The following is a 57,671-nucleotide window of genomic DNA, read 5'->3' on the forward strand; positions in this document are numbered from 1 at the left end:
AAAATTATGAAAACAGCATATATAGTAAAAGCATATAGAACAGCCGTTGGGAAAGCTCCCAAAGGTGTCTTCAGATTCAAGCGAGCAGATGAGCTTGCTGCAGAAACCATCCAGTATATGATGAAGGAGCTGCCAGAATTTGATAAAAAACGCATAGATGACGTAATCGTAGGAAATGCAATGCCAGAAGGATCACAAGGTCTTAACATGGCACGTCTTATCTCATTAATGGGACTTGACGTAATTGATGTACCTGGTGTAACCGTAAACCGTTTTTGTTCTTCTGGAATAGAAACTATCGGGATGGCAGTAGCAAAGATTCAAGCAGGAATGGGCGATTGTATTATCGCTGGTGGTGCAGAGTCTATGTCTTCTGTACCTATGACAGGATTTAAACCAGAATTAAACTACGATGCCATTGTAAAAACTGGGCACGAAGATTACTACTGGGGAATGGGTAACACGGCAGAGGCTGTTGCAAATGAATTCAAGGTATCTCGTGAAGATCAAGATGAGTTTGCATACAACTCTCACGTGAAAGCACTCCGTGCACTTGCTGAAGATCGTTTCCAAGATCAGATTGTTCCTATTGATGTGGAGCAAACATATATTGATGCAAATGGTAAGAGAGCAACTAAATCTTACACAGTAAATAAAGACGAAGGACCACGTGCTGGAACTAGTAAAGAGGCGCTTGCAAAGCTTAGAGCAGTATTTGCTGCTGGCGGAAGCGTTACTGCAGGTAACTCTTCACAAATGAGTGATGGTGCTGCCTTTGTAATGGTGATGAGTGAGGAAATGGTTAAGGAATTAAACATCGAGCCTATCGCACGTATGGTAAACTATGCTGCAGCTGGTGTACCACCACGTATTATGGGAATAGGTCCTGTAGCTGCGATTCCTAAGGCATTGAAGCAAGCAGGTCTTAAGCAAAATGATATTGAACTTATCGAGCTTAACGAGGCATTTGCATCACAATCTCTTGCGGTAATTCGCGAGCTAGGTCTTGATCCAAATATCATAAACGTAAACGGTGGAGCTATTGCTTTAGGTCACCCACTAGGATGTACAGGTGGTAAACTTTCGGTACAGTTATTTGACGAGATGCGTAAGCGTGATATGTCAGGTAAATACGGGATGGTAACTATGTGTGTAGGTACTGGACAAGGAGCAGCAGGAATTTACGAATTCCTTAAATAATATGATGGATGAGATCTTCTGTTAAAAGGAGTATCTCATCTATGTAAAGTTCGCTTTCGCGAAAGCGGGAAAAGAAAAATTAAAAAAAGAATAACACAATTTAAACATAGAGATCAGATTTTAGAAGGATGATTACCCCCTATCTAACGTCTAAAATCTCGAATCTAATATCAAATTATGGCAACAGAAGAAACAAAAAAAGATATCCTACGCGGTGGACAATTTATCGTAAAAGAAACAGCTTGTGAAGATGTATTCACAATGGAAGATCTTGACGAAGAGCAAAGAATGATGCGCGATAGTACTAAGGAGTTTGTAGATCGTGATCTATGGGCACACTGGGAGCGCTTTGAAAAGAAAGATTATGCATACACAGAGGAAACAATGCGTACGGCTGGTGAACTTGGTTTACTAGGTGTTGCAGTACCAGAAGAGTATGGAGGATTAGGAATGGGCTTTGTATCTACAATGCTTGTTTGTGATTACATCTCTGGTGCAACTGGATCTTTTAGTACAGCCTTTGGAGCACATACAGGAATTGGTACCATGCCAATTACTTTATACGGTAACGAAGCGCAAAAACAAAAATATGTACCTAAACTTGCTACTGGTGAGTGGTTTGGTGCTTACTGTCTTACAGAGCCAGGTGCTGGATCTGATGCAAACTCAGGAAAAACAAAAGCAGTACTTTCTGAAGATGGAAAATCTTACAAGATTTCTGGACAGAAAATGTGGATTTCAAACGCAGGATTCTGTAACCTTTTTATCGTATTCGCAAGAATAGAAGACGATAAGAACATCACAGGATTTATCGTAGAAAATGATCCTTCTAACGGAATCACACTAGGTGACGAAGAGAAGAAATTAGGTATCCACTCTTCTTCTACACGTCAGGTATTCTTTAACGATACTGTAGTATCTGCAGAGAATATGCTTTCTGAGCGTGGTAACGGATTTAAAATTGCAATGAATGCACTAAACGTAGGTCGTATTAAACTTGCTGCTGCTTGTCTTGATGCACAACGTCGTGTAGTAAACGAAGCAGTAACGTATGCTAAGGAGCGTGTACAGTTTAAAACTCCTATCATAAACTTTGGAGCTATCAAGCAAAAGATTGCTACTATGGCTACAAATGTATATGTAGATGAGTCTGCATCATACAGAGCCGCAAAAAACATAGAGGATCGTATCGCTATGCGTCATGCAGAAGGAAACACACACCAAGAAGCAGAGCTTAAAGGTGTTGAGGAATATGCTATTGAGTGTTCTATTCTTAAAGTTGCCGTGTCTGAAGATGTACAGAATACAACAGATGAAGGTATCCAAGTTTTTGGAGGAATGGGCTTTAGTGCAGATGCTCCTATGGAATCTGCTTGGAGAGATGCTCGTATCGCTCGTATTTATGAAGGTACAAACGAGATTAACCGCATGCTAGCGGTAGGAATGATGGTGAAGAAGGCTATGAAAGGTCATGTAGACTTTATGGGACCTGCTACTGCTGTAGGTGAAGAGCTTATGGGAATTCCTTCTTTTGATACACCAGACTTTTCTGAAACATTATCTGAAGAGAAAGATCTTCTTAAGCGTCTTAAGAAAGTATTCTTAATGGTAGCAGGATCTGCTGCAAAGAAATATGGAACAGAGTTAGAGCAACACCAGCAATTACTAATGGCTGCTGCAGATATCTTGATTGAAATCTATATGTCTGAGAGTGCAATCTTACGTACAGAGAAGAATATCAAGCGTTCTGGTCTTGAGAGCCAGACTACGCAACTTGCAATGACGCAATTATACTTATTTAACGCAGTAGATATTATCCAGACTAAGGCTAAAGAAGCTATCATCTCTTTTGCCGAAGGTGATGAGCAGCGCATGATGCTTATGGGTCTTAAGCGTTTTACAAAGTACACAAACCAGCCTAATGTAATAGGCTTACGTAACCAGATTGCTGCAGATGTTGAGCAACATGGAAAATATCGCTTTGACGCATAATATATCTTAATAAGTCACTAAAAATATGTGTAATAGATTACGTATTGAAAATGACCTAAAAGTGTTTATGTTCGCTTGCGCGAAAATTTAATTTTATCAAAGCCACTTCTCCTATTGAAGTGGCTTTTTTTGTACCCTACTACTACAACGATTTCGTAACACAACAACCTATCTTATATAATGAAAATTAAAAAAGTCCTTGTCGCCAATCGCGGGGAAATTGCTATTAGAGTACTGCGTGCCTGTACCGAACTTAATATCGCTACAGTTGCGATTTATACCTACGAAGACAGATACTCACAACATCGCAATAAAGCAGATGAGTCTTACCAAATAGGCAAGAATAATGAGCCACTCAAGCCCTATCTTGATATGGATCAGATTATTGATCTAGCCAAATCTAAACATGTAGATGCCATTCACCCCGGATACGGTTTCTTGTCTGAAAACTCCACCTTTGCTAGAAAATGTGCCGAAAACGGTATCATTTTTATAGGCCCTAAACCTGAGGTAATGGATGCGCTAGGTGATAAAATCACTGCAAAAAAAGTAGCACAACAGTGTGGCGTTCCTATTATTGAAAGTAATAAAACTGCGCTAGACACCCTAGATATCGCTCTTAGCGAGGCTACAAAAATAGGCTACCCATTGATGCTTAAAGCTGCCTCTGGTGGTGGTGGTAGAGGGATGCGTATTATACGTAAGGTAGAAGATTTACAGCTTAGTTTTGACTCGGCTCGTAATGAGGCGCTCAACTCCTTTGGTGATGATACTATGTTTCTTGAGAAATATGTAGAAGATCCTAAGCATATAGAAGTACAGATTGTAGCAGATTCTCACGGTAACATTAGACACCTATATGAGCGTGATTGCTCTGTACAACGTAGACACCAGAAGGTGGTAGAGATGGCTCCTTCTTATGGACTATCACAAACACTACGCGATAATCTATACAAATATGCCGTTGCCATCGCTACTGAAGTAAACTACAACAATATTGGTACTGTTGAGTTTTTGGTAGATGCAGATGATAATATTTACTTCATTGAAGTAAATCCGCGTATTCAAGTGGAGCATACGGTTACTGAGATGGTGACAGGTATCGATCTTGTAAAAACGCAGATTTTTGTCGCAGGAGGTTATAACCTATCAGACAAGCAGATTAAGATTTACGGTCAAGAATCTATTGGTACTTATGGTTTTGCGATACAGTGCCGCCTTACTACCGAAGATCCTGTAAATAACTTTACGCCAGATTATGGGAAGATTACTACCTACCGTAGTGCTTCTGGTATGGGAATCCGTCTTGATGCGGGAAGTATTTACCAAGGGTATAAAGTAAGTCCGTTTTTTGACTCTATGCTAGTTAAAGTTTCTGCACATGGTAGAACGCTTGATGGCTCCATTCGTAAGATGGTAAGAGCATTAAAAGAATTTAGAATACGTGGTGTAGAAACTAACATTCATTTTCTGCAAAATGTCATCCAGACAGATACCTTTAAAAACGGAAAAACTACCGTAAACTTTATACAGAACACTCCTGCCCTATTTGACATCAAGCTATCACAAGACAGAACTTCAAAAGTGGTTCAGTTTCTTGCAGAGGTAAGTGTCAATGGAAATTCTGACGTAAAGAAAAAAGACGATTCTAAAATTTTTAGAACGCCAGAAACCCCATTATACAGCCTCTCAGACCCTTTCCCGAAAGGGACCAAAGACTTACTCACAGAGTTAGGTCCAGAGGAGTTTTGTAAATGGCTCATGGCAGAAAAAAAAATTCACTATACAGATACGACCCTGCGTGATGCGCACCAGTCCCTACTGGCTACACGCATGCGTTCGTATGACATGCTTAAGGTAGCATCAAGTTTTGCAAAGAATCACCCTAACACCTTTAGTATGGAAGTTTGGGGAGGTGCAACCTTTGATGTTTGTCTGCGTTTCTTGCACGAAAGCCCGTGGACACGCCTGCGCGAACTGCGTAAAGCGGTGCCTAATATCCTTTTCCAGATGCTCTTAAGAGGATCAAACGGTGTAGGATACAAGGCATATCCAGATAACTTGATAGAGAAATTTGTTGAAAAATCTTGGGAGAATGGTGTAGATATTTTTAGAATTTTCGATTCCCTTAACTGGGTAAAAGCTATGGAGCCTAGCATCCAGTACGTGCGTAACCTCACAGGAGGTATTGCCGAAGGTGCAATAAGCTACACCGGAGATATTCTTGATGTAAAGCAAACTAAGTATGATCTTAAGTATTATACCCAGCTAGCAAAAGATCTTGAAAACGCAGGAGCACATATGATTGCCATAAAAGACATGGCAGGACTCTTAAAACCGTATGCCGCAACAGAACTGGTAACAGCGCTTAAAGACACCGTAAACTTACCAATCCACTTACACACACATGATACGTCATCACTACAGACGGCTACTTATCTTAAAGCCATTGAAGCAAATGTAGATGTGGTAGATGTGGCCCTAGGCGGACTATCAGGACTTACCTCTCAACCTAACTTTAATGCGGTGGTGGAGATGATGAAATATCAAGAGCGTGAGCATCCTTTTGAGATGGACAAACTCAATCAGTTTTCAAATTTCTGGGAAGACACCCGCGAGATCTACTACCCTTTTGAGTCTGGACTCAAAGCAGGAACCGCAGAAGTTTTTGAACATGAGATTCCAGGAGGGCAATATTCTAACCTTAGACCACAAGCAATGGCGCTAGGTCTTGGTGATCGCTTTGCCGAAGTAAAAAAGATGTATGCTGCCGTAAATAGTATGTTTGGAAACCTAGTTAAAGTAACTCCTAGCTCAAAAGTAGTGGGTGATATGGCAATATTTATGGTAACTAATAACCTTACGCCAGAAGATGTGATGGAGCGTGGCGACACTATTTCCTTCCCAGAATCTGTGATTAATTTCTTTAAAGGTGATTTAGGGCAGCCCGTGGGCGGATTCCCTAAAAAATTACAGGCTATCATCTTAAAGAATAAAGACGCCTATACAGATCGCCCTAACGCGCATCTGGCTCCTGTAGATTTTGACAAGGAATATGAAACCTTTACGGCAAAATTCCAAAAAGGGTTTACACGCCCTCTAGAGATGGAAGACTTCTTATCATACATGCTCTACCCTAAGGTGTTTGAGCAAGCGCATGAAAATTACAAGAAGTACGGTAACCTAGCCCTCGTACCTACTAAGAATTTCTTTTACGGTATGGCATTAGGAGAAGAGATTCTCATTGAGCTAGAGCCTGGTAAAACGGTCATCATCAAGTTGCTTTCTATTGGGATACCTAGTGAGGAAGGAATGCGCACCGTGTTCTTTAAAGTAAATGGTGAAAACCGCTTTGTCGAAGTACACGACACCTCGCTCAACATTAAGAAAGTAGAAAATCTTAAAGTAGACCCAGAAGACAGCAACCAGATAGGCGCTCCCTTACAAGGATCGCTCTATAAAGTGCTTGTCAAAAAAGGGCAAGAGGTAAAGGAAAACGACCCACTCTTTATCATAGAAGCTATGAAAATGGAAACCACCGTAGTAGCCTCAAAAGACGGCCGCGTAGCATCCATTACCGTAAGCGACGGCAATATGGTCTCACAAAATGACCTTGTACTCACTATTGAGTAGTGCGCTGCGCTATTGATTTCTTATAAATACGCTTTCGCGAAAGTGTAACAAACTAAAAACCACCCAAGGAATTGGGTGGTTTTTTTGTGGGTTTAAACTAAACTGAAGTTATCTATTAGAAACATTAAATTAAGATTTTGAGCATTATAGCACCTTTATGAACTCTCCTATAATATTCATGTTTTCACCATTATCTTCATCGATAACAATATTAGAAAATCTGTCATCGTAAGAATTAGGACTTAAAATAATTGACTTATGAGCCCACCCCTCTTCGGTTACTGTTTTTTGACTATTGTATGTTTTTACTGTAAAAGCTGAATTTGTATCTGCGTCCTGTAAGTCAAAATTCTCAATTAATAAGATTTTACCATCCCTTGAGCCAGCCGAAGGTTTTTTAAATAAACAAATAGAACCATTTGGAATTCTTCTATTCATAGATTCTCCAATAACAGTACATGCAAAGTAATCATCACTATATTCCTCATTAGTTTCAAACATCGAGTATTCCTTTTCTGATTGCATTTCACTAAATGAACCAGCTGCAGCATAAAAATTGTACAATGGTATCTGATATATAGAACTTTTATTTTCTTCGTAGTTAGTTATTTGCTTCACATTGTCCGCTTCTGAGCTTGTTGAAGTATTGTTTGAAACATTGCTCTCAGTTATATATCGGTAGATGTTTTCAGGTACAGAGTCCTTTAATTCAAATCTAATTTTCACTACTGGTACATCCTTACCACTATCATTTTTCATTGTCGTTTGTTCAACCAAATCATGAATTGGCATGACATCACCCATAAAATAGAATTCGGTACTTTCATCATTGCTTTTTTTGATGAAAAGTGGTAATCTTATTTCCTTATTATCACGCTTACCTAATATTGACAAAACATCTTTACTTTCTAATTTTCTATTAGATTTAGACATCCAATTGAATTCTTTGTTATTTACGAATTCATCTTCATACTTAGTGGATTCAGAAATATTATCTTCCTTGTGATAATTTACAAAAATTGGACAATGTTCATCATTAGGGCTTACGAGATATCCTCCAACGTTTTGAGGTACCGGATTTTCATTTACATTGAGAATTCTAAAAACATCTTTTCGTGAATACTTTTTATACAGAATAAAGCCATTTCTCCAATCTTCAATTTTAAAGTTTCTATTAAATGTGTCAATAGAGTATTTAACCGAGTCGAGAAAATATTGTCTAAAGTCTTGTTGCTCCAGCATTTCACTAAATTCAGGAGCTATGCTTATTACTCCGCTTTTTATGTCAATGATATTTAAGTTATATATTTCTCTAACGGAAATTAATTTTTTGTCCTTCTTTTCACGGACAAATTCAAAATTCAAATTAGCTATAGTGGATATAATAGTTTCCTCATCAATTTCAAAGTCATAGCCAGTTTTAATAATTTTTTGAAATTCTTCAAATTGTAAGGAACCGAATTTTATAAGCTCATGTATAAGTATACTTTCAGTTATCCGCTTTCCATTATTTATTTCTTTAGAAAATAATTCTAGTAATTTCACTGCTTTACTCGAAATACTTCCTTTTAATTCCTTGTTCACTTTAATCGCGAAATTATAATAGGATTTGGCATAATCAACAAACCAGTAAGGGTCTCTAGAACTTTGTTCAACAAAGTCCATCATAAATGGTTCTCTACCTAGTCTAAACTTCAACAAATCATAATCATTTCGTAAATCAGTAAAGCGCTTTAATTTCGCATTATCAATTGATTTAAAAATTTTTTCTTTTGATATTCTATCAAAATTAATTGTTGATGTTCCAGGAATCATTCGACTTCCATCAGATAATAATTTTCTTATTGAATCTTTGTTATAAGAAGTATCACCATATAAAGCTATTGGTATTAAATAATTGTTAGTGTAATTACCAATAAAGTCAATTATTGTAACATAACTCTTACCTATTGTTTTTCTTAATCCCCTTCCTAATTGTTGAATAAAGATTATTGAAGAATTAGTTGGCCTCATCATAATTATCTGATTGACCCTTGGAATGTCTATACCTTCATTAAAGATATCTACAGTCAAAATGTATTCAATCTTATCATTTAAATCTTCGGATTCTAATTTTCTAATTGCTTCAGCCCTTTCTTCTTCTGAATTGTCACCAGTCAGTGCGATAGTCTTCAAACCTTTAAGATTAAGCTTTAATGATAAAGCTTGTGCTTCATCTTTTCTTGAGCAAAAGATTAATCCTCTTGTTACTCCATTATCAGTTCCGTATAAATTAGCATTAGTAACTATCTTATCAACGCGTTCATCCGCAGTTAATAAATTAAAATCGCTTTTATCATCAAGCGCATTTCCATTAATATTTATGTCAGTTACTCCATAGTAATGAAATGGACTTAACATCTCTTCCTCCATTGCTCTATTCAATCTTATTTCATAGGCAATATTATGATTAAAAAGACTAAAAATATCATTCCCATCGGTGCGTTCGGGAGTAGCTGTCATACCCAGTAAAAACTTAGGATTAAAATATTCGATAAGTCTCAAATAAGAATTTGCTCCGGAACGATGACTTTCATCAATTACTATGTAATCAAAATAATTCTTATCAAACTGTTCAAGATTTGATTGTTTAGAAATTGTTTGTACTGTTGAAAAAAGGAAGTCTTTATCGAGTTCTTTAATATTTCCTGAATAAAGCCCCATGCTCTTAAAGTTTTTAAAGACAGATTTGAATGTCTTCATTGCCTTTTTAGCAATATTTTGTCTGTGGACGACAAACAAAAGTCTTTTAGGATTAAATTGCTTTGAGTCAAAAGCTGATAAGTAAGTTTTACCTGTGCCGGTTGCAGATATTAATAACGCTTTAGTTTCTTGTCGATTTCGAAGATTAGATAAGTTATATAAAGCTTCCATTTGCATGGAATTAGGTTTGATTTCTTCTAATGTTTGTACAGATGAAGTTTTAAAATTTAATAATTTCTGTGCGTTATATATTTCAGAATACTTTTCGATGAACTTTTCTGTAACTAATTCACCATTGTCGAAATCCGATTCAAATTCTCCAATAACTTTATCTACAATATCACTAGAATGTAATGCCGAGACCTTAAGATTCCATTCTTTATTTTTTGATAACGCGGTATCTGTTAAATTACTACTACCTATAATTAAGTTATAATAATCTATTGTTTTAAAAAGATACCCCTTAGAATGCGAATTACCATGAGTTGAAATTCTCAGCTCAATATTTTTAAATTTCAAAAGCTTTCTTAAAGCCTCGGGTTGAGTAAAATTTAAATATTGAGACACTATAACTTTCCCCTGTATCCCTTTTTCTTCAGCATAGATTAAACTATTCATTAAAGACGCGACACCACCAGTAGTTACAAAAGCTACTGAAATAAAAAAAGATTCACACCTCTCTAGTTCAGAGGTTATAGAAGTTAAAACCTTGGTTCTTGGATTCTTCCGATTAACTAATAATTCTGGTTGATAAAGTAATTCAGATTTTGATTTTTTATCAATAAAGCCAGTGTGAATACTGTTTTTAAAATCTTCTATTTTAAATTTAGTCATTCATTATAAGTTTTTGCACTATCGGGATATCTGCTGCTGCCCAATCCAATGAATTTAATTTATCAAGAATTAACCATTCAGCTGAAATGTGCTCTTTTAAACTAATTTCCTTGGTTTGGACTTTACAAATGTAACTGTGCATTTTTATTTCAAAATCTGGATATTGGTGATTGATAGTTAAAAATAAGTCTCCGATGGAAGGTTCAATTTCTAATTCTTCTATAAGCTCTCTTTTCAAAGCTTCAATATTCGTTTCTCCAAATTCTATTTTTCCTCCTGGAAATTCAAATTTTTCAGAAATATAAGTTAGTTTATTTTTAGGACGTTGTAAACAAAGAATTTCCTCGCCATACTTAATTATAGCAGCGACAACTTCTATTTTTTTCATTTATAATCTTGAATTTGTATTAATCAAAAGAATTGAAATAACCAAAATCTGAAATTTTCATTATTTTAATTCTCGAACAATTTACTAAAGACGAGGTTAATTATATAGAAATAATCAGGTATAATAAATTAATAATCCTACAACATATTTAGTTCCTAAAACCTTAACAAATATCAATTTCAAAAATTAAATTATCCAACTTATTTAATATTCCCCTGAATAAAAGACTTGTTTATTAATTGATATGTGAAATTCAATAAAAAATCTAATTTGCCAACCTCCCACCCCATCCCCACCAAAACCATATCTTTGAGTAAAACACCACCACCACTCAACCTATGGACGCCAAACCGCAAAAACATTCCATCACCTACATCCTATTGCTCATACTAGCGGGAGAGGCGGTTTTTATATTGCCGTTTGTACTGGCTAGGGTTTTTAGGGCGACGGTGCTTGATGTATTTGAAATAAACAACACAGAGCTTGGTTTTTGCTTTTCTATTTATGGTCTGGTGGCGCTGGTATCTTATCTTTTTGGTGGTCCGCTGGCAGATAAGTTTCCTCCTCGTAAGTTAATGGGGGTGGCGCTTGTACTCACCGCCCTGGGCGGACTGGTATATGCCAATAATCCCTCGCTAGTTACTTTGCAAGTGCTGTATGGCTTTTGGGGCTTTACGACTATTTTCTTGTTTTGGGCAGCGATGATTAAAGCTACGCGTGTTTGGGGTGGTGAGAAAAGCCAAGGGAAAGCCTTCGGCTTTCTAGATGGTGGTCGCGGCCTTGTAGGTGCGTTATTTGGAGCATTGGGTGTGCTTATTTTTTCGTTGTTTGCTCCGGAAAATGGAAGCGAGCTATCACCAGAACAGCAAGCGGAGGCATTTACTTCTGTCATCTATTATTCTTCTGCCATTGTAGCAATTATTGGAGTTCTTGTGTTTTTCTTTCTTAAAAGTGATGTAGCAGCTGAGGAAATAAACAAGGAAAAAATTACTTTGAACACCATAAAAACGGTACTCAAACTTCCCTCTGTTCCCTTATTAATGATTATTATTTTATGTGCCTATGTGGGCTACAAAATCACAGATATCTTCTCGCTATACGCAAATGTAGTCATGGGATACAATGAGGTGGACGCTGCCAAAACGGGTACTTTCTTACTCTTTATTCGTCCCGTAGTAGGCGTGGTAATTGGTTTTCTAGCAGATAGATCTAGAGCGTCTGTATACTTGATGATAGGTTTTGTGCTGTCTGTTCTTGGCGCCATATTATTTGCTTCGGGAGTGCTTCATGAAGGAACTACGCTACTATTCTTTCTCTCTATCATTATCACAGCCGTAGGTGTGTATGCTGCGCGGGTACTGTACTTTGCAGTGATGAAGGAAGGAAATATTCCGTTGTATCTAACGGGTACTGCTGTGGGCGTTATTTCATTTATAGGCTACACACCAGATATTTTTGCAGGACCTATGATTGGCTACTTTTTAGACGGGATGCCTGGTCGTGCGGGTCACGAGGCTGTTTTTTGGTTACTCGCTGCGTTTTCGGCAGTTGGGTTGGGTGCTTCTGTACTGTTTTATCGATTTTCGCTTCGTAATGATAAAGCCTAGTCTTTAAAAAAATAAGCTTTCGGTCAACTCGTCCCGATTTCATTTCGCGCAACTTGTCCCGAATTCATTTCGCGAAAGCGTAAAAACATAAGTTATACCATCCTTTTTAAATTTATCTTTGCAGCCAAATACAAACAATGCCCTATACCCTTCTTTCCTCTCCACTACAAGGCTTTACAGACTTTAGATTCCGTAATGCGCAACAGCAATTTTTTGGTGGTATAGATACCTACTATGCGCCTTACATACGTCTTAACGGGAAGATGGCGATAAAAGGTTCGTATCAACGCGACCTTGATCCTGCAGTAAATACGACGCTTGAGGTAATCCCACAAGTGATGACGGCAAGTGCAGATGAGTTTATGTTTGTAATTAAATATATTGAGTCACTGGGCTACACAGAGCTCAACTGGAACTTAGGTTGCCCCTACCCGATGGTTACAAAAAGCGGAATGGGTTCTGGGCTTATCTGTAACACAGAAAAAATTAATCACATTCTTGATCGTGCACATAGCGAGTCTAGTGTGACCATCTCTATGAAAATGCGTCTAGGTTATGAGAGCCCAAATGAAATTTTAGAATCTTTTAAGGTGCTAGATAAATATCCGCTCAAAAATGTGGCTATTCATGCTAGGCTTGGTAAACAGCTCTATAAAGGCGGTGTTGATCTAGAAGGGTTTCAGAAATGTATAGACGTGGCAAAACATACCTTGTACTACAACGGTGATATTACAAGTGTTGAGCAGTTTAGAAAAATGCGCGAGCGCTTCCCTTCTATCAAGCATTTTATGATAGGTAGAGGTCTCATTGCAGATCCGTTTTTGCCAAGCATGATTAAAGCAGATACGACGGAGTATCCTGCAAATAGATGGGAAACCTTTAGAGCTTTTCATGATACAATTTATGAGCAATACGATGCAGCATTGTCTGGCCCTACACCCATCAAAATGAAAATGCTAGGATTCTGGGAGTTTTTCTCTCAGTCTACTCACAATCCGCTAAAAGTGTATAAGGCTATCAAAAAAGCAGGAAATCCCGTAAAATATAAACAGGCTGTGGGCGAAATTATCGCTGCACAACGCAGAGCGCAGTAATTTTCATATAAGAAGTTCATAGCCGCGTTTTCTTCTAAGTATTTTGTTATTTTTAGATTTCATAATTAATTCGTGTTTATGAAGTCTAAGATTCCCAACGGAGTAATGTTTAATGCTTATCCAGATAGCATAGGTAAAAAGTTACGCGATACCGTTACCTTATTGCAGCGTCCAGAACTTAAGGATGTCTTCTCATTGTTTTATGTACTACCTACTTTTTTTAACAGTGATCTAGACCGCGGTTTTTCTATTGTTGATTATAACATCAATACGGAGCTTGTCTCGCAAGAGGATCTCGATGCGCTTAAAAAGCTAGATGTTATGCTTAAGTTTGACATTGTGCTTAATCACCTTTCTGTAGGCTCACCACAGTTTAAGGATATTTTAGAAAAGGGTGATGCATCACCATACAAAGACTTTTTTATTGACTGGAATGCCTTTTGGGAGGGCAATACAGCTTCTTACAACAACGGCGTAGCAGTTCCCAAAAAGGAATATCTCAACAAATTATTTATGCGCAAGCCAGGTCTACCTGTGCTTAAAGTATTATTTCCCGATGGCACAGAACGACCATACTGGAACACATTTTATCAGCAAATTACATATCATGAAATAACCATTGAGGATTTAGAAACTTTAAACGAACTAGCAACCGAGGATAAAAAGGATACCGTAGCACTTGTAAATAATGCGATTGCTAGTGGGTATGATATTTCTGAAGTACGCTTTCGCGAAAGCGTAACACCTCACATCTCAAAGCTTGTAAAGATTGTAGAGCAACAACGTTCTTATCTAGGGCAAATGGATGTGAATGGAAACTCGGAAATGGTGTGGGATTTTTATGATGAGACACTAAAAAAAGTAGCCGATTTTGGGTGTAAAATTTTGCGCCTTGATGCCTTTGCTTATTTGCATAAAGAAGTGGGCGAAACTAACTTTTTCAACAAACCAGGTACGTGGACATATCTAGAGCGTATCAACCAGATTGCTAAAAAATATGATCTTACCTTACTTCCTGAGATTCACTCAGAATATGGATTAGGCCTACACGACGAAGTTGCTTCTGAAGGATATCAAATCTATGATTTCTTTTTCCCTGGACTTGTTATTCACACCATTGAAACTGGAAGTGCTAGCGCTCTTTTGTCATGGGCAAAAGAAGTCATTGCCAAAGGTTACAAAACCGTAAATATGCTAGGCTGTCACGATGGGATTCCCGTGCTCGACCTTAAAGGAATTACAGATGCGCAAGGAAATAACCATCCAGGACTCCTCAAAGACACCGAAATTGAACATATCATTGAAACGATTTTGAGTCGTGGTGGGCGTGTCAAGAATATCTATGATCCCGAAGGAAACAAAATCTCATACTATCAAGTAAACGCTACGTTTTACAGCGCCTTAGGCGAAGATGACCGCAAGCTCTTGCTTGCTCGTGCACTACAAGTATTTATGCCTGGAATCCCGCAGGTTTGGTACTTAGACCTTTTTGCAGGAAAGAATGATTATGAGGCGGCAGACGCTGCTGGAACCGGAGGTCATAAAGAAATTAACCGCACTACCTTAACACAAGAAGATATTGAGCGCGGACTAGAAAAACCTGTGGTCTTAAAACAACTAGAATTACTACGTTTACGTAACACAGCTGCTGCTTTTTCTGGTACAATGACCATAGAAATTGAAGATGTTAGTCAGCTGGAAATTAGTTGGAAACAGGACGAGGATACAGCCACCTTAAAAGCAAATCTCACTGACTACTCATTTACGGTCACTCATGTTACAAATGGTGAAGAAACGGTCATTGCTAATAGCTAATTGATCATAAAACTCCGCATAATTTTAATTAACAAGCGTGTAATTACTTTATTGTGAATGATGTTGCTCATAATTTAAAATGCATTCGTAACTTTTACCATCTTAAAAACCAATCCAAATGAAATTAAAATACAGCACACTAGCGCTAGGTCTTGTACTAAGTACTTCGCTATTTGCCCAAAAGGACAACCCAACCGTTCAGGCGCTTATTAAAGAAGCCACCACCAACTCACAGCTAGAAACACTAGCTCATGAAATTACAGACGTACTAGGACCTAGACTTGTAGGAACTCCGCAAATGCAAGCTGCCAATGACTGGGCAGTAGCGCAATATAAATCTTGGGGAATTGAAGCAAGAAATGAACAATATGGAGAATGGCGTGGCTGGGAACGTGGTATCTCACACATAGACATGCTGGAACCACGTGTACAAAGTTTGCGCGGTACACAACTCGCATGGAATCCTAGTACCTCAAAAGAAGGAGTTACTGCAGAGGTAATCACTTTACCTACTGTAAAAGATGCTAAGGATTTTGAAAAATGGCTTAAAAATGTAAAAGGAAAAATTGTACTCCTTTCCATGCCACAAATCACGGGACGACCAGATTACAACTGGGAAGAGTTTGCAACCGAAAAGTCTTTTGCCAAAATGAAAAGACAACGCGACTCACTTTCTAACCTATGGAATGATAACATACAGCGCACAGGATTTACAAACAGAGGATTGCCAGAAGCATTAGAAAATGCTGGAGCTGTTGGGATTGTTACTTCAAACTGGTCAAGAGGTTTTGGTGTGAATAAAATCTTTAGCGCACGCACGAAGAAAATCCCAACAGTAGATTTAGAATTAGAAGATTATGGAATGCTATACCGACTTGCTGAGTCTGGACATACACCAAAAATCAACATCACAGCCATTTCAAAAGAACTTGGAGCGGTACCTACTTTTAACACTATAGCTGAAATTAAAGGGACCGAAAAGCCAGAGGAATATGTGATACTTTCGGCGCATTTTGATTCTTGGGATGGCGGTACAGGTGCAACAGACAACGGTACTGGGACGCTAGTTATGATGGAAGCTATGCGTATTTTAAAGAAAATTTATCCAAACCCAAAGCGCACTATTCTTGTAGGTCACTGGGGAAGTGAAGAGCAAGGTCTTAACGGCTCAAGAGCATTTGTAGAAGATCATCCAGAGATTGTAGCAAAGGTGCAGGCATCTTTTAACCAAGACAACGGTACTGGACGTGTAGTACGCCTTAATGGTGGCGGTTTTTTAAGAAGTTACGACTATTTAAACAGGTGGCTCAATGCGGTGCCAAACGAAATTACAGATGAGATTGAGACTACATTTCCAGGAGCTCCTGCACGTGGAGGATCTGATTATGCTTCCTTTCAAGCAGCTGGTGCACCAGGATTTAGCCTAAGCAGCCTTAACTGGTCTTACTGGAACTACACATGGCACACCAACCGTGACACCTATGATAAAATTGTTTTTGACGATATACGTAACAACGTAATTCTTACAGCAATATTAACGTATATGGCTAGTGAAGATCCAGAGTTTACATCTCGTGAGCGAGCAGTATTACCTATCGATCGTCGTTCTGGAGAGCCTAGAGAATGGCCTACTCCAAGATCTCCTACTCGTAAAGGTGGAATGGACTAATTAGAATAATGGGTACGCTTTCGCGAAAGTGTACCCATCTTTTTTTGAAATAAGCGTTTAATATTAAAAAGACAAAAGCCTATGAAACCATTAAGAAAAGAAGATATTGCTCAAGGAGTTTTTGATCTTTATGACGACTACGCTCATAATAAAATAGACCGAAGAATCTTTATCGAACGTTTATCTGTATTTGCTGTAGGCGCGATAACGCTACCAGCACTGCTTAGTTTTATGACACCAGATTATGAAACAACGCAAACCGTAGCGCAAGATGATCCTACTATAGATAGCGACTACATTCAGTACGATTCTCCCAAAGGTGGCGGTAGCATTAAAGGATTATACTCAAAACCTGCAAATGCAACAGGCAAATTGCCTGGAGTCATTGTGGTACATGAAAACAGAGGACTCAATCCGTACATAGAAGATGTAGGAAGACGTACTGCTAAAGCTGGGTTCTTATCCCTAGCACCAGATGCTTTAAGTCCGCTGGGTGGGTATCCTGGTAATGATGATGATGGTAGAGCGATGCAACGCAAGCGAGATCGTCTAGAAATGCTAGAAGATTTTATAGCTGCCTATCACTATCTTAAGAATCATGAAGACTGTAATGGCAAAGTTGCTGTTGTAGGTTTTTGTTTTGGAGGATGGGTTTCAAATATGATGGCAGTTTTATTACCTGATCTTGCAGGAGCTGTTCCGTTCTATGGAAGACAACCAGATGATGAGCAAGCCGCCGAAATCAAAGCTCCGCTCCTACTACAATACGGAGGACTCGACGAGCGCGTAAATGCCGGATGGCCCGCTTTTGAAAAAGTGCTTACTGCAAATAATATTCCGCATACGGCTCACTTTTATGAAGGTGTCAATCATGGATTTCATAATAACACGACTCCGCGATTTGACGAGAAAGCCGCTACGCTCGCTTGGGATAGAACGATAGCATTTTTTAATACATATCTCAAGGCCTAGTCTTTATGAACCACAATACTCTTATTGAAACATTTTACAAGGCGTTTACTAACGGAGATGCAGCAGGAATGACTGATTGCTATCATGATGACATTATTTTTTCTGATTCTGCGTTTGGAACCTTACATGGCAAAGAAGCAAAAGCCATGTGGCACATGCTTATCGAGCGTGGTAAAGGAGCCAATAAAGTGAGCTATAGTAACATTGAAACCACAGCCTCCACTGGAAGCGCGCAGTGGACGGCCCGCTATCCATACGGACCAAAAAAACGCCCCGTTGTAAATCATGTGACTGCAAATTTTACATTTAAGGATGGCAAAATCATAGAACATCACGACACTTTTGATATGTATAGCTGGACCAAACAAGCACTTGGGTTGCCAGGAGCTTTATTAGGATGGTCAGGATTTATGCGCAACTCAATTCAAAAAAAGACCAACGGGATGCTCAAAAACTACATGGAGAAAAATCCGCAATAAGTCGGCTTCCTTTTAAAGTGTCACGTTACCCATATCAATAGTGTGGACTAATTCAAGTATCTTTATGCCCTGTTAGAAAAAGCATTCTTTTTGAAAGATATTTTACTCATCACTCCGCCATTTACGCAACTCAATACCCCTTATCCAGCTACGGCATACATTAAAGGGTTTTTAAATACTAAGAATATCTCATCATTCCAGATGGATCTAGGTATAGAGGTAATTTTGCAACTATTTTCGGCAAAGAAGTTTACAAGGCTTTTTGAGATTGCTCACGAGCATGACACGATTGTTTCAGATAATTGCAGGCGAATCTATGCAATGCGAGATACCTATGTAAAGCTACTTGATGACGTGATTTCATTCTTACAAGGGAATAACCAAACCATCGCTAGGCAAGTATGCACGGGCAACTTCTTACCACGCGCTTCTCGTTTTGATCAGCTAGATGATATGGAGTGGGCTTTTGGTGAGATGGGAATGCAAGACAAAGCAAAACACCTTGCCACACTCTTTCTAGAAGATTTATCGGACTTTATTGTAGAATGCATTGATCCTAATTTTGGATTTAGTCGCTATGCTGAGCGTTTGGGTCAGAGTGCAAACTCTTTTGATGAGTTATATACCTCGCTACAAGATGACTTTACTATTGTAGATGAGATTACTATAGAGATTTTAGAAGCACGCTTTCGCGAAAGCGTACCAAAACTAGTATTACTGTCGGTTCCATTTCCGGGAAATCTATACAGCGCCTTTAGATGTGGGCAGTGGATTAAAGAACACTATCCAACAGTTAAAGTGGCTATGGGAGGTGGTTTCCCTAATACAGAGTTACGAGAATTAACAGACACAAGAGTCTTTGAATTTATAGATTATATCACGCTAGATGATGGCGAACTTCCAGTAGAACTTCTTGTAGAAGATGTTGTGCAAAACGTTGAAAACCCTACCTATAAGCGCACATTTATACTAGAAAATAGTGAAGTTGTTTACAAGAATAACACGCTCCGTCAAGATTATAAACAAGCATATCTCGGCACTCCCGACTATTCAGATTTATTGCTTGATCAGTATGTCTCTGTGATTGAGATTGCAAACCCTATGCACAGCTTGTGGAGTGATGGTCGCTGGAACAAACTAACCATGGCGCATGGTTGCTATTGGGGTAAATGTACCTTTTGTGATATTTCGTTAGATTATATAAAAATTTACGAACCCATCGCTGCTAGTATTCTTGTAGATCGTATGGAAGCGCTTGTAGCACAAACAGGAGAAACTGGTTTCCACTTTGTGGATGAAGCCGCACCACCAGCATTAATGAAAGCCCTTGCGCTAGAAATAATCAAACGTGAACTGGTGGTCACCTGGTGGACAAATATTAGGTTTGAAAAGAACTTCACTAAAGATTTATGTAGACTCCTTAAAGCATCTGGTTGTATCGCCGTTTCTGGCGGACTGGAAGTCGCTTCAGATAGACTATTGAACCTTATTGATAAAGGGGTAACCATTGCACAAGTTGCTCAAGTCACACTCAACTTCACGGAGGCAGATATTATGGTGCACTCCTACTTGATGTATGGATATCCTACTCAAACCGAGCAAGAAACAATAGATAGTCTTGAGATGGTACGCCAGCTTTTTGAACTTGGCATTATACAATCTGGCTTCTGGCATCAATTTGCGCTTACCACACACAGCCCTGTAGGTAAAGACCCTGAGAGCTACGGGGTAACTCCACATTACAATGAGATTACCTTTGCAAATAATGACGTAGACTTTAGTGATAAAACAGGTATAGACCATAGCAAATTCAGCTACGGACTTAAGAAGTCCCTATTCAACTACATGCACGGAATTGGGTTTGATGAAGGATTACAAGAGTGGTTTGACTTTGATGTTCCTCGCACAACAATTCATCCACATGTGATAGAAGATAGTCTTCAAGACGAATTACAGTTAAGCACAAAATCTACCTCTAGAATACTGTGGCTTGGTTTTGCTCCCACGCAGAGAACATTTAAAAAGAAAAAACGCGAACTCACAGAGCTTACGTTTCACGATCAAACAGGAACTACTCAAATTACGGTAGATACTCAGGATGCACTTTGGCTAATTGATATGTTAGAAATCGCGAGCCCACATCAAGATAAGTTACCGACTTACGCAACACTCAAGACTTCATATGAGGAAACGCAAGAAAATTTTGAGTTATTCTGGTATTCTAAAGCGATGCTAAGTCTGCGAGAAGCAGGACTGCTGGTTATATAAAATAATAGATTATTGAGGTACGCTTTCGCGAAAGCGTAATAAGAAAAATACTCCTAGTGATATTTCTGAAAGATTTTTAAAGCTTCGTTGTAGCTACTTTCAAAACTCATTGCATTCACATTATCATTTGCCTTTACCGAGGCAAAATAAGAAACGAGTTTCTCTGTGGGCATGTTACCCGTAAGATCATCTGCTGCCATAGGGCAACCTCCAAAACCTTGAATTGCACCATCAAATCTGCGACAACCAGCTTTGTAAGCGGCATCTACCTTCTCATGCCAGGTTGTTGGCGTTGTGTGTAAATGCGCGCCAAACTCCACTTCTGGGTAACGCTTAATAAGATTAGAAAAAAGATAATCAATCGTCTCTGCATCTGAGGTACCTACGGTATCTGATAAGGAAAGTATTTTTACTCCCATACTGCTGAGCTTTTCTGCCCACTCCCCTACGATATCCACATTCCATGGATCTCCATAAGGATTACCAAATCCCATAGAAATATAAACGACGAGCTCTTTATCCTTAGAAGAAGCGAGCTCTATAATATCTTTAAGTAAGTCTACAGATTGTGCGATTGTTTTATGCGTGTTACGCATCTGGAAGTTCTCTGAGATAGAAAATGGATAACCTAGATAATCTACCATTTCATGCTGTACCGCATCTTGCGCACCACGCAAGTTTGCTACAATAGAAAGTAATTTACTATCTGTCTTTGATAGATCAAGGCTATGTAAAACCTCTGCAGAGTCCTGCATTTGAGGTATCGCCTTTGGCGACACAAAACTACCTACGTCTATGGTGTCAAAACCACAGCGTAATAATGATTGTATATATTGAACCTTAGACTCTGTAGGAATCCAGTCTTTTATACCTTGCATCGCGTCACGAGGACACTCAATAATTTTTACATTCTCATTCACTACGTAAAAATAGCAGTTTCAATTGTTGTATCACAACTAGAACTGACAATTAAGTGATGATTTTATAATTTACTTGTCAACAAGATTTTGAATAGCTTACTGCTGAGCTTCTTGTTTTGCGACAATTTTATCTACACAGTTTATACCGTCTATCGCAGCAGATATAATCCCTCCAGCATATCCAGCACCTTCACCACAAGGATATAATCCTTTAATCTCTACGTGTTCAAGAGTATCCCAATCACGAGGAATAGAAACAGGAGATGATGTACGACTCTCAGGAGCGTGTATGACTGCATCATTAGTGAGGTAGCCTTTCATTTTTCTTCCAAAACCTAAGAACGCTTTCTTTAATCGTTTTGCAATTAAATCTGGAAGCACTTTATTCAGATCTACTGCTACAATTCCTGGTTGGTAGGAGGTTTTAGGAAAGTCTTTTGACACACGACCATCTATAAAATCACGCATACGTTGTGCAGGAGCAGCTTGTGTTTTTCCTGCCGCTTCCCAACATGCACGCTCTACCGACTTTTGAAAGTCTAAACACACAAAAGGATCTCCCTTTTTGTAATTAGGCAAATCTTCTGGGGTAACACTTACCACAATTCCCGAGTTTGCATAAGGGTTATCACGCTTAGATGGGCTCCATCCGTTGGTTACAATCTCTTCTTGATCTGTAGCACAAGGAGCTATAATCCCACCTGGACACATACAAAAAGAATACACTCCTAGTCCGTCCACCTGCTGTACCAGACTATAAGAAGCTGGTGGTAAATACGGATTATCACCATCTGAATGGTATTGTATGTCATCTATTAATTCTTGCTGATGCTCAATACGCACGCCTATCGCAAAAGGCTTTGCCTCTATCTTAATGTTACGTTTATGAAGTAAGTAAAATATATCTCGTGCAGAATGACCAGTCGCAAGTATCACGTTATCAAAATCAAGCCAATCGGTATCATTCACTTGTATGGCTGTAATGGCACTATCTTCTATTTTGAGATCTGTAAGTTTTGTATCAAATCTCACCTCTCCACCATACTGGATGATGGCTTCACGCATCGCAGTAATGATTTTAGGCAATTTATTAGTACCTATATGAGGATGCGCATCTACTAAGATGTCTTCTACAGCGCCAAAATGTACAAACCACTCTAGTGCTTTAAGTACATTACCACGTTTTTTTGAACGCGTGTATAACTTCCCGTCAGAATATGTTCCTGCTCCTCCTTCTCCAAAACAATAGTTGGAGTCTGGATTTACAATATGTTCCTTATTGATAGCTGCTAGATCGCGTCTTCGTGCACGTACATCTTTTCCTCGCTCAAATACGATAGGTTTTAATCCACCTTCTACGGCACGTAGCGCAGCATATAATCCTGCGGGACCAGCACCTATAATTGCAATTTCCTTTGCATTTGAAACATCTTGGGGTACAAAAGGAGGAATCTGGGGACGCTCTTCTCCATTTTTCCAAAATTCAATTTGTAGTGAGACTTTCACTGGTGATTTGCGAGCATCTATAGATCGCTTGCGTATATCCCATTCTCTTACATCATCTGCTCTTAGTCGGGCTTTTTTAAAGGCAACTTCTGCGATGTAATCATCATCTTCTGCTTGGTGTGGGAGTACGTTTATTTGAACAAGTGTAGACATAGCGCGAAGATAAGTCCTTACCATCTTGAAACCGAACTAGAATTTAAAAATTGGAATGTAATTTTCAGGAATCGTAAACAAAAAGAAGATTAGTCAATTTCCTCGTAGTCCACATATTCTCCCACCACTTTTGACGCTTTTTTAGGCACATCTTTAGTTTGAGCTGTAGGTCTTTGTGTTTGTTGTGCTTGCTGCTGGAAACCTTTAAAAGCGTTTTCCATTTTCTGTCCCGCTTTTTTAGTAATGTATTTTACGAAATAAGGCCAAAGTAATTTACCTAAGAATCGCAACCCAAAATAAACCATCAATATGATGGCTAATGTTTTTAGGAAACTAGGAATTTCTGCAACTAAGAGCATAAATATAGCTTTTAGACAAAATTAGTAATTATGAATCGCAACAATAGCCCGTATAAGCTTAAAAAAAAGATAAATTCTCCTATATTTGATATACTAACCTACAAACCTATGCATACGTTGCGTTTTTTAACCTCAGTCTTTATATACTTAGCACTCGTGGCTACAGCTACTGCTCAATATACTGAGACAATTAATTCAAACAGACCTGGAGAATCCCAAGGTGCTTTTAGTGTAGGCACTCGAGTTTTACAAGTAGAGACAGGTTTTGATATAGGTAACGACACCCACTCCTTATTACAAACAGATACAGATATAATAGGCTATAATCTTAATTTAAGATATGGTTTGTTTTTTGAAAATCTAGAACTAAATGGACTTATGCGTTATCAACGTAACGAGGTTTCCTTTACTTCTGGATCTGCTCCATTAGACCCTATATCTGGACTTGAAACGGTACAAATAGGAGCAAAATATTTAGTATATGATCCTAACAAATACGCTCAAGACGAGGTAAATCTATACAGCTATCATGCTAATAACCGCTTCAAGTGGAAAACATTAATTCCAGCAGTAAGTGTTTATGCCGCCGGTGTTTTTGACTTTACAAATAGCCAATTTAACACCGTACGCGAAGACGGGATTAGTCCTAATATTGCTTTACTATTACAGCACAACTGGGGTCGTTGGGTATGGGTAAATAATATCATTTTAGACAGAGTAGGGACAGAATTTCCTACTAACTCTTGGATTACTACGCTTACGCACTCCTTCAATGAGAAGTTTGCTGGGTTTGCTGAGTACCAACTTATAAGTGGCGATTTATATGCAGACTATATAGTAAGAGCTGGTGGTGCATATTTAATCACAAAGAATCTTCAGGTTGATTTAGGTGGTCTTGTAAACTTCAAGGATACACCGTCTAGGTGGAATGTTTCGGCAGGTGTTTCATACCGACTAGACCTACATGAGAAAGACGAAATTATAGAAGATAAAAATGCGGCAGATGACAAGAATAGTTCCTCTAAGAGACAAGCAAAACGCATAAATAAAAAGAAACGTAAAGATGCTGTAGATCCTGATGGTCAAAGCAACGATACAAACTAACTCCCCTAAATGCAATCGATGATTACCCTTAAGGAAATGATTACCCCTAGAGAACTTAAACAATTTGTTAAGTTCCCATTTTCCCTATATAAAAACGAACCTAAATGGGTACCTCCTATCGTGGCAGATGAGCTAGATAGTATGGATCCAGCAAAAAATCCTGTATTTAAAAATGCTACTGCTCGTTATTTTCTCGCTTTCGCGAAAGCGAAAAATGGAAAAGAAGAAATAGTAGGAAGAATCTGTGCCATTATAAATGATATAGAAATTAAAGAACAAGGAAAGCCAAAAATGCGTTTCGGTTGGTTTGACGCTATTGATGATATCGAAGTAACCAAGGCACTGCTTGCTAAGGTTACCGAAATAGGAAAAGAGAATAATCTGGAGTTTATAGAAGGTCCAGTAGGATTTTCTAATATGGAAAAAGCAGGATTACTTATAGAAGGTTATGAGTATATGAATACCATGATAACTTGGTATAATTTCCCATATTATAAAGACCATTTTGAGCAATTAGGATTTGAAAAAGCTGCCGAATGGGTAGAATTTAAAATACAAATTGATCCGCCAGAAGCACAGAATCCAAAGGTTAAGAAGTTTGCAGATATCATTGCAAAAAGATATGAGCTTAGTCCGCTAGAGTTTAAAACCTCTGCAGATGTAAAACCTTATGTAAATGAGATGTTTGGTTTGCTTAACAAAACTTATGACAAGCTAAGTACGTTTGTACCTATACAGCAGTACCAGATTGATCATTATAAGGAAAAGTACATCAAGTACATACATCCAGATTTTATTAAATGTGTCCAAGATAAAGATGGAAAACTAGTTGCATTTGCTATTACTATGCCTTCATTTAATGAAGCACTCAAAAAAGCGAATGGAAGTTTATTCCCTTTTGGTTTTTATCACTTGCTTAAAGCGAAAAAGCGAAATGACACTGCTGCGTTCTATCTCATAGGTATTGATCCAGAATATCAAAACAAAGGAGTTACTGCGGTAATCTTTCAAAAAATGCAAGAGCTTTTTAATAAGCGAGGGATTACTCAAGTTGAGACTAACCCTGAGCTAGAAGAAAACAAAGCCATACAGCAGCTGTGGAAAAACTATGAACATATTCTCCATAAACGTAGAAGAACCTATAGAAAGGACTTCTAGCAACTACGCTAAAAAATTTTAAAAGCAAAAACCAACTATCATGATAGATGCTTTAAGCCTTTTTCAACTTCTTATTGATTTTGGGCTCGTGGTGTTGATCCTTATGGTACAACTCACCATTTATCCTAGTTTTCTGTATTACAAGACTGAAGATTTACTAAGCTGGCATCAGAAGTATACAGGTGCCATAGCGGTTATTGTAGGTCCATTAATGCTTGCACAACTTGGAATGGCTATCTACGCATTAATAGCACATCAAGAATTTTTATTTGGGAGTATGTATTTGTTACTAGTCACTGCTACGTGGATATCTACGGCAGTCTTGTTCGTACCTATTCACAATCGGATTGGAAAAAGTAAACATACCAATAAGGACCTACAAAAGCTTGTACATCATAATTGGATACGAGTAATACTTTGGGTTTTGATCATGTTGCTAAGCCTATTTAAGTACTATCTAGCTTAATAATCTAAGACATTGCTACAAACGGTTAAGCTTCTAAAATGTGCTGCTTATGATGAGCAACTAAGCCATCAATAGGTCTTTTTAAAATTTTACCAGGTGTTAATCCAAAACCTTTAAGCACTTCTTTTAATTCTGCTTGTAAATAGAAACCTATAGAGCCTACAAAGTGAATTGGTATTTCCTTAGCATCTGGAAATTGAAGCACTACTTGATGCTCTATAAAGAGAGAAAGTCCTCTCATTATTACACCTTGGCAATAATCCTCGTCCTTATTTTCAATAAGAAAACGAGCAAAAGTTGCTAGATATGTATTAGGGTTAGGGTTTTTATATAAATGATTTTTAATATTTTCTGAGGTAAGGTCATATTCTGTCTCAAACTTCTCTGATAAATATTTAGGCATTTTTCCAAACTTATAGTCTCTTATAAGTTCTGCTCCATAGTAATTACCACTAGCGTCATCCATTAATACATAACCCAGTGACACTACTTTTTGAATGATATCATTACCATCAAAATAACTACAGTTGGAACCAGTACCTAGTATACAAACGACGCTCTTCTCACCTTCTGTAGCAGTTGCATATAGTGCAGCATATGTATCTTCCTTAATTACAATCTCATCTGCCTCCTTAAATATCTCATCAAATACCTCTCTTATAAGTTCGCGAGGTTTTGTAGTTCCACAACCTGCTCCATAAAAGTAAAGTCCTTTTACTTTTTTTCGATCCTTATATAGCTCAAAATTATTTACGATGCGTTCACGTAAAATTTCTTGTGATAATACCTGCGGATTTAAGCCCAATGTTTGAGTCTGGAAGAGGTGTTTACCATCATCAGAAAGTGCGATCCAATCTGTTTTTGTGGATCCGCTATCTACTACTAAGATCATATAGAAGTGTGTAAGATTGTGTATAAAGAGAAAATAATGCGCTACGAGAGCGCATATATAGTTGTATGATAAATAATTCTAATAGCTATTGAAGTATTGCACATCAATAGCTACTAGATTATAAATAACGGTATTATAGGCCGTTAATCTTTTCTGCTAGGTCTACTAGTTTGTTTGAGTAACCAAACTCGTTATCATACCATGATACTAGCTTAAAGAATTTTGAGTTAAGCTCAATAGAAGCGTCTGCATCAAAAATACTTGTGCGATCATCACTTACAAAATCTTGAGATACAACTCCTTCTTCTGTATATCCTAAGATTCCTTTCATTGAACCTTCAGATGCTTTTTTGAAAGCAGCTTTAATTTCTTCTAGACTAGTTTCCTTTTTAGTACGTACTGTAAGATCTACTACAGATACATCTACTGTAGGAACTCTAAACGCCATACCAGTAAGTTTACCATCTACCGCAGGAAATACTTTTCCTACTGCTTTTGCTGCTCCTGTAGAAGCTGGCACAATATTTACAAGTGCACTACGACCTCCACGGTAATCCTTTTTAGAAGGACCATCTACTGTAAGTTGTGTCGCTGTAGTTGCGTGGATTGTAGTCATAAGACCTTCTTCAAGACCCCAATTATCCTCTACTACTTTTGCAAGTGGTGCAAGACAGTTAGTTGTACAAGACGCGTTAGAAACAATCTTATGATCTGCTGTTAATTTCTCGTCGTTTACACCCATTACAAACATAGGTGCATCTTTAGAAGGTGCAGATATCACTACCTTTTTTGCTCCTGCTTGAATATGATAATCTGCAGTATCAAGTGTAGTAAAAATACCTGTACACTCTGCTACAACATCTGTATCCACTTCATCCCACTTAAGGTTTTTAGGATCACGCTCTGCAGTAATACGTATTGTTTTACCATTTACCACTAGGTTTCCATCTTTTACATCAATGGTTCCATCAAAACGACCGTGCACAGAATCATACTTTAAAAGATATGCAAGGTGCTCTACATCTAGAAGGTCATTTATTGCAACCACATCTACATTATCTCGCTTTACAGTTGCTCTGAAAACAATACGTCCTATTCGTCCAAAACCGTTTATTCCTAATTTCAAGTTTGCCATCTTATCTTATTTACAATTATGTGGTCATTATCTCTGACACACGGATTAATTCCTTATTAATTTTACTTTTACCTTTTATTGCTTCATCTAGTGGTGTAAGCTCCATCATATCATGAATAGTACCCACCATAAAATTACTTTTACCCTCTAGAAGTGACTCTACAGCCTTTACTCCCATTCTACTTGCAAGAACACGATCATAACACGTAGGAGAGCCTCCACGCTGCATATGACCTAGTACAGATACTCGTACATCATATCCCTCCATATTCTCGTCTACATAGTCTTTTAGTTCAAAAACAGACTTTCCTATTTTATCACCTTCGGCTACAACAACAATACTTGAGGATTTTCCTGATATTTTAGAACGTTGTAAAGACTCTACCAGCCTTTCTATCCCCATGTTTTCTTCTGGGATTAAAATTTCTTCTGCTCCTGCCCCTACTCCTGCGTTAAGAGCAATATGGCCTACATCACGACCCATTACCTCTACAAAGAAAAGTCTGTCGTGTGAGTGTGCAGTATCACGTATTTTGTCAATCGCCTCTACTGCTGTATTAAGTGCCGTATCATATCCAAGGGTACGATCTGTACCAGATATATCATTATCTATAGTACCTGGGATTCCTATTACGGGAAAATCAAACTCTTCGCTAAAGTGAAGTGCTCCAGTAAACGTTCCATCACCGCCTATAACAACAAGTGCATCTATACCGGCTTTTACCATCTCGTTGTGTGCAATCTGCCTTCCATCTTCTGTCCTGAAGCGTTGACATCTTGCAGACTTTAAAAAAGTTCCTCCTTTATTAATAATCCCCCGTACGCTTCTTGCATCGAGAGGAATAAAGTCACCTTCAATCATTCCATCATAACCTCTGTAGATACCAACACAATCTATATTATGGTAGGCACAAGTACGCACTACAGAACGCACAGCAGCATTCATCCCTGGAGCATCTCCTCCAGAGGTCATCACTGCGATTTTGTTTATTTTTTTTGTCATATAAAAGCCAATAAAAATTAAATTTAGGAAACTTACCCTAGAAATATCAAGGAATTAGAGGGTATTTTGCGGGATTGTCAATTTCAAACGTTTTCGTTTGAAAAGTTTTTTCAGATTCTAAGAATTTGGGAGAAAAAATGAAGAAAATAGAAGGGAAATATTAGAAATACGCTTTCGCGAAAGCGTAAAAAAAGTCTAATTAGCGATTAAACTGTACTCCATCTGGAGCTATTTTTTTAGGCACGTCCTTTTCACCTTTGGCTTGCTCAACAGCTTCTTTTATTTTGCCCTTAAAGATTTTACGAAGCAATTCTTTGAAGGTATTGAAATCTACCGCATACGATAATCCCACTCCTTGCGTATATCCTTCTGTCTCGCCTATAAATTGAATATCTGTCTGGCGGTTGAAAACTTTGGCGCGCAGTGTCCCATCTTCGTTCAAGAGAAAATCTATTTCTACATCCCCTACAATCACGCTCTCACTCACTCCACCCGTAGGCACTCCAACCTTACCATTAATAAGTACACGGTTTGTAATTTGTGTGGAGAGCGTCACTCCCACTCTACCGGCAGACTGTACATCGAGAGTAGGGTCACGATCTGCTTGTACAAGATCTATACCTACGTCAAAAATACTGTCGTCATCATTAAAGAGAATTCCAGATAGAATAGATGATGTAGTCTCAAGTAAGTTATTTACCGCAGCCGAAGCCGTATTAATATCTGCCGAACTTAAAAAGGCTCCTTGAGATACTAGGGATATCGCATTAAGCTCCTTAGCATTTCTATCTTGAAGTAAAAACTCTAATTCTGAAACCACCGTACTACCTGCTCCAGGAAATTCTATATCAAAAGTAATATCTGGCTTGAGTAGCTCACCATCTAAATTGATAACTACGTTTACAGGAATCTTTCTATTTACCGTAGAAGTTTGCAGTAACGTTCCTGGATTTGCTTGCGTTCTATAGATTGCGCTTACATCTAGAAGTGCTTTTGCAGGATCGCCATCCCAACGTATGTTTGCATCTTGTTGTAATATAAAATCCTTTGTAATAAAGCCACCATATCTAAAGTTAAAGACACCTTCGGTAGCAATAAAATCCCCGTTCATTATAAACTTGCCGTTAGTATCTAGCTGTATCAATAGTGTTCCCACTCCTCTACCTCTTAGCGTACTTCCGTTTGCTTTATCGACCACCACCTCCACTTCTGCATCTGGATCAATATCTAGATCAAAGTTTACAGAAAGTCCTTTTACAGCCTCTGTAATTACTTGTACGCCATTAATGCGCGCTTCTTTTTCTTCTGGACTTAAGAATTTAATATAAGAGTTGTCTCCTAGTGCCTCAGAGTCATCTATCGGAATCTTAAAAGTAGTTCCTCTCGCAGTTTCTCCAAAAACATCAATAACCAAGTTATCTGTAGGCCCTTTGATAAACGCTTCACCTTCTAAAAATGCTGTACCATAATAGAGAGATTCTAGATCTTCTTCGGTATCCAGCACTGCAATTCTTGTAGCCGAAATGCCAAGATCAAGTTTCCAATCACTAAAAGACTTATGACTTATAGAACCGTTAAGTGCACCTAGCGTTTTATACTTAACATCCTCCAACTGTATTGCATCAAAAATGAACTGTTGTTTATTTAATGTAACATTTGAAGTGCCTTTGAAGTCGTAGTTAACATTTAAATAAGGAATGGCAATTCCCGCATTCTCTAGCGTGAGATTCCCATTGATGTCAGGATTTCTGTAATCACCTACTACTTTTGCCTCTCCGCTTGCTAGTCCTCTTATTTGATCTATAACTCCTTTACCCATCGGGTTAAAGGGGCTTAAATCTAAATCACTGAGTCCTACATCCATATCAATATAAGGCACTTTTCCCGAAGCATCTATACTTCCATCTGCTGTTAAAGAACGGAGACCATCGCGCTCTAACTTAGATTTTATACTATATTTTGAAAGTGTAGCATTACCAGTAACATTTAAGTCCAGCTGACCAAGATTAGTCCCGTTTACCGAAAAGTCTTTAATGGCAAGAGACGTATTTGGCAAATAAGCACCGTTCTTTTGTAAGATATCGAGTTTACCATTGATACGTCCTCCTAAATCAAGACTGTCAAGATCTGGTGTTACCTTGGCAAGATCAACATTTTTAAAATTGGCTTTGACATCCTTATAAGTACTATCCCTAAGTTGCCCTTTAAGATCAATACGTTCATCATTGTGGCTCAGCACTAATGTATTAATGTCAATATCTTTAAAGTTATTATCAAAGACTACACTGTTCTTTCTATCATTCTCTTCATTAATAAACCAAGGATTCTCTTTAAAAATGATTTTTGATTTTTTAAACCCTAATACAGAGTTTCCTTCTGCGTTAATGGTGTGATATAAAGAGAGATCAAAGGAATCATCGTTGCGCTTACCACCTTTAAATTCTGACCTCATGAATAATGTATCCTTTAGAGTAACATTAATGAGATTAAAATCTGATACTGCATAGAAACCTGCATTTATACTATCTGCAGCTACGTAAGTATTAAATAAAGGGTTCTTATTATCTACACGGACCTCAATTGCTTCTGCCATGTAACCAAAGGCATCTATCTTTGGTGACTTGAAGGTGAGTTTGAATTCAGAATCATTTGCCACCACACTACCTCGTATGATTGTTTCTGGCTCAAAATCTAACTCGGGAACAAATATGGCTACTATCTTATTAAAGATGGTAAACTCAAAATCCATAAACTGATCTTGTGTAAGAATTTCTGGCTGATAGTTTGTGTATAAACTCCCAATAGCATTTTTAAATAATGGTACCACTTCATTAAACTTAAAAATACCTTGAACCTCACCACTTATAATCTCTGTGGAGTTAATATCAATGGTACGCACTTTTTTTGCGTCAAACTTTGCGGTGATTTCAAAATCTTTAAAGCTGTAGGTATTATTCTTATTTTGATAACTAGCATCTGCAAAAGAAATTCTACCATAGACGTCTTCTATGTTTGTACCCTTCATGTCTATAATAACATTACCCTTAAGGATGGAAATGCTATCATTGATAAAATTGAGCATTTTAAGATCTGCGTAGTCAATTTGAGCTTCTAGATCGTAGCTATTAAACTCTTTTGAGATATCTATTAATCCGTTAAGTTTTGCTTTTGCATTAGGATCATCAAGCAATAACTCTCCATCAAAAACTGGCGCTTTAAGATTTCCAAAGACCGTAATATTTTTATAGACATAGTTATTATACCCCATACTTTTTATACTTCCAGAGAGCTTTGTATTTATGGTTTCTTGTATAAATCCTTTTCCCTCAACATCCATATCAAAGGTGGTCTTCCCCAGTCGTTTATCATCTAGCAGTTTACCTAAGTTAAAGTTATCGAACTTTACATTACCCTCATAGCCTGCATTATCTGCATCTCTCAATCCCTTCAATAAAAGATTTAGTGAGATATCACCTAAGTTTGTGGCGATATCACCTTCAGCTACAACTGTAGAAAGCGTTACTGCGTTAGCACCTCGGAAAGATACTTGACCTAATTTTGACATTTCTGGTGGTAACGAAGAAAGTACGTCTGGCAACAATCTTTTTAGATCAAAATAATTGGTTTCAATCTTATTATAATTTCCAGATATTCTAAAATCATCACCGCTCACTACTCCGTCAAAATAAACATCACCTTCTATTACAGAATTCCCTAATCCTGTTACTCTAAGATTTGGCACTCTAAAGTCATTAAGGTACCCAGTTACATTCCCAGATATATGTAAATCAATGTCTGGCGCAATCTCTCTATAGAATGGACGTATATCGTTAGTAGATATTTTTGCTTTCGCGAAAGCGGCATCCAACTCCACTAGCGTATTAAAATCATCTAGCGCTCCATCTGAGGTATCTAACTTGATATCACCCTCAATAGCAGAAAAGTCTGTTGTAAGTGAAAAATCTTTGAGCGTTATTAAATCTGGATCATAGTGAAAAGTTCCATCTAGCGATTTTATCTGGTAGCCTCTTATAGCATCAAATGATAGTGACTCAATATGAGCATCTACAGAGCTGCTATTGAGATGAAAATCTTCCCAGTTAGTTGAAAGGTCTTGATAATCGAGTACTAACGAGTTTTCTAAATCTCCATTTACATACATAAATCGACCTTCAGAAATTGCCACATTATCTGAAGACATAATAAAAGCCTTTCCAGATTTAGGAGCATTTGTCGCAAACTGGCGTGAGAATAGCGTTAAGTTATCTGAGGCTTCACCTTTATACTTTGTGAGGTAAAAGTTTACACCTTCAAGTGTAATATCGCCTAGTTCCATATTATTGTCTAGCACCTTCTGGACACTATAAAGACTTGTAGCAAGCTCTCTCACGTAGATCATAGTATCCTGCTTATGATCTTTAATTAATGTTCCTTTCACAAGAACATCTCCATTCCATTTGAGACCTACACGTTCTACTTGTATGCTCGTACCGTAGGTATTATTTATGCGCTCCGTAACACTCTTGGCAATTCGAGTTTGAACGCTGGGAAGAGAAAACAACAATAGAATGAGCCCAAAAAGCAAGAATAACACTAGAAGTGTGCGAAGTGCTATTTTTTTAAATTTCTTGATAGGGCTTATTGTTTTAACTTTGTACACTTACTGCAACATACGTGCCTTATGAATAATACGATTACTTCTACTTATATTCTTGCAATAGAATCATCTTGTGATGACACTGCTGCTGCTGTTTTACACAACGACAAGGTACTCTCAAATGTTGTTGCAAACCAAGACATTCATCAAGAATATGGAGGGGTAGTTCCAGAGCTTGCTTCACGTGCACATCAACAAAATATTGTTCCCGTTGTAACAGCTGCTTTACGCAAAGCAAATATCGATAAAAATCAGCTAAGCGCTATAGCTTTTACAAGTGGTCCAGGCTTATTAGGATCTTTACTTGTGGGTACCTCTTTTGCTAAATCATTTGCTTTGGGTTTAGATATACCCCTTATTGATGTTAATCATATGCAAGCACACATTCTAGCTCATTTTATTGATGAAGAAGGCTATAGTAAACCTACATTTCCCTTTCTAGGAGTTACTATCTCCGGAGGTCACACACAGATTGTTCGTGTAGATGATTACTTCACCATGGAGGTTATAGGGCAAACTATAGACGACGCCGTAGGGGAAGCTTTTGATAAAAGTGCAAAAATATTAGGCTTACCCTATCCTGGAGGACCATTAATTGATAAATATGCACAAAACGGAGACCCTAAAGCCTTTCCTTTTACAAAACCTAAAGTAGGCGGACTAGACTTCAGTTTTAGTGGTCTCAAAACGCAAATTATGTATTTTGTACAAAAGCAACAGCTAGCAGATCCCAGCTTTATAGATAATCGTCGCGATGATGTTTGTGCATCAATTCAATATACTATTGTCAATATTTTGATGGATAAAATTAAAAAAACTGTAAAAGAAACAGGGATTACTCAAATTGCAATAGGTGGTGGTGTTTCAGCAAATAGTGGAATACGGGCTGCTCTAAAAGCAACTGAGTCAAAATATGGATGGACTACCTATTTACCTAAATTTCAATACACCACAGATAACGCAGCAATGATAGGAATTGTGGGTTATTTAAAATATAATGAGCTATCTGATAAAAACGCGTATCAAGACCTTGGTATTAGTGCTCAATCACGATTAAAAATATAAGAATGCAGTTATTTTATAGTGAGACATTAACAATAGATAGCGACACCTATACCCTACCTAAAGATGAAAGTAAGCACGTAATACGTGTTTTACGTAAAAAAACTGGTGATGCCATTCACCTCACTAATGGCCACGGATATCTTTTTAATGCAATCGTGGCAGAAGAAAATCCTAACAAGTGTAGATTGCAAATAGAAAGTTATAGTTATCAAGAGCCTAGAAATTATAAACTTCATCTAGCTGTTGCACCTACAAAACTTAATGACCGCTTTGAGTGGTTCTTAGAGAAAGCTACAGAAATAGGTATTACAGAAATTACACCACTACTTTGTGATCATAGCGAACGCAAGGTTATAAAAGAAGAGCGTTTCATGAAGATTATCCAAAGCGCTATGAAGCAATCACTACATTATCATCTCCCTAAAATGAATGCTCTCACCTCCTTTTCTGATTTTGTGGGGCATCAAAATCATGAAGATACATTTATTGCACACTGTGAAGATCTTAAAAAAGAGTCCCTTAAAGACTATCTCAAGCCAAACAAATCATACACTATACTCATAGGTCCAGAAGGAGATTTTTCTCCTGCCGAAATTGAACTTGCTCTTAAACAAGGTATTATTCCTGTGTCTCTTGGTAAGAGTCGTTTACGCACAGAGACAGCAGCTATAGTTGCTTGTCACAGCGTCGCTTTTATTAATGAATAATTACTGGCATTTAAACTCAAAAAACTAGAACAAAAAGCAGATTTTGTAAATTCAAATATTAATGGTTTATTTGCTTCCTGCGTCTCCACAAGAGATAAAGGCCCAACCTATTATTAATCAAAAGATTAGATAAAATTGCGCAATTTTGTCAAGACGGTTGTACCCTTTATCCCGGCGCTTATGAGCGTTTTCGGAGGCATTACTATGATGATAAGTTTAGAGTTATTTTTTACAAATGACCACCTACCTGAGTTCAAAAACATACTTCTGTTACTAATATTTTTGAGTTCTATTCTTGTTGTCGTTGTTCTTGGTTTTATTCTTTCAAAAACAGCCCGTCTTAAGTTTTCTGGAGATTCATTATCTCAAGAGATACAAAAATTGACACAGCAAGTTCACTATTTTAGGGATATTGCAGATATTCTTTTAAGATCATCAGTGTGGACACCAGGGCTTAAAGAATACATTGACGAGGAATTTTCAAATCTCAATTACTTTTTAGTCAAAGAGTTCTACAAAGGAAGGTCTAAACTAGCATTAGAATATATAGAAGAAAAAGATCGCTACGGAGAAACAGAAATACTATACCTAGAAACCAAATCACTACTTCTCAATGATCCTAGTAAGAGCAGTGTAAAAGGTTATATGAATCCTAAAGAATATGATGTACGCATGCTCAAAAAATGGACAGAGCATAAGGTAGGAATGGGCTGGAACCATTACTTTGGATTTAAATATAACCAGTTTAAAGAAGAACTAGATATACATCGCGTGTATGAACGCCATCAAGAGAGGATTTTAAAGTATGCAACACAGCTAGACCCCATAAGATACAGAGGTATGGGATTCAGCGAAGAGCTTATTTCAAAACTTGGAATGCACCTTTCTGAAGAAGTACTTCCTCAATTACTAAGTCTTACATCGCAGTCTGTACGGAAAGTTCCCAAAGTTATAACGGTTGCATTTATACTAATTGTATTGCTCGTAATATTCGGGGTAATACAACCTACCATCACCCTTCTTTTTGGGTTGAATGTAGTATTCGGTTTTATATCTATAACTGTTGTAGTGAGCATCATTTTCTTCTTAATGCTTTCTATATATCCTTTCGTAAAACGAGAAATTAATGGCTGATTTACGCTTTCGCGAAAGCAGAAAGAACTACTTAAACCTTATCTTTACATAAAATAAATTGCTGTTTTAAATGCACCTTCTAGGTTTTTAAAAATGCTACTACCTAGAAATTTATGTCAAAATTACCCAAAGCACACAAATTTGTTGACCTTTCTGATTATGGCCGAAGCATTGCGCGCCTTATCGCACTTTCCCTAAAAAACACAGCAACAACTCCTGTACAAGTAACCTACTCTTTTGTAGTAAGTGGCATTATTGCTATTATTTGTATTATTAAGGGGTATTACTTTTTGGCTGCATTTTTCTTGATTCTAAAATCAATTCTTGACGCAGCAGATGGCGAACTTGCTAGAATTAAAAAAACACCTTCTTACACTGGAAGATATCTAGATTCAATATCTGATATTCTACTAAATGCTGCAATACTATACACCATTGGATATATAACTAATACTGACTTATACTGGACGGTGTGTGCCTTTCTTTGCATACAACTTCAAGGAACATTATATAATTACTACTATGTGATACTACGTAGCAAGCTTAATGGCGACACCACAAGTCGTGTTATAGAAATAGGAATTCCTAAGGCGTTGCCAGGAGAGCAGCAAAGTACTGTTACATTTTTATATAAAACATACAGAGTGTTGTATGGCGCATTTGACGCTCTTATTTATAAGCTGGACCCTAAGGCAGAGAAAGGGTCTATTACACCTAACTGGTTGATGACAATAGTTTCTACTTTTGGTCTAGGTTTTCAATTATTATTAATTGCATTTTTTCTTGTGGTTGGACTTGCAGATTATATAATTCCTTTTTTTATAGGATACTCAATTATGATACCTATTTTAATAATCACTAGAATGATAGTTACAAGAGAAGTGTAACACTTCCTCTTCTTATAAACCAAAAAAGCCCAGCTATTATATATAGCTGGGCTTTTTGATTAAATAATAAGGTAGGTTATAAACGGTACCCTATACTCAATGTAATGTATTGATTAGTTCCTGATCCATTTACAAGGAAGTTATCTCCATTCACAAGGCTATTATTATCTGCTTGTGGATCTCCTTCTCCTGGTGTATATGGTAAACGTACCGCTGCATCGTCTTCAAAAACCTCTAAGAATCCTTTAGTAAAGCGAGCTTCTACAAAGATGCTCTCGTTAAAGTGATATCCTAGACCACCAAATGCAGAAAAGTCAAATGATTTGTAATTTTCTGATTGCTCAAAAAATGAAATCTTAAGCCCTGCTTGTGGTCCTGCAATAAGAAAAAGTCTATTAAGGTTAAGACGTAATCCTAAAGGAATTTGTAGAAAATCATAACGAACACCTTCATACTTGTTTCCTTGTGATGCAAAAGCAAATTCTGGCTGAAAGCTTAATTTGTTAGTTACTGGAATTTCTGCAAGAAATGCAACTGCAAATCCGTAGCGACCTTCATCTATAGAATTGAATGGCGCAATAGCAGGGTCACCATCTAAACCTGTATTTACGATAGTGTACTCAAGATTGCTTATTTCACTCACACTCAATCCTGCTTTAAAGCCAAAACGTACGCCTTGTGCAAAAAGCTGTGTGCTACATAAAAATGCAAAAAAGATGATAGATAGTACTATTTTTTTCATAATTAAAAGAATATTCGTCATTAGTAAATAGAGATGACGTTGGGAATCTCAGGGTATAAAGATAAATTGTATAAATCAGTTTTCTGTAGTAAAATATAAAAACCCAGTAAATAAACTATAAAAAACAAATTACAACCGATAACGAACACGATTTGCCTTAAAGTCTGTAGCCTATTCCTAGTTGAATCACTACATTTTTACCTTCTAGACCTGAAAATCTAATATTTCCAGTATTATCAAAAGTAAAATTATTATCATCTTGAAAGATATCTGTGAGACCATAAGTATATCTTGCTTCGATAAAAATGTTAGAATCAAAGATGTAACCTAAACCTCCAAATGCTGAGGCCTCAAAATTTGAAAATATTCCAGACTTATTAGGATCCCATACTTTTACACCTACCTGTGGTCCAGCATTAATATACAGATTACTTAAATTAAGTTTCAATCCTAAAGGAAGGTTTAAGTAATCTAAGCGAAAACTTTCTAAATTCTTTCCTTGTTGTGAGAAGATAAATTCTGGCATAAAACTTAATTTCTCTGAGATAGGAATATCTACTAAAAAACCTACAAAATAACTTGTGCGCTTACCGTCAAGTTGGTTTTCAATTCTATCTGCCGAAGCGCTGCCATCATTATTGAAGGATAATCCATTTACATCAGCAATATTTAAACCTGCTTTGAATCCAGAAGTAACTTGCGCATTGATGCAAGAAAAAGATAAAAGAAACAATCCCGTAATAAAAAATAATGATTTTTTCATAAGCTAAAGTTTTGTCGTTCTACGTTTTACAAGCAAATATACATTAAATTTAAAATCCTCATTATGAATTGTTAGCATGATACAAACTCTTGATAATACCATCTGCAAGTCCAATTTTTGGAACGATTATCTGTTTTGCTTTTGATGATTTCATTGCTTGTAAATAAATATGCAATGCTGGAATTATTACATCTGCACGGTCTGGGTTGAGAGACAGCTTTACAATTCGCTCTTCATAGCTTAAAGTTTTTAGTTCTTTATATAATTGAGTAAGGAAGAGGTATGATAAAGTTTTCCCTGGCTTTTTTGCACTTAACTTAAACACCTTGTTTATATTTCCTCCAGATCCTATTAGGTCAATATGATCATAGTTTTCGCATTTTAAAGCAATCCATTTCTGCATAATTTCCCAATCTTCTTGAGATACGAGATCATTTAATAAGCGTACAGTTCCTATTTTAAACGATCTAGATGCAATCATGCTACCCATATAATAGATGGTTATCTCTGTACTTCCTCCTCCTACATCTACATAAATATAGGTTCGGTCTTCTTTTATAAAGCTATTAAGATCTGTGGCAGCTATAATTTTTGCCTCTTCCTCGCCGTCTATGATATCTATGGTAATATTCGTTTTTTTCTTTAACGCTTTCGCGAAAGCAAAACCATTGCGAGCATCTCTCATCGCACTCGTAGCACAAGCTCTATATTCTAGCACTTGATGAGCATTCATAAGTAACCTAAAAGCTTTCATGGCATCCTCCATGCGCTCTTGGTTCTTTGCAGAAATCTCCCCGTTAATAAAAACGTCTTCTCCAAGCCTAATAGGCACACGAACTAACGCGTTTTTTCTAAATAGCGTAGGACCATCTTCCTGCTCAATGATGTTTGCGATGAGTAGACGTACTGCATTAGAACCTATGTCTATTGCGGCATATTTTTTTATGGTAAGCACTATAATTGAGAGAGTTTATTTACATAATAGTCATACGTAGCAAATTGTGATCTTATCGCTGGCTTATCGTCTTTTTTGTATCTGTTATCCATCTCTTTGTTGAGTACACGTGCTTTTACGTTATCACTCCACGCAATCTCATGTGTCTCTATTATTTCTTTCTTGACATCCTCATCGTAAATAGGGACTGTAACTTCTACCCTATTATCAAGGTTACGGCTCATCCAGTCTGATGAAGAAATGAATACCTTCTCCCATCCTGGCTCTCCAAAGATGTAGACTCTAGTATGTTCAAGGAATTTATCGATGACACTAATAATTTTAATGTTCTCACTCATTCCTGGTACCCCAGGAATCAAACAACATACACCACGTACAATCATTTCTATCTTTACACCAGCGTTACTCGCCTCGTAAAGCTTATCAATGATTTCATAATTAGAGATACTATTGAGCTTTAATCGTATTAAACCGTTTCCACCATTTTTTACAACCTCTATTTGTTCTTGAATAAGCCTATACATCTTATTTCTTGAGTAGTGTGGTGCTACTACGAGATGCTTATATTTATTTACTATATAATTGGTGTCAAAGAAATTGAAGAGCTTGCTTAAATCCTTTAATATTTCCTTGTTTGCTGTAAAGAGTGTGTAATCTGTATAAATACGGGCCGTAGAGTGGTTAAAATTTCCTGTACTTATAAAACCATAACGTACTATCTTACCCTCTTCCTCTCTATCAATCACACAGACTTTACTATGAACTTTTAAACCAGGCACACCAAAGATGAGACGTACACCTTCGTTTTGCATTTTCTTTGCATAGCGCATGTTCGACTCTTCGTCAAAACGTGCTCGCAGCTCTATTTGTACCGTTACTTCTTTTCCATTTTGGGCTGCGTTAATAAGTGCACTTGCGATACTTGATAATTTTGCAAGTCTATAGATAGTAATTTTTATAGATCTCACTTTAGGATCTAGTGCTGCTTCTCTTAAAAATTTGATAGTATAAGAGAAGCTCTGGTAAGGTGTGTATTGCAAGAAGTCTTTCTTTGCGACCTTAGCTAGTAGGTTATCTTCTAAGCTTATTCCCGCAATAGGTAATGGCTTGACACTTGGGTAGTAGAGCTCTTTCCTACCAAAGGTCGGGAAGTTCATATAATCTTTCCTGTTGTGATATCTCCCACCAGGAATGATACTATCTATGCGCTCTATACCTAATTTACTAAGTAGAAACTGTAACGTTTCTTGCTCAATTGTTTTATCAAAAACAAAGCGCACAGGTTCCCCATCTTCTCGTCCTTTTACGCTTCGAGTGAGTTTTTCTAAAAAGCTCTTACCTAAATCAGACTCAATATCTAGCTCTGCGTCACGTGTTATTTTAATCATATGAGCAGTAATACTGTCATAATCAAAAATGCTAAAAATGGTATCAAGATTATACCTAATCAAATCATCTAGCATCATGATGTAATCCTTACCATCTACTTGCGGCAACACTACAAAACGATCTATCGTACTTGGAATCTCTAAAAGTGCATATAACGGCTTCTTTGTATCTGAAAGCACCATCTTTACCATTAAATAGGCGTCAAGATCTTGAATACGTGGCAGCTCTACATCTTCACGTAGGATAATGGTTTCTACAGCGAGAGATACTTGATCTGTAAAGAAGTCTTTAATAAATGTTTTATGCTCCGGAAGTGTAATCTCATCTTCGGTGAGCATGTAAATGTTTTCTTTCTCTAGCTTTTTATAAATATCCTCAAGAATCTTGAGGCTTTCTGTTTGCTGTTCTATTACAATCTCAGTGATTTTTTCAAGTAACTCTTCGGCAGAATAAACTCCTAAGGCCTTTCTTCCTGTTTTACCAGCATCTACAATTCTACGCACAGTAGCATATCGTACTCTAAAGAACTCGTCTAGGTTATTTGAAAAAATACCTAAAAAACGAAAACGCTCAATAAGTGGTACATTTTCATCTGCAGCTTCTTGCAATACCCTAGCGTTAAATTGTAACCAACTTAACTCACGGTTTATATATCTGTTTTCGTCTGTTTGCGTCATTATTATAATTCTTTAGGAGCTTTGTAATAAATCGTCTTTCCTTGTTTGAGATTTTTCCAACTATCAATATCAAAAGTTATTGCTGTAAACGCAGCTGTAGATACATTATCTATAGTTTCATTTCCATAAGTATTAACCACATTAGTCATTGCATTATTATGCCCAAAAACCATTAAACAATTAACTTCATCACTCACATTACGTATCACCTCAACGAGATCTGCTCCGGCAAAGTCATACATTTTATAGTCTAACTGTATTTCTCTATCATCGATACCATATGCTTTTGCAAAGTATACAGCAGTTGTTTTTGCTCTTAAAGCATCACTACTCATCATAAGATCTGGCTTAGGCATTGTTGACGCAATATGGTCTGCCATCGCGGGTGCGTCATTTAAGCCTCTTTCATTGAGCGGTCGCTCATGATCTATAACATCAAATTTCCAACTTGATTTTGCGTGTCTTACGAGGTAGAGTGTTTTCATATTACGAGGCTAATCTTTCTTTAATCCACTGGTCGTTTTCTAGTCTGTAGCGTATTCTATCATGTAAACGGCTCGGTCTTCCTTGCCAGAACTCTATAGATACGGGCTTTACAATATAACCACCCCAGTGTGCTGGACGTGGTATATCTTTTCCTTCGTAAGTTACTTTAAGTGCCTTCATCTTATCTTCCAGCACTTCTCTTCCTGCAATCACACTACTTTGGTCAGAAACCCAAGCACCTAGCTGACTATCTTTTGGTCTAGCATTAAAATAAGTATCAGAGCGCTCTGTACTTACTTTTTCTATATCACCTTTGATAATCACTTGACGCTCTAGATTAGGCCAGAAAAAAGAAATTCCCACCTTATTGTGGTGAGCTATACTCTCCCCTTTCTCGCTTGTATAATTTGTATAAAAAACAAACCCATCTGCATCTAGTTCTTTGAGAAGAACAATTCTTGATTTTGGAAAACCGTCTGTTCCTAACGTGGCAACAGTCATCGCATTCGGTTCGGCAACGCCTCCTGCGTCTTCAACTTCCTTAAACCAAGTTTTAAATTGGTCCATAGGGTTTAAAGCCGAGTTTTCTAATAGCAACTCGCCTTTCTCGTATGATTTTCTGTAGTCGTGTAAGTCTCTGTTCATTGCAGTAAATGTACGAAGACCGTGGTGAAGATAAAAGTCAGAATTAGTTCAGAATTCCTAAAAATGACCCAAAATATGCGCTTTAAAAGATAAAGATTTTGAGATGCACGCTTTCGCGAAAGCGTACTTCTACTTCCTCATGAATCTTTTTTTAATCAAAAGTTTTCTCACCTTATCATTATGCTTTCTAATACGTGTGAACTCCTCATAATCCATATCCTCATCATCTACTCCTGATGCGGCAAACTGACCTTCAAAGTTTTCTAGCATCTCCACACGATCTGTGTAAATATTATAACGACGATGCTCTGTAAATCCATCTGCTTGTAAAAAGTACTCACAGATATATTGATCTTCCAGCATAAACAACTTAAAAGTAATACTGATATTTCCTTTTACAGAAGTAGATCCATAAATGGTATTAATCTTCTTAAGCTGCGTATCTGGGCTTACTAGAAATAGGTTACGCGGTATCAAAATATCAAAATGCTCTTGCAACTTAGCCAGCACTGGTTTTGCTATTTTCTTAATTTCTTCTTCCATCATAACGCTTTAAAATGTAAATTCTTTACCATCGTCTCCTAATAAGACATTCTCAAAATGAGGTCTAGCTTCTTCTGCAAATAGATTCAAATCTCCATACCTTATGGAGTAATGACCTAATACTAAGCTTTCCACCTCTGCCTTTTCGGCTATCTGTGCTGCTTGTGCCGCAGTACTGTGACCCGTAGGCTTACACAGATGTGCGTGACTTTCTAAAAAAGTTGCTTCATGATATAACACGGTAGCTCCTTTAATCTGTGTGGCTATTGGCTCTTTGTAAGCAGTATCACTACAATATGCATAGCTCTTAGGCTTAGATGGGTCAAAGGTAAGCTTATCATTAGGGATAAGCGTTCCATCATCTAAGGTAATATCACCACCTTGCTTAATTTTTGAGTAATAAGCCTTATCAATCTCATAATTAAGGCAGGCATTTATGTCTAGTTTACGCTCTCCTGGCTTTTCTTGAAAGTAAAAGCCATTTGTATAAATGCGATGTTTAAGCGGTATTGTGGTTACCATCACTTCATCATCCTCATAAATAACCGTAGGTTCTTTACTTGTGATCTCTACAAATTGCAGAGGATAACTTGTAAATCCTTGCGTGATTTTTAATTGTAAGAGTATAATTTCTTTAAGCCCTTTAGGACCATAAATAGTGAGCGGTGCTGTTCTTTTAAGAAGACTAAAGGTGGTAATCACTCCCATTAGTCCAAAAAAGTGATCTCCGTGTAAATGCGATATGAATATGTGCTTTATACGAGAAAACTTAATCTTGTTACGGCGCAGTGCAACCTGTGTACCCTCTCCACAATCTATAAGAAATAAGTGATTGCGTATGTCTAAAACTTGTGAGGTAGGATTTTTAAAAGAGCTGGGCGCTGCTGCATAACAACCTAAAATGGTAAGATGTAGATTGCTAGACATAAAATATTTTAAAATCCGAGATCGCGCTCTATTTCTTCCATTTCAATAACGTCTCCAGCTTCCTCAATCGTAGGAACTACAATCATCTCATCTGGTACAACATCATAGTTAATCCCTGTATTTACAAAGACAAACGATTTCTTATCTGCGCGCTGGTAATTTGAAAGCTTTAAAAATTGTACAAGATCTTCAAGTGTGAGCTCGTCATATTTGAGAAGATCAATCACTAGATTCTTTTGATCATAGTGATCTGGTACTATATTCTCTAAGTATAATGCAAAATCGCGCACATCTGTGCGGTCGTCTGTAAGTATGGTATAGGTAGGTTTTTCTGTAACCGTCATTATTGTTTGATTTTTGATGCAAGTAGATACATTACTGCCATTCTCACTGCAACTCCGTTCTGTACTTGATCTAAGATGATTGCATGTTCTGAGTCAGCTACGTCACTCGTAATCTCTACACCGCGATTTATAGGTCCTGGGTGCATGATTACAATTTGCTTATCTAGAGAATCTAGTAACTTCTTATTCACTCCGTATTGCTGCGTGTATTCTCTTGTGCTTGGAAAGTAACTAATATCCATTCGCTCATTTTGCACGCGAAGCATATTTGCCACGTCGCACCATTCAAGCGCTTTGCGTAAATCTAGCTCTACTTCTACTCCTAGTGATTCTATGTATTTAGGCAATAGCGTTTTTGGACCACATACTTTTACGTTTGCTCCTTGCAACTTAAGCGCATAGATATTTGATAGCGCAACACGGCTGTGTAAAATATCTCCTACAATCACCACATTTTTCCCTGCTACATCACCTAGACGTTCTCTTATAGAATAACTATCCAGTAATGCTTGTGTAGGGTGCTCATGTGCACCATCTCCAGCATTTACAATACTTGCCTTGATATGTTTTGATAGAAATACGCCAGCTCCAGGATTAGGGTGTCTCATAACTACCATATCTACCTTCATGGATAGAATATTATTTACGGTATCAATGAGTGTTTCACCTTTCTTTACAGATGATGCTGCTGCCGAAAAGTTAATTACATCTGCACTTAAACGTTTTTCTGCAAGCTCAAAAGACAATTTTGTACGTGTACTATTTTCAAAAAAGAGATTTGCAATAGTAATATCACGCAGTGATGGCACCTTTTTAATAGGGCGATTGATCACTTCCTTAAAGTGATCTGCCGTTTTAAAAATAAGATCAATATCTGCCTCGTTTATGTACTTGATTCCTAACAGATGATTGACACTCAACTCGCTCATAATAGTTAGCTTTTTACTAGATATACGGTGTCTTCTCCATCATTTTCTTCCCAGCACACCTTCACTTGTTCATCATTTATAGCATCTACCTGACGCCCTTTATAATCTGGTTGGATAGGTAAATGACGAGAGAAACGTCTGTCTATAAGACATAATAACTCTACTTCTTCTGGTCTCCCAAAACTCTGAACAGCAGTAAGAGCAGCGTTTATGCTACGTCCAGTGTATAAGACGTCGTCTATAAAGACCACCTTCTTATCCTCTACTACAAAGTCTATTTTGGTCTTATTTGCTTCTAGTGTTTTCTCGCTACGGCGAAAATCATCACGATAAAACGTAATATCTAGATAACCTAACTTGATAGCCTCAATGCCATAGTCTGTGGTGAGCAACTTCTTGATACGTTCTGCTAGATAAACGCCGCGAGGCTGTATCCCAATAAGAACGGTATTTTTAAAATCAGTATGATTTTCAATGAGTTGACAAGCCAGACGATTGAGAATGATGTTAATCTCTGTCGCAGTAAGAAGTACTTTTTGGCTCATAGAATTTTCCGAAATCTGTTCGGGAGTCAAAGTTACATAATTCTGTGGATTGATGGTAGTGTTTGTTACGCTTTCGCGAAAGCGTATCTATTACTAACTTCGTTACAACCTAAACGCTGAAAAAGATGCTACAAACTCAAAAATGGTGGAAAGAAGGAATTGTATACCAGATTTACCCTAGATCTTATCGCGATACGACGGGTAACGGCATAGGTGACTTACGCGGAATCATAGAAAAACTAGATTACATCGCTAGTCTAGGGGTAGACATTATCTGGCTCAACCCTATTTATGATTCGCCTAATGATGATAATGGTTATGACATACGTGACTACCGTAAAATTATGGCAGAGTTTGGCACTATGGCGGACTTTGACGAGTTACTTGCAGGCATGAAAGCCAGAGGACTGCGTTTAGTGATGGATCTTGTAGTTAATCATTGTAGTGACGAGAATGAATGGTTTAAAGAAAGTAGAACATCTCGTGATAATCCTTACCGAGATTACTTCCACTGGTGGCCAGCGGAAAAAGGAACACCTCCAAAAAGATGGAGCTACTTTGATGTAGAAGAAAATGCATGGCAATACGACAAGCAAACAGATGCCTATTACTTACACTACTTTGCGGTAAAGCAGCCCGACCTCAAATGGGAAAACCCAAAAGTGAGAGCCGAAATATATGATATGATGCACTTTTGGTTTAAAAAAGGCGTCGATGGTTTCCGTATGGATGTAATTCCCTTTATAAGCAAAGACACAAGCTACCCCGAAATTGACGCAAAAGAACCTCATGAATACATTGCATATTATGCAAATGGCCCCAAAGTGCATGACTACCTCAACGAACTCAATAATGAAGTAATCTCAAAATACGATGCGTTTACGGTTGGTGAAGGCCCAGGGATAAGCATTGATGATGCACTGGATTTTGTTCATGAAGAACGCAAGGAGATGGATATGTTTTTCCACTTTGACCTTATGAGCTTAGATCGTGCACCTGGCGAAGTATTTAAAATGCGTGATGGCGGCTACTCCTTACCTGAATTTAAAAAAGTATTTACTGACTGGGATGCGGCATTTGCAAAAGCCGGCTGGGGATCATTATTTCTAGCAAATCATGATTTCCCTAGAACGGTAAGCCGCTGGGGTAATGACACTCCAGAACACTGGAAAAATAGCGCTACCCTCCTTCAAACGTTTCTCTTGACCATGCGCGGTACTCCATATTTTTATCAAGGCGATGAGATTGGGATGACTAACGTATGCTTTACAGACATAGAAGATTATCGAGATATCAATACTATAAATAGGTATGAAACAGTAAAGAAAAGAGGCGGAGATCTTGAGGCTTTTATGGACAGCGAGCAACATGCTGCTAGAGAGAATGCACGCACTCCCATGCAGTGGGACAATACAGAAAACGCTGGATTTACAAGCGGCACCCCGTGGATAAATGTAAATAGTGATTACAAGACAGGTGTGAGTGTAAAAGACCAACTCAATAAAAAGGATTCTATACTCTCCTACTTCAAACAGATTGTTGCTGTGCGTAAAAAGTACCCAGCGCTTGTTTATGGCGCTTATGAGTGTATCAAGCCAGAAAATGAGCAAGTATATTGCTACACACGAACGCTGGAGAGCGATCGCTTTTTAGTGCTCTTAAACTTCTCTGAAGACACAGCACACTTCTCACTGCCACTTACTGTAGGCTATAACAGAAAGATCAAAGTGATTTCTAATGATAAAATTATAGATGATAGAACCTTTAAGGAGTTTACCCTTCGCCCATGGCAAGCTATTGTATATCGTTTGCAAAACTAGTCGTCTATAAAAATGTAAACAGCAATCCCTATAAAAACGATAATCTGGAGCCACTTTAGAACAACTCCTGCATTCTTATTAGTGCGAAGTACATGAGAGATTTTACCCGCTACGAGTGCGATACTCCCAAAAATGACAGAGGATTCTAGCATAAACAGCAATCCTAAGACATAAAATTGATACACCGTGTTTCCTTCTGGATCCCATAAGAATCCTGGGAAAAATGCTAAGAAGAATATGGTCACCTTAGGGTTAAGAATATTCATAATCACACCTTGTTTAAAAAGGGCTGTGTATGACTTTTTTGGAGCACCATCTGCGAGATTAATTGACGCATCGCTACGGTATACTTTAAAGGCTAGATAAAGCAAGTACATTGCTCCTACCGTTTTAATTGCAAAAAACAGAAAAGGCGAAGCAGCAATCACTGCCGATAGTCCAAAAGCAACGAGTGTAGTATGTACAATACATCCAGATATTAACCCTGCGGTGGTTGCTAGTCCCGATTTACTTCCATTTGCAACACTTTGAGTGAGTACATAGATGTTATCTGGCCCTGGCGAAAACGCAAGCAATGCTGTTGCTGCAAGAAAAGCAATGAGAGATTCTATCAAAGGAATACTAGTTAGTTAATCATTGCAAAATAAGAAAAAACAAGATGCTTACAACACTACCACTGTCGTTCCTTCCACATCGAGTAAAAGCCTAGCAATAATAAAAGACCTGCTGCAGCAAGCTTTGCCCATTGCGGGATAAAGGTTGCGATATCAGGTTTCATCGCAAAAAGCATGACGGCAATTGATGCAAAAATAAGTTTATGAGAATTTCTCATGGTATGTATTGATTAACGTGTAGTTACTAGACGGCAGTAACGTACTATCCTTTCGCTAAAATGGCGTTATTTATCTCTTTAATTAACCCTGGACCTTCATATACGAACCCTGTATATAGTTGTACGAGGGATGCTCCTGCTTCAAGTTTATCCAGAGCGTCTTGTGCAGAGTGAATTCCTCCTACACCTATAATTGGAAATGAATTACTACTCTTCTCTGATAGGTACTTAATCACACGTGTAGAACGATCGGTTACTGGCTTACCGCTTAGTCCGCCGTTGCCTATTTCTGCTAGCCGGGCTTCTGTGGTTATTAATCCCTCTCTATTTACAGAGGTATTACTTGCAATCACACCATCTAGCCCTGTTTCTTTCACAAGCGCTACGATTTCATCTAGTTGCTGGTCATTAAGATCTGGAGCTATTTTAAGAACAATTGGTCGCTGCACCGCATAGGTTTTATTTGCCTGCTGTACGGCTCCTATAAGTTCTTCTAGATAATCTTTATCATTCAATTTTGCATGACTAGACACATTAGGGCAACTTACATTGAGCACAAAATAATCTACTACAGGATGTAATTCGTGAAAACACGTTAGATAGTCTGCTGTATAATCCTCTGGCTTGCTATCGGTGTTTTTACCGATATTTCCACCTATAATAATGTTATGATTCTTGCGAGATTTTAATCGATTTACCGCTTCGGCTACTCCTCCATTATTGAAGCCCATTCTGTTTATGAGCCCTTGATCTTCTTTTAATCTAAACAGACGCTGCTTTGGGTTTCCTGCTTGTGCCTTTGGAGTAACAGTACCTATCTCAATAAAACCAAATCCTAAATCTCCTAGTTCATTAAAAAGCTTTGCATCTTTATCAAAACCTGCCGCTAGTCCTACGGGGTTTTTAAAGGTAAGCCCCAGTACTTTGCGTTCTAGTCGCTTGTCTTCCACCTTACCCATACGATTAAGAAGTCCTGAGAGTCCTAATTTGTGCAATCGCTTTATCCATCTAAAGGTAAAATAATGCACTTTTTCTGGATCAAAGGAAAAGAGAATTGGGCGTATGAGGAGTTTGTACATTTCGGTGGTTTCTGTGGTGCAAAAATAGTCCAAAAAGAGGTATTTTTGAAGCAGAACTGAATGATGATTTTTACGCTTTCGCGAAAGCGTACTCACAACCACCCATTATGATTGATAAAGACGCACTTCTTAAGAGATTTATAAGCTACGTAACCACCTATACCGAAAGTGACCCAAACAGCGACACTACGCCAAGTACTACTTGCCAGTGGGATCTTGCAAGACAGCTTAGAGATGAACTCGAAGCTATGGGAATGAGTGAGGTGAGTATAGATGAGCATGCGTACGTAATGGCATCACTACCTAGCAATGTAGATCACGATGTGCCGGTTATTGGTTTTATCTCACACTTTGATACAACTTCAGATTTTACAGGGAAGGATGTAAAACCACAGATTTGGGAGAATTATGACGGTGGAGATCTTGTTCTTAATAAGGAACAGAATATCGTGTTATCGCCAGAATACTTTGATGATTTAAAGCAATACAAAGGGCAAACTATTGTAACTACAGATGGCACTACGCTACTAGGTGCAGATGATAAAGCGGGTATTACTGAGATTATGGAAGCAATGAAATACTTGCTTGAAAATCCTCAAGTAAAACACGGTAAAATACGTGTAGGCTTTACGCCAGATGAGGAAATAGGTCGTGGTGCTCATAAATTTGATGTAGAAAAATTTGGTGCCGAATGGGCATATACGATGGATGGAAGCCAGATAGGCGAACTAGAATATGAAAACTTTAATGCTGCTGGAGCGGTGGTTACCATAGAAGGTAAAATAGTACACCCAGGCTACGCAAAAGGCAAAATGGTAAATAGTATGTACATCGCTACAGACTACATCAATAGCTTACCAAGACTAGAAACTCCAGAACATACTTCTGATCGTGAGGGATTCTTTCACCTACATGATATTACGGGCAGCGTAGATAATACAACGCTAGAATATATCATAAGAGATCACGACAAAGGACACTTTGAAGCTCGTAAAGAAATGATGATTCAACTTGCAGATGAGCTTAATGCACAGCTAGAAAAAGAAGTAGTGACTGTAGAGATCAAAGATCAATACTTTAATATGCGTGAGAAAGTGGAACCTGTGATGCACATTGTGGATATTGCAGAGGAAGCAATGAAATCGCTAGACATAGAACCACTTATCAAACCTATACGTGGTGGTACAGATGGATCACAACTCTCGTTTATGGGATTACCGTGTCCTAACATTTTTGCAGGTGGTCATAACTTCCATGGGCGATATGAATATGTACCTGTAGAGAGTATGATGAAAGCCGTTGAGGTCATTGTAAGAATTACAGAAATCACAGCACAAAAGAACGCTTAAGACAACGATCGCAATTAGCGAATTTCAAATAACTATCGTTTTATAAATTAGCTCACTTATGAATCCTTCTGCCACTGGCTGGATAAATAAACACTTCCCAAAGCTTCTTGACTATCTAGTTAAGAACCCTATGGATGAGCGTGCATTTTATGATTCGCTACGAGCCAAGGGTTTTATCTATGGACACTCTCTAGACACCTTGCTGGATAGTGAATCCTCACAACTTAAGTGGACGGTACAGGAGAAAACAAAGATTAACCTCTTTGACGCACTTGCTTTTACGTATTACGATACGATTGCAAATGCTAGGCAAGAAGATTGCCTAGAAGCTATCGTTTCATTTTACAGGCAGCTAGATAAAAAGGAACAGTACTTTATTAAAATCCCTTTAGGTAATGAATCTGCGGCTGCTAAGGTGGAAAAGATTATCCATCAGCGAGTGCAGACTAATGAGTCCGCCTTGCAGAAGAGTTTTAGTCATCTTATCACTAATGCTTTAGTGTTTATAGATATTCTAAGTTTTGATCACTACCTCATTACCCAAGCTGATCCCTACGAGTATGCAAAAAATCTAGAGGCTGTTCTTACAGAATCTATATGGCTGGCATTGCAACAAAAAGAAAGTAAAGATGAATATAACAAGCTCCTGATAAAACTATTTGAAAGCTCTGTACGCTATAACGAACTCATAAAGCACACGCATACCAAGGTCTCTGAGATTAATCTCGGGATTATCACAGAACCTCTGGAGCAACAATACCTTCTGGATTTATGTAGTCTATCACTATGGGATGACGAGAAAATCGATAAGCACGAACGCGAATTTATCATGCAGTTCTGTACGATAATGGGTCTTGATGAAAAAGGCTACCTAGATGCTGTGCTTGCTGTAAAAACATTCCTGACGGAACACGGCACAGAGATATCATATCTTAAATACAGTAATCCTATAAAGCATTTTTATAGTCAGACGACTTCTTCTGTGGGTAATCTTATATCACGCAATAGCAATCGCCTTGTGAGAGAAATAAGAGAGAGCCGTGACTTAGTGATTTTACTAGGCCAGTCTACTACGCGAGATTTATCTAAAGAAGAGCGCAAAGTGGTAAAAAAACAGCTACTTGACATTTGCAAGAGCATACCATCATTGGCAGTATTCTTACTTCCAGGAGGCGGATTATTACTACCTATTCTAGTACGGTTAATCCCAACAATGCTCCCTAGTGCTTTTAATGAAAATCTGGAGGATTAAGCAATCCACGTTTTAAAGTCTTTTACACGCTCCCTGCTCACAATAATCTCTTGCTCGCTCCAGGTGTTCAACTTTATTTTTAATCTTGAGTTAGTGTATGCTATGATATCTGCTATCGCATTGATATTGACATAGAATTTCCTGCTTACGCGGAAGAAGGTTTCAGGCTCTAGATCATTTTCTAGCAACTCAAGTGTCGTATCCAGCAAATAGTTGCGACCATCTATAGTACCAGCATATGTTCCTTTGTTTTCACTATAAAAACACTCAATCTCATCTATAGGAATCATTTTTATATGCTGCCCTATTTTAGTTGTAAAACGCTTTTTATACTCACGTTCTACTGCTGTTGCGCCTAGTAACTTACGGATGTCTTCAAAGTTAAGTGACACATCTTGCGCCTTAGGCATGCGCTCTTTATACTTGTTTACTGCTTTTTCAAGATCTTCGTCGTCTATAGGTTTTAATAAATAATCTACGCTATTAAGTTTAAAAGCTTGTAGCGCATATTCATCAAAAGCCGTTGTAAAAATAATAGCACTCTTCACCTCTACTTGATCAAAAATCTCAAAAGACAATCCATCTGAAAGTTGGATGTCTAGAAAAATCAAATCTGGGTGCGTATTCGTTTTAAACCAAGCCACAGCTTCCTCTACAGAATGCAGCATTTCATTTACAGTAACTCCTACTTCGGCAAGCATTCTGTTAAGGCGTCTTGCAGATGGTTTTTCGTCTTCTATAATGAGTACGTTCATGGATTGGCTATTTGATGGTTTTGTTGATGTACGTAAAAATACTAATTCTTTATTCTTGTGTGATAAGTACGCCCTCTTTCCAGATTTTCACTATCGAGTTCATGTTTAATACACCTTCAACAGGAGATTTATCGAGCAATAACATATCTGCTTTAAAGCCTTCTTTTATATAACCTACGTTATTTAGAGAAAACTTATCTGCTGGTAATGAGGTGGCACTCGCGAGCACTGCTTCTATGGGTAATCCCGCTTTCGCGAAAAAAGCCAATTCCTTATACAAATCGCTACCTATATTAATATTGGCATTTGGTGGATCTGTACCTGCTAGAATTGGAATACCTGCATCATATAAACGCTTAACTTCCTTGAGGAGACGCGCTTCTATTTCGGCAGTTTCTTCGGCTGTTTTGTTGTAGTACAATGGCTGAATCAATACTGTGGTAAGTATGGTAGGTATTACAAAGAAGTTTGCATCTTCATTAAGTTGATCGAGCTGTGCTGCTGTAAGAGGCTCATCATTATAAATATGCACGAGACCATCTGCACCGCTTGAGAGTGCATCAAAAGCATCTTGCGCTCGTGACACATGTACAACCGCAATTTTATCTGCTTTATGAGCTTCTTTAATAATAGCCGCTACGGTTGCTTTATCAAGTGTAGCTTTCCAAGGTTCGACAATAATCTTTATGTAATCAACTCCAGCGGCTACACGATCTGCTACCCATTGCGCAGCATCTTCTGGCTTAGAAAGTGTAGGAATAGGAAAACCGTATTGTGTCCCGTGACCGCCTTCTGTGGTAGCTGCATATCCTGCGCGATACAATCTAGCATTCCCAGGAGTATCACGTAGACTAATCATTGTCTCTTGCATGGGTTCCATGCCGTGCATGTCTAGCAAATTGAGAACACCTGCTTGTGCTGCTTCTTGTAGTTGTGGAGCGGCCCATGTATGAACATGAGCATTAGTAAGAGCTGGCATTAAGAACCTCCCAGTGCCGTCTATGGTAGTCTGTGCAGTAAGTGGATTTGAAGACACCTCGCTGATGATTCCGTTGTCTACTTTTACAAATTGATTTGCTAGAATTTCGGTGCCGTTAAATACGGTTACATGTTCTACTACAAAGCTTTGTTGCCCGCTCGCTGAGTAGAAGCCCAGGAATAATAAGACAAATAGCGTACGTATCATGGGTTCCTGTTTTCGCGAAAGCGGTTTGAAAACTCCTCCTCCTCTTGATCCATAAATTCTTGAATCTTGCGATCTTCCCATTTCTTTAATCCTTTAAAGAAGCGGAAGCCTTTAAAAACATAAATCCAATGTACTAGCAGCGATAATCCCCAGAAAAATGGTGTTGTATAACGTACCCACCAAGGTGCATTGCCCAGCACATCGAAATTAAAGAACATCCCCGAGTAGAATAATTGCAGCAGGATGTTTATCACAAGATAAACCGTGAGATGCCTGTAAAATCCTTTCTCTTCTTCTACGCGTTTTTTTGCGCGTTCATATTTACTTGTATTTGATTCCATTATTTCTTGAATAGTGTATTAGACTGTGATTCGTTTTCTTCCTTTTTTAAATGCTCTTGTATCTTACGTTGCTCCCATCCCTTGCCTAAAAAAAAGTTGATTCCATATAGCTTGATGGCTTCTATCACGATACCCAGTAAAGAGAAACCTATTACCCAAAGTACCCACGGATTGCGAAACTCGTTTACATAGTAATTTATAGCTGCAACGATAGCCGAAATGATGATGGCATTAATAATCTTGCCATAAAATTTCTTAACATTTTGCACATGTTCTGTAGCTCTTTGATACTTTTCTTTCTGTGTTTCCATGTTAGTTTATTTAAAGTCTTCTTTACGAATGTACTCATCTATATTACGTTTTTCCCAATCTTTTGAAAAGAAAGGATTCCAGCCAAAGGTCTTTGCAGCATGACTTAGTATCCCGATTCCCCAACCTGCAATAGGAAATATTGCCCAGAAAAAGCCTGTAGTATAAAAGTTTAATACTAAGAAGAAGCATACAAAGATGAGGTAAGTACCTAGGTGTGTATAAAACTCTTTAAGCTCGCTTACTCTTGCTCTTGCTCTATCGTACTTTGTGTTTTCTGTTGATGTGTTCATGATGTTTGTTTTTTTGTTTGATGGTGTAAATATCATATCAAACCTTCTTTTTTTAAAGTAGTACTTACCGAAGTGTAGAAATTCATTACTGAATTGTAAAACTCTCCTAAACTGGTTGACATCCCTTCTTAGAAACCGTATCTTTATGTAAAAAAAGAAGCTATGTTCGGATTATTTAAAAAGAAAAGCGAAGTAGAAAAACTTCAGGAAAAACACAAAAAAATTTTAGAAAAGGCCTACCAACTATCTAAGAGTGATAGAAGTGCAAGTGATAGTCTATATGCAGAAGCTGCAGAGATTGAAAAGCAAATATCACAGCATTCGTAATTTTTAACGCAAATTATTAGCGTATTGTTAAATATTTGTAAAAAAAACTATATTTTAGACTTGCAAACATAAACACTCTAAAATGAAATCCCTATTCTACTCATCGCCAAAATTGAGGCGATTAATGTCTTATCGAAAGAAAGCCATGTGCAACGCAAAAAAATGGAGCAATAAAGATGAAATGGCTAGTCACAGCTACCAGATAATGGTGCAGGTGATTGACCAGAAGCTCTCTGCACTTACTGTTAATAAATAAGCAATAAAGAGTCCATACTCACTAGCATAATAATACGTACCCCACTATATTTGTGAGTATGGAACCTTTTATAGTATCTGCCCGAAAATACCGTCCCACCACCTTTAAAGATGTTGTAGGACAACAGGCTATTACTAACACTTTAGAAAACGCAATACGCAATAACCACCTCGCTCAGGCGCTACTTTTTTGTGGTCCTCGTGGTGTGGGTAAGACGTCTTGTGCACGTATTCTTGCAAAGCAAATCAATACTGACGAGAACACAAGTCCAGATGAGGACTTTGCTTTTAACGTATTTGAGCTTGATGCAGCCTCAAACAACTCGGTAGATGATATACGTAGTCTTATAGATCAAGTACGTATCCCACCACAGGTAGGAAAGTACAAGGTGTATATTATTGATGAGGTGCACATGCTCTCTGCTGCGGCCTTTAATGCGTTTCTTAAAACACTAGAAGAACCTCCTAAGCACGCTATCTTTATACTAGCGACTACAGAAAAACATAAAATCATCCCTACGATACTGTCTCGTTGTCAGATTTTTGACTTCAAGCGTATTACAGTAACAGATGCTCGTAAGCACCTTGTACAGATCGCGATAGAAGAAGGTATTGAAGCAGATGAAGAAGCACTACATATCATTGCTCAAAAGGCAGATGGAGCGATGCGTGATGCCTTATCCATTTTTGACCGCGTAGTAAGTTTTAGTGGTAAAACGCTTTCGCGAAAAGCAGTGACAGAGAACTTAAACGTTCTTGACTACGATACTTATTTCACCACCACAGATTATCTACTTACAAACGATATCCCACAAGTACTGGTACAGTATAATGATATTTTATCTCGTGGTTTTGATGGACATCACTACATAGCTGGTCTTGCATCTCACTTTAGAGACTTGATGGTTTGTAAAAATCCGCCGACGATTCATTTACTGGAAGTTGGTGATACGACTAAGAAAAAGTACTACGAGCAATCACAAAAGACCGATATGGCTTTCTTAATGGAAGCTATCAATATTGCAAATGATTGTGATCTCAAATTTAGAACCAGCCGTAACCAGCGACTTCTAGTAGAACTTTGTCTCA

At 37.8% G+C, this 57,671-nt stretch carries 51 protein-coding genes (1 of these 51 only partly in view); 23 read left to right on the top strand and 28 right to left on the bottom strand.

Going from position 1 to position 57,671, the window contains the following annotated elements; translation table 11 throughout:
• Positions 1–6 precede the first annotated feature (6 nt).
• The 3 genes from KRODI_RS14165 (at position 7) to KRODI_RS14175 (ending at position 6,825) form a co-directional block, all read left to right on the top strand.
• Entirely contained in the window at positions 7–1,200 is a 1,194-nt protein-coding gene (locus KRODI_RS14165) for an acetyl-CoA C-acyltransferase (protein ID WP_013752309.1), read from the top strand.
• Between the two features lie 177 nt (positions 1,201–1,377).
• Complete coding sequence (locus tag KRODI_RS14170) at positions 1,378–3,192, top strand: acyl-CoA dehydrogenase family protein (RefSeq protein ID WP_013752310.1); 1,815 nt, start codon at positions 1,378–1,380, stop codon at positions 3,190–3,192.
• Between the two features lie 180 nt (positions 3,193–3,372).
• On the top strand, positions 3,373–6,825 hold the full coding sequence (locus tag KRODI_RS14175; protein ID WP_013752311.1) for a pyruvate carboxylase: 3,453 nt from the start codon (positions 3,373–3,375) through the stop codon (positions 6,823–6,825).
• 144 nt (positions 6,826–6,969) lie between these two features.
• Here the strand turns inward: KRODI_RS14175 and KRODI_RS14180 are convergent, their stop codons facing one another.
• Both KRODI_RS14180 and KRODI_RS14185 read right to left on the bottom strand, forming a co-directional pair.
• Complete coding sequence (locus KRODI_RS14180) at positions 6,970–10,401, bottom strand: DUF3427 domain-containing protein (RefSeq protein WP_013752312.1); 3,432 nt, start codon at positions 10,399–10,401, stop codon at positions 6,970–6,972.
• Positions 10,394–10,789 carry a (deoxy)nucleoside triphosphate pyrophosphohydrolase gene (locus KRODI_RS14185; protein WP_013752313.1) on the bottom strand — a complete coding sequence of 132 codons (396 nt, stop codon included), beginning with the start codon at positions 10,787–10,789 and terminating at the stop codon, positions 10,394–10,396. The genes KRODI_RS14180 and KRODI_RS14185 overlap by 8 nt, the downstream gene beginning before the upstream one ends.
• 338 nt (positions 10,790–11,127) lie before the next feature.
• Here KRODI_RS14185 and KRODI_RS14190 point away from each other — a divergent pair, with 338 nt between their 5' ends.
• The 7 genes from KRODI_RS14190 to KRODI_RS14220 all read left to right on the top strand — a co-directional run bounded on the left by KRODI_RS14190 (position 11,128) and on the right by KRODI_RS14220 (position 20,693).
• A complete protein-coding gene (locus tag KRODI_RS14190) occupies positions 11,128–12,396 on the top strand; it encodes an MFS transporter (protein WP_013752314.1) in 1,269 nt (422 codons plus the stop codon).
• A gap of 137 nt (positions 12,397–12,533) precedes the next feature.
• A complete protein-coding gene (locus KRODI_RS14195; RefSeq protein ID WP_013752315.1) occupies positions 12,534–13,490 on the top strand; it encodes a tRNA dihydrouridine synthase in 957 nt (318 codons plus the stop codon).
• Between the two features lie 78 nt (positions 13,491–13,568).
• Positions 13,569–15,305: an alpha-amylase family glycosyl hydrolase gene (locus KRODI_RS14200; RefSeq protein WP_013752316.1), complete on the top strand. Its 1,737-nt coding sequence runs from the start codon at positions 13,569–13,571 to the stop codon at positions 15,303–15,305.
• A gap of 118 nt (positions 15,306–15,423) precedes the next feature.
• Positions 15,424–16,974 carry a M20/M25/M40 family metallo-hydrolase gene (locus KRODI_RS14205; RefSeq protein WP_013752317.1) on the top strand — a complete coding sequence of 517 codons (1,551 nt, stop codon included), beginning with the start codon at positions 15,424–15,426 and terminating at the stop codon, positions 16,972–16,974.
• Between the two features lie 81 nt (positions 16,975–17,055).
• Positions 17,056–17,946: a dienelactone hydrolase family protein gene (locus tag KRODI_RS14210; protein WP_013752318.1), complete on the top strand. Its 891-nt coding sequence runs from the start codon at positions 17,056–17,058 to the stop codon at positions 17,944–17,946.
• Positions 17,947–17,951: 5 nt separating this feature from the next.
• Positions 17,952–18,425 (top strand): nuclear transport factor 2 family protein, encoded by a 474-nt coding sequence (locus KRODI_RS14215; RefSeq protein WP_013752319.1) that lies wholly within the window; start codon positions 17,952–17,954, stop codon positions 18,423–18,425.
• A 90-nt stretch (positions 18,426–18,515) separates the two neighbouring features.
• Complete coding sequence (locus tag KRODI_RS14220; protein ID WP_013752320.1) at positions 18,516–20,693, top strand: B12-binding domain-containing radical SAM protein; 2,178 nt, start codon at positions 18,516–18,518, stop codon at positions 20,691–20,693.
• A 53-nt stretch (positions 20,694–20,746) separates the two neighbouring features.
• Here KRODI_RS14220 and KRODI_RS14225 read toward each other — a convergent pair whose 3' ends face one another.
• The 3 genes from KRODI_RS14225 to KRODI_RS14235 form a co-directional block, all read right to left on the bottom strand.
• A complete protein-coding gene (locus KRODI_RS14225; protein ID WP_013752321.1) occupies positions 20,747–21,613 on the bottom strand; it encodes a hydroxymethylglutaryl-CoA lyase in 867 nt (288 codons plus the stop codon).
• Positions 21,614–21,709: 96 nt separating this feature from the next.
• Positions 21,710–23,272, bottom strand: coding sequence for an NAD(P)/FAD-dependent oxidoreductase (locus KRODI_RS14230; protein WP_041295956.1), 1,563 nt, complete (start codon positions 23,270–23,272; stop codon positions 21,710–21,712).
• Between the two features lie 89 nt (positions 23,273–23,361).
• The gene (locus tag KRODI_RS14235; RefSeq protein WP_013752323.1) at positions 23,362–23,631 is read right to left on the bottom strand and encodes a hypothetical protein; all 270 of its coding nucleotides are present in this window, start codon (positions 23,629–23,631) and stop codon (positions 23,362–23,364) included.
• A 30-nt stretch (positions 23,632–23,661) separates the two neighbouring features.
• Between KRODI_RS14235 and KRODI_RS14240 the strand changes: the two genes are divergently transcribed.
• Genes KRODI_RS14240 through KRODI_RS14250 form a run of 3 tightly spaced genes read left to right on the top strand, consistent with a single transcriptional unit; the run spans position 23,662 to position 26,359 of the window.
• Positions 23,662–24,735 carry a transporter gene (locus KRODI_RS14240; RefSeq protein WP_013752324.1) on the top strand — a complete coding sequence of 358 codons (1,074 nt, stop codon included), beginning with the start codon at positions 23,662–23,664 and terminating at the stop codon, positions 24,733–24,735.
• Between the two features lie 18 nt (positions 24,736–24,753).
• Positions 24,754–25,893, top strand: a complete 1,140-nt coding sequence (locus KRODI_RS14245) for a GNAT family N-acetyltransferase (protein ID WP_013752325.1) — start codon at positions 24,754–24,756, stop codon at positions 25,891–25,893.
• Between the two features lie 40 nt (positions 25,894–25,933).
• A complete protein-coding gene (locus KRODI_RS14250) occupies positions 25,934–26,359 on the top strand; it encodes a hypothetical protein (RefSeq protein WP_013752326.1) in 426 nt (141 codons plus the stop codon).
• A gap of 25 nt (positions 26,360–26,384) precedes the next feature.
• On the opposite strand, the gene KRODI_RS14255 is transcribed toward KRODI_RS14250, so the two are convergent.
• The 4 genes from KRODI_RS14255 to KRODI_RS14270 form a co-directional block, all read right to left on the bottom strand.
• A complete protein-coding gene (locus KRODI_RS14255) occupies positions 26,385–27,251 on the bottom strand; it encodes a hypothetical protein (protein WP_013752327.1) in 867 nt (288 codons plus the stop codon).
• A gap of 133 nt (positions 27,252–27,384) precedes the next feature.
• On the bottom strand, positions 27,385–28,386 hold the full coding sequence (gene gap, locus KRODI_RS14260; RefSeq protein ID WP_013752328.1) for a type I glyceraldehyde-3-phosphate dehydrogenase: 1,002 nt from the start codon (positions 28,384–28,386) through the stop codon (positions 27,385–27,387).
• A 16-nt stretch (positions 28,387–28,402) separates the two neighbouring features.
• Positions 28,403–29,389, bottom strand: coding sequence for a 6-phosphofructokinase (gene pfkA / locus KRODI_RS14265; protein ID WP_013752329.1), 987 nt, complete (start codon positions 29,387–29,389; stop codon positions 28,403–28,405).
• A 199-nt stretch (positions 29,390–29,588) separates the two neighbouring features.
• Positions 29,589–34,049: a translocation/assembly module TamB gene (locus KRODI_RS14270; protein ID WP_013752330.1), complete on the bottom strand. Its 4,461-nt coding sequence runs from the start codon at positions 34,047–34,049 to the stop codon at positions 29,589–29,591.
• 21 nt (positions 34,050–34,070) lie between these two features.
• On the opposite strand from KRODI_RS14270, the gene tsaD reads away from it, so the two are divergent.
• The 4 genes from tsaD to KRODI_RS14290 all read left to right on the top strand — a co-directional run bounded on the left by tsaD (position 34,071) and on the right by KRODI_RS14290 (position 37,839).
• Positions 34,071–35,111 (top strand): tRNA (adenosine(37)-N6)-threonylcarbamoyltransferase complex transferase subunit TsaD, encoded by a 1,041-nt coding sequence (gene tsaD, locus KRODI_RS14275; protein WP_013752331.1) that lies wholly within the window; start codon positions 34,071–34,073, stop codon positions 35,109–35,111.
• Positions 35,112–35,113: 2 nt separating this feature from the next.
• Positions 35,114–35,818 carry a 16S rRNA (uracil(1498)-N(3))-methyltransferase gene (locus tag KRODI_RS14280; RefSeq protein ID WP_013752332.1) on the top strand — a complete coding sequence of 235 codons (705 nt, stop codon included), beginning with the start codon at positions 35,114–35,116 and terminating at the stop codon, positions 35,816–35,818.
• Positions 35,819–35,998: 180 nt separating this feature from the next.
• Positions 35,999–36,952 (top strand): hypothetical protein, encoded by a 954-nt coding sequence (locus KRODI_RS14285; RefSeq protein WP_041295727.1) that lies wholly within the window; start codon positions 35,999–36,001, stop codon positions 36,950–36,952.
• A gap of 113 nt (positions 36,953–37,065) precedes the next feature.
• Positions 37,066–37,839: a CDP-alcohol phosphatidyltransferase family protein gene (locus tag KRODI_RS14290; RefSeq protein WP_013752334.1), complete on the top strand. Its 774-nt coding sequence runs from the start codon at positions 37,066–37,068 to the stop codon at positions 37,837–37,839.
• 76 nt (positions 37,840–37,915) lie between these two features.
• Here the strand turns inward: KRODI_RS14290 and KRODI_RS14295 are convergent, their stop codons facing one another.
• The 11 genes from KRODI_RS14295 to pyrR all read right to left on the bottom strand — a co-directional run bounded on the left by KRODI_RS14295 (position 37,916) and on the right by pyrR (position 46,784).
• Positions 37,916–38,581 (bottom strand): outer membrane beta-barrel protein, encoded by a 666-nt coding sequence (locus tag KRODI_RS14295; RefSeq protein ID WP_041295728.1) that lies wholly within the window; start codon positions 38,579–38,581, stop codon positions 37,916–37,918.
• 157 nt (positions 38,582–38,738) lie between these two features.
• Positions 38,739–39,344, bottom strand: coding sequence for a porin family protein (locus tag KRODI_RS14300; RefSeq protein ID WP_013752336.1), 606 nt, complete (start codon positions 39,342–39,344; stop codon positions 38,739–38,741).
• Between the two features lie 61 nt (positions 39,345–39,405).
• Positions 39,406–40,299 (bottom strand): Ppx/GppA phosphatase family protein, encoded by an 894-nt coding sequence (locus KRODI_RS14305; protein WP_013752337.1) that lies wholly within the window; start codon positions 40,297–40,299, stop codon positions 39,406–39,408.
• Complete coding sequence (gene ppk1 / locus KRODI_RS14310; RefSeq protein ID WP_013752338.1) at positions 40,299–42,365, bottom strand: polyphosphate kinase 1; 2,067 nt, start codon at positions 42,363–42,365, stop codon at positions 40,299–40,301. The genes KRODI_RS14305 and ppk1 overlap by 1 nt, the downstream gene beginning before the upstream one ends.
• Positions 42,366–42,367: 2 nt before the next feature.
• The gene (locus tag KRODI_RS14315) at positions 42,368–42,850 is read right to left on the bottom strand and encodes a SixA phosphatase family protein (RefSeq protein WP_013752339.1); all 483 of its coding nucleotides are present in this window, start codon (positions 42,848–42,850) and stop codon (positions 42,368–42,370) included.
• A 1-nt stretch (position 42,851) separates the two neighbouring features.
• Positions 42,852–43,496 carry a pyridoxamine 5'-phosphate oxidase gene (gene pdxH, locus KRODI_RS14320; RefSeq protein ID WP_013752340.1) on the bottom strand — a complete coding sequence of 215 codons (645 nt, stop codon included), beginning with the start codon at positions 43,494–43,496 and terminating at the stop codon, positions 42,852–42,854.
• A 129-nt stretch (positions 43,497–43,625) separates the two neighbouring features.
• On the bottom strand, positions 43,626–44,042 hold the full coding sequence (locus tag KRODI_RS14325) for a hypothetical protein (protein WP_013752341.1): 417 nt from the start codon (positions 44,040–44,042) through the stop codon (positions 43,626–43,628).
• A gap of 6 nt (positions 44,043–44,048) precedes the next feature.
• Positions 44,049–44,966 (bottom strand): ribonuclease Z, encoded by a 918-nt coding sequence (locus KRODI_RS14330; RefSeq protein ID WP_013752342.1) that lies wholly within the window; start codon positions 44,964–44,966, stop codon positions 44,049–44,051.
• An 8-nt stretch (positions 44,967–44,974) separates the two neighbouring features.
• Entirely contained in the window at positions 44,975–45,310 is a 336-nt protein-coding gene (locus tag KRODI_RS14335) for a hypothetical protein (protein WP_013752343.1), read from the bottom strand.
• Positions 45,310–46,239: an aspartate carbamoyltransferase catalytic subunit gene (locus tag KRODI_RS14340; protein WP_013752344.1), complete on the bottom strand. Its 930-nt coding sequence runs from the start codon at positions 46,237–46,239 to the stop codon at positions 45,310–45,312. Before KRODI_RS14340 ends, KRODI_RS14335 begins: the two co-directional genes overlap by 1 nt.
• Positions 46,240–46,244: 5 nt before the next feature.
• Positions 46,245–46,784, bottom strand: coding sequence for a bifunctional pyr operon transcriptional regulator/uracil phosphoribosyltransferase PyrR (pyrR, locus tag KRODI_RS14345; protein WP_013752345.1), 540 nt, complete (start codon positions 46,782–46,784; stop codon positions 46,245–46,247).
• Between the two features lie 125 nt (positions 46,785–46,909).
• On the opposite strand from pyrR, the gene KRODI_RS14350 reads away from it, so the two are divergent.
• Positions 46,910–48,604, top strand: coding sequence for a glycoside hydrolase family 13 protein (locus KRODI_RS14350; protein ID WP_013752346.1), 1,695 nt, complete (start codon positions 46,910–46,912; stop codon positions 48,602–48,604).
• Here the strand turns inward: KRODI_RS14350 and KRODI_RS14355 are convergent.
• The 3 genes from KRODI_RS14355 to KRODI_RS14360 are packed head-to-tail and all read right to left on the bottom strand — an operon-like array spanning position 48,601 to position 50,515.
• A complete protein-coding gene (locus tag KRODI_RS14355) occupies positions 48,601–49,218 on the bottom strand; it encodes a LysE family translocator (RefSeq protein ID WP_013752347.1) in 618 nt (205 codons plus the stop codon). The two genes, KRODI_RS14350 and KRODI_RS14355, sit on opposite strands and share 4 nt — an antisense overlap.
• 56 nt (positions 49,219–49,274) lie before the next feature.
• Positions 49,275–49,436: a hypothetical protein gene (locus tag KRODI_RS15625; RefSeq protein ID WP_013752348.1), complete on the bottom strand. Its 162-nt coding sequence runs from the start codon at positions 49,434–49,436 to the stop codon at positions 49,275–49,277.
• A gap of 44 nt (positions 49,437–49,480) precedes the next feature.
• Positions 49,481–50,515 carry a quinone-dependent dihydroorotate dehydrogenase gene (locus KRODI_RS14360; protein ID WP_041295730.1) on the bottom strand — a complete coding sequence of 345 codons (1,035 nt, stop codon included), beginning with the start codon at positions 50,513–50,515 and terminating at the stop codon, positions 49,481–49,483.
• Positions 50,516–50,622: 107 nt separating this feature from the next.
• Here KRODI_RS14360 and pepT point away from each other — a divergent pair, with 107 nt between their 5' ends.
• Both pepT and KRODI_RS14370 read left to right on the top strand, forming a co-directional pair.
• Positions 50,623–51,864 carry a peptidase T gene (pepT, locus tag KRODI_RS14365; protein ID WP_013752350.1) on the top strand — a complete coding sequence of 414 codons (1,242 nt, stop codon included), beginning with the start codon at positions 50,623–50,625 and terminating at the stop codon, positions 51,862–51,864.
• A 58-nt stretch (positions 51,865–51,922) separates the two neighbouring features.
• Positions 51,923–53,116, top strand: a complete 1,194-nt coding sequence (locus tag KRODI_RS14370; RefSeq protein WP_013752351.1) for an LETM1-related biofilm-associated protein — start codon at positions 51,923–51,925, stop codon at positions 53,114–53,116.
• Here the strand turns inward: KRODI_RS14370 and KRODI_RS14375 are convergent.
• From KRODI_RS14375 to KRODI_RS14395, 5 genes are read right to left on the bottom strand one after another with little or no spacing between them, the layout of a single operon-like run.
• Complete coding sequence (locus KRODI_RS14375) at positions 53,113–53,871, bottom strand: LytR/AlgR family response regulator transcription factor (protein WP_013752352.1); 759 nt, start codon at positions 53,869–53,871, stop codon at positions 53,113–53,115. The genes KRODI_RS14370 and KRODI_RS14375 overlap by 4 nt on opposite strands.
• Before the next feature lie 49 nt (positions 53,872–53,920).
• On the bottom strand, positions 53,921–55,057 hold the full coding sequence (locus KRODI_RS14380; RefSeq protein WP_013752353.1) for an amidohydrolase family protein: 1,137 nt from the start codon (positions 55,055–55,057) through the stop codon (positions 53,921–53,923).
• Positions 55,054–55,398 (bottom strand): 2TM domain-containing protein, encoded by a 345-nt coding sequence (locus KRODI_RS14385; RefSeq protein WP_013752354.1) that lies wholly within the window; start codon positions 55,396–55,398, stop codon positions 55,054–55,056. The genes KRODI_RS14380 and KRODI_RS14385 overlap by 4 nt, the downstream gene beginning before the upstream one ends.
• On the bottom strand, positions 55,398–55,709 hold the full coding sequence (locus tag KRODI_RS14390; protein ID WP_013752355.1) for a 2TM domain-containing protein: 312 nt from the start codon (positions 55,707–55,709) through the stop codon (positions 55,398–55,400). The genes KRODI_RS14385 and KRODI_RS14390 overlap by 1 nt, the downstream gene beginning before the upstream one ends.
• Before the next feature lie 6 nt (positions 55,710–55,715).
• Positions 55,716–56,000, bottom strand: a complete 285-nt coding sequence (locus tag KRODI_RS14395; RefSeq protein ID WP_148236011.1) for a 2TM domain-containing protein — start codon at positions 55,998–56,000, stop codon at positions 55,716–55,718.
• Positions 56,001–56,162: 162 nt separating this feature from the next.
• On the opposite strand from KRODI_RS14395, the gene KRODI_RS15545 reads away from it, so the two are divergent.
• From KRODI_RS15545 to KRODI_RS14405, 3 genes are all read left to right on the top strand, one after another.
• A complete protein-coding gene (locus tag KRODI_RS15545) occupies positions 56,163–56,327 on the top strand; it encodes a Lacal_2735 family protein (RefSeq protein ID WP_013752357.1) in 165 nt (54 codons plus the stop codon).
• An 82-nt stretch (positions 56,328–56,409) separates the two neighbouring features.
• Entirely contained in the window at positions 56,410–56,583 is a 174-nt protein-coding gene (locus KRODI_RS15630; RefSeq protein WP_158307017.1) for a hypothetical protein, read from the top strand.
• Positions 56,584–56,641: 58 nt separating this feature from the next.
• A protein-coding gene (locus KRODI_RS14405) for a DNA polymerase III subunit gamma/tau (RefSeq protein WP_013752358.1) crosses the window boundary here: on the top strand, positions 56,642–57,671 show its 5' portion. Its footprint extends 875 nt past the window's final position; 1,030 of the gene's 1,905 nt are visible here — the first part of the coding sequence; its start codon is at positions 56,642–56,644; its stop codon lies beyond the right edge, outside the window.

It is taken from the genome of Dokdonia sp. 4H-3-7-5 (assembly GCF_000212355.1).
Classification (GTDB): domain Bacteria; phylum Bacteroidota; class Bacteroidia; order Flavobacteriales; family Flavobacteriaceae; genus Dokdonia.

Coding starts and splice junctions, on each gene's coding strand:
- KRODI_RS14285 (WP_041295727.1), top strand. CDS start 35,999: ATGAGCGTTTTCGGAGGCATTACTATGATGATAAGTTTAGAGTTATTT.
- pepT (WP_013752350.1), top strand. CDS start 50,623: ATGATTGATAAAGACGCACTTCTTAAGAGATTTATAAGCTACGTAACC.
- KRODI_RS14340 (WP_013752344.1), bottom strand. CDS start 46,239: ATGAGCGAGTTGAGTGTCAATCATCTGTTAGGAATCAAGTACATAAAC.
- KRODI_RS14390 (WP_013752355.1), bottom strand. CDS start 55,709: ATGGAAACACAGAAAGAAAAGTATCAAAGAGCTACAGAACATGTGCAA.
- ppk1 (WP_013752338.1), bottom strand. CDS start 42,365: ATGACGCAAACAGACGAAAACAGATATATAAACCGTGAGTTAAGTTGG.
- KRODI_RS14230 (WP_041295956.1), bottom strand. CDS start 23,272: ATGTCTACACTTGTTCAAATAAACGTACTCCCACACCAAGCAGAAGAT.
- KRODI_RS14300 (WP_013752336.1), bottom strand. CDS start 39,344: ATGAAAAAATCATTATTTTTTATTACGGGATTGTTTCTTTTATCTTTT.
- gap (WP_013752328.1), bottom strand. CDS start 28,386: ATGGCAAACTTGAAATTAGGAATAAACGGTTTTGGACGAATAGGACGT.
- KRODI_RS14195 (WP_013752315.1), top strand. CDS start 12,534: ATGCCCTATACCCTTCTTTCCTCTCCACTACAAGGCTTTACAGACTTT.
- KRODI_RS14315 (WP_013752339.1), bottom strand. CDS start 42,850: ATGAAAACACTCTACCTCGTAAGACACGCAAAATCAAGTTGGAAATTT.
- KRODI_RS14360 (WP_041295730.1), bottom strand. CDS start 50,515: ATGTACAAACTCCTCATACGCCCAATTCTCTTTTCCTTTGATCCAGAA.
- KRODI_RS15625 (WP_013752348.1), bottom strand. CDS start 49,436: ATGAGAAATTCTCATAAACTTATTTTTGCATCAATTGCCGTCATGCTT.
- KRODI_RS14290 (WP_013752334.1), top strand. CDS start 37,066: ATGTCAAAATTACCCAAAGCACACAAATTTGTTGACCTTTCTGATTAT.
- KRODI_RS15545 (WP_013752357.1), top strand. CDS start 56,163: ATGTTCGGATTATTTAAAAAGAAAAGCGAAGTAGAAAAACTTCAGGAA.
- KRODI_RS14205 (WP_013752317.1), top strand. CDS start 15,424: ATGAAATTAAAATACAGCACACTAGCGCTAGGTCTTGTACTAAGTACT.
- tsaD (WP_013752331.1), top strand. CDS start 34,071: ATGAATAATACGATTACTTCTACTTATATTCTTGCAATAGAATCATCT.
- KRODI_RS14295 (WP_041295728.1), bottom strand. CDS start 38,581: ATGAAAAAAATAGTACTATCTATCATCTTTTTTGCATTTTTATGTAGC.
- KRODI_RS14245 (WP_013752325.1), top strand. CDS start 24,754: ATGATTACCCTTAAGGAAATGATTACCCCTAGAGAACTTAAACAATTT.
- KRODI_RS14380 (WP_013752353.1), bottom strand. CDS start 55,057: ATGATACGTACGCTATTTGTCTTATTATTCCTGGGCTTCTACTCAGCG.
- pfkA (WP_013752329.1), bottom strand. CDS start 29,389: ATGACAAAAAAAATAAACAAAATCGCAGTGATGACCTCTGGAGGAGAT.
- KRODI_RS14250 (WP_013752326.1), top strand. CDS start 25,934: ATGATAGATGCTTTAAGCCTTTTTCAACTTCTTATTGATTTTGGGCTC.
- KRODI_RS14330 (WP_013752342.1), bottom strand. CDS start 44,966: ATGTCTAGCAATCTACATCTTACCATTTTAGGTTGTTATGCAGCAGCG.
- KRODI_RS14170 (WP_013752310.1), top strand. CDS start 1,378: ATGGCAACAGAAGAAACAAAAAAAGATATCCTACGCGGTGGACAATTT.
- KRODI_RS14375 (WP_013752352.1), bottom strand. CDS start 53,871: ATGAACGTACTCATTATAGAAGACGAAAAACCATCTGCAAGACGCCTT.
- KRODI_RS14255 (WP_013752327.1), bottom strand. CDS start 27,251: ATGATCTTAGTAGTAGATAGCGGATCCACAAAAACAGATTGGATCGCA.
- KRODI_RS14175 (WP_013752311.1), top strand. CDS start 3,373: ATGAAAATTAAAAAAGTCCTTGTCGCCAATCGCGGGGAAATTGCTATT.
- pdxH (WP_013752340.1), bottom strand. CDS start 43,496: ATGAACAGAGACTTACACGACTACAGAAAATCATACGAGAAAGGCGAG.
- KRODI_RS14350 (WP_013752346.1), top strand. CDS start 46,910: ATGCTACAAACTCAAAAATGGTGGAAAGAAGGAATTGTATACCAGATT.
- KRODI_RS14335 (WP_013752343.1), bottom strand. CDS start 45,310: ATGACGGTTACAGAAAAACCTACCTATACCATACTTACAGACGACCGC.
- KRODI_RS14165 (WP_013752309.1), top strand. CDS start 7: ATGAAAACAGCATATATAGTAAAAGCATATAGAACAGCCGTTGGGAAA.
- KRODI_RS14240 (WP_013752324.1), top strand. CDS start 23,662: ATGAATCGCAACAATAGCCCGTATAAGCTTAAAAAAAAGATAAATTCT.
- KRODI_RS14180 (WP_013752312.1), bottom strand. CDS start 10,401: ATGACTAAATTTAAAATAGAAGATTTTAAAAACAGTATTCACACTGGC.
- pyrR (WP_013752345.1), bottom strand. CDS start 46,784: ATGAGCCAAAAAGTACTTCTTACTGCGACAGAGATTAACATCATTCTC.
- KRODI_RS14200 (WP_013752316.1), top strand. CDS start 13,569: ATGAAGTCTAAGATTCCCAACGGAGTAATGTTTAATGCTTATCCAGAT.
- KRODI_RS14215 (WP_013752319.1), top strand. CDS start 17,952: ATGAACCACAATACTCTTATTGAAACATTTTACAAGGCGTTTACTAAC.
- KRODI_RS14210 (WP_013752318.1), top strand. CDS start 17,056: ATGAAACCATTAAGAAAAGAAGATATTGCTCAAGGAGTTTTTGATCTT.
- KRODI_RS14395 (WP_148236011.1), bottom strand. CDS start 56,000: ATGAACACATCAACAGAAAACACAAAGTACGATAGAGCAAGAGCAAGA.
- KRODI_RS14185 (WP_013752313.1), bottom strand. CDS start 10,789: ATGAAAAAAATAGAAGTTGTCGCTGCTATAATTAAGTATGGCGAGGAA.
- KRODI_RS14385 (WP_013752354.1), bottom strand. CDS start 55,398: ATGGAATCAAATACAAGTAAATATGAACGCGCAAAAAAACGCGTAGAA.
- KRODI_RS14325 (WP_013752341.1), bottom strand. CDS start 44,042: ATGATGGAAGAAGAAATTAAGAAAATAGCAAAACCAGTGCTGGCTAAG.
- KRODI_RS14280 (WP_013752332.1), top strand. CDS start 35,114: ATGCAGTTATTTTATAGTGAGACATTAACAATAGATAGCGACACCTAT.
- KRODI_RS14190 (WP_013752314.1), top strand. CDS start 11,128: ATGGACGCCAAACCGCAAAAACATTCCATCACCTACATCCTATTGCTC.
- KRODI_RS14235 (WP_013752323.1), bottom strand. CDS start 23,631: ATGCTCTTAGTTGCAGAAATTCCTAGTTTCCTAAAAACATTAGCCATC.
- KRODI_RS15630 (WP_158307017.1), top strand. CDS start 56,410: ATGAAATCCCTATTCTACTCATCGCCAAAATTGAGGCGATTAATGTCT.
- KRODI_RS14370 (WP_013752351.1), top strand. CDS start 51,923: ATGAATCCTTCTGCCACTGGCTGGATAAATAAACACTTCCCAAAGCTT.